The organism is Streptomyces flavusporus, from assembly GCF_046267975.1.
GTDB lineage: Bacteria > Actinomycetota > Actinomycetes > Streptomycetales > Streptomycetaceae > Streptomyces > Streptomyces flavusporus.
In genome coordinates this window covers 2,657,851-2,715,521 of sequence record NZ_CP176503.1, presented here as the reverse complement: position 1 = coordinate 2,715,521, position 57,671 = coordinate 2,657,851, and the positions used below count along the sequence as shown (strand labels likewise).

The 57,671-nt window shown below is 69.9% G+C and carries 45 protein-coding genes, 3 pseudogenes and 1 riboswitch (1 of these 49 running past the window's edge); of the genes and pseudogenes, 30 read left to right on the top strand and 18 right to left on the bottom strand.

What is annotated here, in order from left to right; genetic code table 11:
• Positions 1 to 25: 25 nt before the first annotated feature.
• Positions 26 to 2,002: an ATP-dependent DNA helicase gene (locus ACKTSN_RS12945; protein ID WP_409469262.1), complete on the top strand. Its 1,977-nt coding sequence runs from the start codon at positions 26 to 28 to the stop codon at positions 2,000 to 2,002.
• A 190-nt stretch (positions 2,003 to 2,192) separates the two neighbouring features.
• Here the strand turns inward: ACKTSN_RS12945 and lexA are convergent, their stop codons facing one another.
• Complete coding sequence (lexA, locus tag ACKTSN_RS12940; RefSeq protein WP_409469261.1) at positions 2,193 to 2,972, bottom strand: transcriptional repressor LexA; 780 nt, start codon at positions 2,970 to 2,972, stop codon at positions 2,193 to 2,195.
• A gap of 560 nt (positions 2,973 to 3,532) precedes the next feature.
• Between lexA and nrdR the strand changes: the two genes are divergently transcribed.
• Entirely contained in the window at positions 3,533 to 4,084 is a 552-nt protein-coding gene (gene nrdR, locus ACKTSN_RS12935; protein ID WP_409469260.1) for a transcriptional regulator NrdR, read from the top strand.
• Between the two features lie 161 nt (positions 4,085 to 4,245).
• Positions 4,246 to 7,140, top strand: a complete 2,895-nt coding sequence (locus ACKTSN_RS12930) for a vitamin B12-dependent ribonucleotide reductase (RefSeq protein WP_409469259.1) — start codon at positions 4,246 to 4,248, stop codon at positions 7,138 to 7,140.
• Between the two features lie 250 nt (positions 7,141 to 7,390).
• Here the strand turns inward: ACKTSN_RS12930 and ACKTSN_RS12925 are convergent, their stop codons facing one another.
• On the bottom strand, positions 7,391 to 7,924 hold the full coding sequence (locus ACKTSN_RS12925; RefSeq protein ID WP_409469258.1) for a TerD family protein: 534 nt from the start codon (positions 7,922 to 7,924) through the stop codon (positions 7,391 to 7,393).
• Between the two features lie 150 nt (positions 7,925 to 8,074).
• Between ACKTSN_RS12925 and ACKTSN_RS12920 the strand changes: the two genes are divergently transcribed.
• The 3 genes from ACKTSN_RS12920 to ACKTSN_RS12910 all read left to right on the top strand — a co-directional run bounded on the left by ACKTSN_RS12920 (position 8,075) and on the right by ACKTSN_RS12910 (position 10,373).
• Complete coding sequence (locus ACKTSN_RS12920; RefSeq protein ID WP_409469257.1) at positions 8,075 to 8,680, top strand: YdbC family protein; 606 nt, start codon at positions 8,075 to 8,077, stop codon at positions 8,678 to 8,680.
• 118 nt (positions 8,681 to 8,798) lie between these two features.
• Entirely contained in the window at positions 8,799 to 9,458 is a 660-nt protein-coding gene (locus ACKTSN_RS12915; RefSeq protein ID WP_224735657.1) for a histidine phosphatase family protein, read from the top strand.
• Positions 9,459 to 9,470: 12 nt separating this feature from the next.
• On the top strand, positions 9,471 to 10,373 hold the full coding sequence (locus tag ACKTSN_RS12910) for an ADP-ribosylglycohydrolase family protein (protein ID WP_409469256.1): 903 nt from the start codon (positions 9,471 to 9,473) through the stop codon (positions 10,371 to 10,373).
• 430 nt (positions 10,374 to 10,803) lie between these two features.
• Here the strand turns inward: ACKTSN_RS12910 and ACKTSN_RS12905 are convergent, their stop codons facing one another.
• Entirely contained in the window at positions 10,804 to 12,351 is a 1,548-nt protein-coding gene (locus tag ACKTSN_RS12905) for an MFS transporter (protein ID WP_409474816.1), read from the bottom strand.
• 197 nt (positions 12,352 to 12,548) lie between these two features.
• On the opposite strand from ACKTSN_RS12905, the gene ACKTSN_RS12900 reads away from it, so the two are divergent.
• The 3 genes from ACKTSN_RS12900 (at position 12,549) to ACKTSN_RS12890 (ending at position 14,663) form a co-directional block, all read left to right on the top strand.
• A complete protein-coding gene (locus ACKTSN_RS12900) occupies positions 12,549 to 13,172 on the top strand; it encodes a TetR/AcrR family transcriptional regulator (protein ID WP_409469255.1) in 624 nt (207 codons plus the stop codon).
• A gap of 82 nt (positions 13,173 to 13,254) precedes the next feature.
• Positions 13,255 to 13,956, top strand: coding sequence for a ribonuclease HII (locus ACKTSN_RS12895; RefSeq protein ID WP_409469254.1), 702 nt, complete (start codon positions 13,255 to 13,257; stop codon positions 13,954 to 13,956).
• Between the two features lie 68 nt (positions 13,957 to 14,024).
• Positions 14,025 to 14,663, top strand: coding sequence for a hypothetical protein (locus ACKTSN_RS12890; protein ID WP_409469253.1), 639 nt, complete (start codon positions 14,025 to 14,027; stop codon positions 14,661 to 14,663).
• 192 nt (positions 14,664 to 14,855) lie between these two features.
• On the opposite strand, the gene ACKTSN_RS12885 is transcribed toward ACKTSN_RS12890, so the two are convergent.
• Together ACKTSN_RS12885 and ACKTSN_RS12880 are read right to left on the bottom strand one after the other, a co-directional pair.
• Positions 14,856 to 15,491: a hypothetical protein gene (locus ACKTSN_RS12885; RefSeq protein ID WP_409469252.1), complete on the bottom strand. Its 636-nt coding sequence runs from the start codon at positions 15,489 to 15,491 to the stop codon at positions 14,856 to 14,858.
• Between the two features lie 245 nt (positions 15,492 to 15,736).
• A complete protein-coding gene (locus tag ACKTSN_RS12880) occupies positions 15,737 to 17,902 on the bottom strand; it encodes a RecQ family ATP-dependent DNA helicase (RefSeq protein WP_409469251.1) in 2,166 nt (721 codons plus the stop codon).
• 189 nt (positions 17,903 to 18,091) lie between these two features.
• Here ACKTSN_RS12880 and ACKTSN_RS12875 point away from each other — a divergent pair, with 189 nt between their 5' ends.
• From ACKTSN_RS12875 to ACKTSN_RS12845, 7 genes and pseudogenes are all read left to right on the top strand, one after another.
• The gene (locus tag ACKTSN_RS12875) at positions 18,092 to 19,714 is read left to right on the top strand and encodes a DUF4192 domain-containing protein (RefSeq protein ID WP_409469250.1); all 1,623 of its coding nucleotides are present in this window, start codon (positions 18,092 to 18,094) and stop codon (positions 19,712 to 19,714) included.
• Positions 19,715 to 19,820: 106 nt separating this feature from the next.
• Positions 19,821 to 20,992 (top strand): annotated as a pseudogene (locus ACKTSN_RS12870) (amylo-alpha-1,6-glucosidase); the annotation flags it as partial.
• A gap of 170 nt (positions 20,993 to 21,162) precedes the next feature.
• Positions 21,163 to 21,921 (top strand): NUDIX hydrolase, encoded by a 759-nt coding sequence (locus tag ACKTSN_RS12865; protein WP_129801069.1) that lies wholly within the window; start codon positions 21,163 to 21,165, stop codon positions 21,919 to 21,921.
• A 125-nt stretch (positions 21,922 to 22,046) separates the two neighbouring features.
• On the top strand, positions 22,047 to 24,551 hold the full coding sequence (locus ACKTSN_RS12860; RefSeq protein ID WP_431197148.1) for an ATP-binding cassette domain-containing protein: 2,505 nt from the start codon (positions 22,047 to 22,049) through the stop codon (positions 24,549 to 24,551).
• A 162-nt stretch (positions 24,552 to 24,713) separates the two neighbouring features.
• Complete coding sequence (locus ACKTSN_RS12855) at positions 24,714 to 25,601, top strand: FadR/GntR family transcriptional regulator (RefSeq protein WP_409469248.1); 888 nt, start codon at positions 24,714 to 24,716, stop codon at positions 25,599 to 25,601.
• Positions 25,602 to 26,082: 481 nt separating this feature from the next.
• Entirely contained in the window at positions 26,083 to 27,621 is a 1,539-nt protein-coding gene (locus ACKTSN_RS12850; RefSeq protein ID WP_409469247.1) for an RNA polymerase sigma factor, read from the top strand.
• 135 nt (positions 27,622 to 27,756) lie between these two features.
• On the top strand, positions 27,757 to 28,605 hold the full coding sequence (locus ACKTSN_RS12845) for a S1 family peptidase (protein WP_409469246.1): 849 nt from the start codon (positions 27,757 to 27,759) through the stop codon (positions 28,603 to 28,605).
• Between the two features lie 119 nt (positions 28,606 to 28,724).
• Here the strand turns inward: ACKTSN_RS12845 and ACKTSN_RS12840 are convergent, their stop codons facing one another.
• Positions 28,725 to 28,955 (bottom strand): DUF7455 domain-containing protein, encoded by a 231-nt coding sequence (locus ACKTSN_RS12840; protein ID WP_409469245.1) that lies wholly within the window; start codon positions 28,953 to 28,955, stop codon positions 28,725 to 28,727.
• A 441-nt stretch (positions 28,956 to 29,396) separates the two neighbouring features.
• Between ACKTSN_RS12840 and ACKTSN_RS12835 the strand changes: the two genes are divergently transcribed.
• From ACKTSN_RS12835 to ACKTSN_RS12825, 3 genes are all read left to right on the top strand, one after another.
• Complete coding sequence (locus tag ACKTSN_RS12835) at positions 29,397 to 31,520, top strand: DNA gyrase/topoisomerase IV subunit B (protein WP_385516313.1); 2,124 nt, start codon at positions 29,397 to 29,399, stop codon at positions 31,518 to 31,520.
• Between the two features lie 132 nt (positions 31,521 to 31,652).
• Positions 31,653 to 32,192: a DUF485 domain-containing protein gene (locus ACKTSN_RS12830; protein WP_409469244.1), complete on the top strand. Its 540-nt coding sequence runs from the start codon at positions 31,653 to 31,655 to the stop codon at positions 32,190 to 32,192.
• A complete protein-coding gene (locus ACKTSN_RS12825) occupies positions 32,189 to 33,781 on the top strand; it encodes a solute symporter family protein (RefSeq protein WP_409469243.1) in 1,593 nt (530 codons plus the stop codon). The genes ACKTSN_RS12830 and ACKTSN_RS12825 overlap by 4 nt, the downstream gene beginning before the upstream one ends.
• Before the next feature lie 27 nt (positions 33,782 to 33,808).
• Here the strand turns inward: ACKTSN_RS12825 and ACKTSN_RS12820 are convergent, their stop codons facing one another.
• The 5 genes and pseudogenes from ACKTSN_RS12820 to tnpA form a co-directional block, all read right to left on the bottom strand.
• Positions 33,809 to 34,489, bottom strand: coding sequence for a response regulator (locus tag ACKTSN_RS12820; protein ID WP_409469242.1), 681 nt, complete (start codon positions 34,487 to 34,489; stop codon positions 33,809 to 33,811).
• Positions 34,486 to 36,162 carry an ATP-binding protein gene (locus ACKTSN_RS12815; protein WP_409469241.1) on the bottom strand — a complete coding sequence of 559 codons (1,677 nt, stop codon included), beginning with the start codon at positions 36,160 to 36,162 and terminating at the stop codon, positions 34,486 to 34,488. The genes ACKTSN_RS12820 and ACKTSN_RS12815 overlap by 4 nt, the downstream gene beginning before the upstream one ends.
• Before the next feature lie 96 nt (positions 36,163 to 36,258).
• Complete coding sequence (locus tag ACKTSN_RS12810; protein WP_409469240.1) at positions 36,259 to 37,218, bottom strand: sucrase ferredoxin; 960 nt, start codon at positions 37,216 to 37,218, stop codon at positions 36,259 to 36,261.
• Positions 37,219 to 37,272: 54 nt separating this feature from the next.
• A pseudogene (locus ACKTSN_RS12805) lies at positions 37,273 to 38,157 on the bottom strand (citrate/2-methylcitrate synthase); the annotation flags it as partial.
• Complete coding sequence (gene tnpA, locus ACKTSN_RS12800; protein ID WP_409469239.1) at positions 38,148 to 38,576, bottom strand: IS200/IS605 family transposase; 429 nt, start codon at positions 38,574 to 38,576, stop codon at positions 38,148 to 38,150. The gene tnpA and the pseudogene ACKTSN_RS12805, both read right to left, overlap by 10 nt.
• A gap of 23 nt (positions 38,577 to 38,599) precedes the next feature.
• Here tnpA and ACKTSN_RS12795 point away from each other — a divergent pair, with 23 nt between their 5' ends.
• Together ACKTSN_RS12795 and ACKTSN_RS12790 are read left to right on the top strand one after the other, a co-directional pair.
• Complete coding sequence (locus tag ACKTSN_RS12795; protein WP_409469238.1) at positions 38,600 to 39,922, top strand: RNA-guided endonuclease InsQ/TnpB family protein; 1,323 nt, start codon at positions 38,600 to 38,602, stop codon at positions 39,920 to 39,922.
• Between the two features lie 28 nt (positions 39,923 to 39,950).
• A pseudogene (locus ACKTSN_RS12790) lies at positions 39,951 to 40,373 on the top strand (citrate/2-methylcitrate synthase); the annotation flags it as partial.
• Positions 40,374 to 40,427: 54 nt separating this feature from the next.
• On the opposite strand, the gene ACKTSN_RS12785 reads toward ACKTSN_RS12790, so the two are convergent.
• The 4 genes from ACKTSN_RS12785 to ACKTSN_RS12770 form a co-directional block, all read right to left on the bottom strand.
• Positions 40,428 to 40,799, bottom strand: coding sequence for a DUF6082 family protein (locus ACKTSN_RS12785; protein ID WP_409469237.1), 372 nt, complete (start codon positions 40,797 to 40,799; stop codon positions 40,428 to 40,430).
• Positions 40,751 to 41,095: a DUF6082 family protein gene (locus ACKTSN_RS12780; protein ID WP_409469236.1), complete on the bottom strand. Its 345-nt coding sequence runs from the start codon at positions 41,093 to 41,095 to the stop codon at positions 40,751 to 40,753. Before ACKTSN_RS12780 ends, ACKTSN_RS12785 begins: the two co-directional genes overlap by 49 nt.
• Positions 41,096 to 41,390: 295 nt before the next feature.
• Entirely contained in the window at positions 41,391 to 41,627 is a 237-nt protein-coding gene (locus ACKTSN_RS12775) for a hypothetical protein (RefSeq protein ID WP_409469235.1), read from the bottom strand.
• A gap of 112 nt (positions 41,628 to 41,739) precedes the next feature.
• Entirely contained in the window at positions 41,740 to 42,291 is a 552-nt protein-coding gene (locus ACKTSN_RS12770) for a DUF6082 family protein (RefSeq protein WP_409469234.1), read from the bottom strand.
• A 323-nt stretch (positions 42,292 to 42,614) separates the two neighbouring features.
• Between ACKTSN_RS12770 and ACKTSN_RS12765 the strand changes: the two genes are divergently transcribed.
• A complete protein-coding gene (locus ACKTSN_RS12765) occupies positions 42,615 to 43,688 on the top strand; it encodes a CobW family GTP-binding protein (RefSeq protein WP_409469233.1) in 1,074 nt (357 codons plus the stop codon).
• On the opposite strand, the gene ACKTSN_RS12760 is transcribed toward ACKTSN_RS12765, so the two are convergent.
• Positions 43,685 to 46,141, bottom strand: coding sequence for a DNA gyrase/topoisomerase IV subunit A (locus ACKTSN_RS12760; protein WP_409469232.1), 2,457 nt, complete (start codon positions 46,139 to 46,141; stop codon positions 43,685 to 43,687). The genes ACKTSN_RS12765 and ACKTSN_RS12760 overlap by 4 nt on opposite strands.
• A gap of 336 nt (positions 46,142 to 46,477) precedes the next feature.
• Here ACKTSN_RS12760 and ACKTSN_RS12755 point away from each other — a divergent pair, with 336 nt between their 5' ends.
• The 4 genes from ACKTSN_RS12755 to ACKTSN_RS12740 all read left to right on the top strand — a co-directional run bounded on the left by ACKTSN_RS12755 (position 46,478) and on the right by ACKTSN_RS12740 (position 51,239).
• On the top strand, positions 46,478 to 47,824 hold the full coding sequence (locus ACKTSN_RS12755; protein WP_409474815.1) for a M16 family metallopeptidase: 1,347 nt from the start codon (positions 46,478 to 46,480) through the stop codon (positions 47,822 to 47,824).
• The gene (locus ACKTSN_RS12750; protein WP_409469231.1) at positions 47,821 to 49,209 is read left to right on the top strand and encodes a M16 family metallopeptidase; all 1,389 of its coding nucleotides are present in this window, start codon (positions 47,821 to 47,823) and stop codon (positions 49,207 to 49,209) included. Before ACKTSN_RS12755 ends, ACKTSN_RS12750 begins: the two co-directional genes overlap by 4 nt.
• Before the next feature lie 203 nt (positions 49,210 to 49,412).
• Positions 49,413 to 49,577, top strand: a riboswitch (cyclic di-AMP (ydaO/yuaA leader).
• A gap of 13 nt (positions 49,578 to 49,590) precedes the next feature.
• On the top strand, positions 49,591 to 50,355 hold the full coding sequence (locus ACKTSN_RS12745) for a M23 family metallopeptidase (RefSeq protein ID WP_409469230.1): 765 nt from the start codon (positions 49,591 to 49,593) through the stop codon (positions 50,353 to 50,355).
• Between the two features lie 188 nt (positions 50,356 to 50,543).
• Positions 50,544 to 51,239, top strand: a complete 696-nt coding sequence (locus ACKTSN_RS12740) for a GntR family transcriptional regulator (protein ID WP_409469229.1) — start codon at positions 50,544 to 50,546, stop codon at positions 51,237 to 51,239.
• A gap of 214 nt (positions 51,240 to 51,453) precedes the next feature.
• Here the strand turns inward: ACKTSN_RS12740 and ACKTSN_RS12735 are convergent, their stop codons facing one another.
• Positions 51,454 to 51,735, bottom strand: coding sequence for an HPr family phosphocarrier protein (locus ACKTSN_RS12735; protein WP_224735582.1), 282 nt, complete (start codon positions 51,733 to 51,735; stop codon positions 51,454 to 51,456).
• Positions 51,736 to 51,914: 179 nt separating this feature from the next.
• Here ACKTSN_RS12735 and ACKTSN_RS12730 point away from each other — a divergent pair, with 179 nt between their 5' ends.
• Genes ACKTSN_RS12730 through ACKTSN_RS12715 form a run of 4 tightly spaced genes read left to right on the top strand, consistent with a single transcriptional unit; the run spans position 51,915 to position 57,312 of the window.
• Complete coding sequence (locus ACKTSN_RS12730) at positions 51,915 to 54,776, top strand: GNAT family N-acetyltransferase (RefSeq protein ID WP_409469228.1); 2,862 nt, start codon at positions 51,915 to 51,917, stop codon at positions 54,774 to 54,776.
• Between the two features lie 50 nt (positions 54,777 to 54,826).
• The gene (locus ACKTSN_RS12725) at positions 54,827 to 55,423 is read left to right on the top strand and encodes a DUF5998 family protein (RefSeq protein ID WP_409469227.1); all 597 of its coding nucleotides are present in this window, start codon (positions 54,827 to 54,829) and stop codon (positions 55,421 to 55,423) included.
• Positions 55,423 to 56,622 (top strand): alkaline phosphatase family protein, encoded by a 1,200-nt coding sequence (locus ACKTSN_RS12720; protein ID WP_409469226.1) that lies wholly within the window; start codon positions 55,423 to 55,425, stop codon positions 56,620 to 56,622. Before ACKTSN_RS12725 ends, ACKTSN_RS12720 begins: the two co-directional genes overlap by 1 nt.
• A 42-nt stretch (positions 56,623 to 56,664) precedes the next feature.
• Positions 56,665 to 57,312: a thymidine kinase gene (locus ACKTSN_RS12715; RefSeq protein WP_409469225.1), complete on the top strand. Its 648-nt coding sequence runs from the start codon at positions 56,665 to 56,667 to the stop codon at positions 57,310 to 57,312.
• 16 nt (positions 57,313 to 57,328) lie between these two features.
• Here the strand turns inward: ACKTSN_RS12715 and ACKTSN_RS12710 are convergent, their stop codons facing one another.
• Positions 57,329 to 57,671: the final stretch of a VOC family protein gene (locus tag ACKTSN_RS12710; RefSeq protein ID WP_409469224.1), read on the bottom strand. It continues 461 nt past the right edge of the window; only the last 343 of its 804 coding nucleotides appear in the window; the start codon falls outside the window, past its right edge; the stop codon is at positions 57,329 to 57,331.

Sequence of the window (57,671 nt, the reverse complement as noted above, 5' to 3'; positions counted from 1 at the left end):
TCCCGGGCCGTAGGGTGGACGAGCTATGACGAAGCCCTCACTCCCCGAACTCCTGCATGCCGCCGTCACAGCCGTCGGCGGGACGGAGCGCCCCGGCCAGGTGACCATGGCCGAAGCCGTCGCGGAGGCGATCGACGACGGTTCGCATCTGCTGATCCAGGCCGGCACCGGTACCGGCAAGTCGCTGGGCTATCTGGTGCCCGCGCTCGCGCATGGGGAGCGGGTGGTGGTGGCGACCGCAACCATCGCGCTGCAGCGCCAACTGGTACAGCGGGACCTGCCGCGCACGGTGGAGGCGCTGCACCCGCTGCTGCGCCTCCGCCCGGAGTTCGCGATGCTGAAGGGCAGGTCGAACTACCTCTGCCTGCACCGCCTTCACGAGGGCGTCCCGCAGGACGAGGAGGAGGGCCTCTTCGACCAGTTCGAGGCGGCAGCGCCCACCAGCAAGCTGGGTCAGGATCTGCTGAGGCTGCGCGACTGGTCTGACGAGACCGAGACCGGTGACCGTGACGACCTCACACCTGGTGTCTCCGACCGCGCCTGGGCTCAGGTGTCTGTCTCGTCGCGGGAGTGTCTGGGCGCCTCGAAGTGCGCATACGGCGCCGAGTGCTTCGCCGAGATGGCCCGCGAGCGCGCCAAGCTCTCCGATGTCGTCGTCACCAACCACGCTCTGCTCGCCATCGACGCCATCGAGGGCGCCCCGGTCCTTCCGCAGCACGAGGTGCTGATCGTGGACGAGGCGCACGAGCTGGTCTCGCGGGTCACCGGCGCCGCCACGGGTGAGCTCACCCCGGGCCAGGTCAACCGCGCGGTGCGGCGCGCCGCGAAGCTCGTCAACGAGAAGGCCGCCGACCAGTTGCAGACCGCCGCCGAAGGCTTCGAGCGGTTGATGGAGCTTGCCCTGCCCGGGCGCCTGGAAGAGATCCCGGAGGACCTCGGATACGCGCTGACGGCGCTGCGCGACGCCTGTCGTACGGTCATTTCCGCCATCGGCGCGACCCGCGACAAGTCCGTGCAGGACGAGGACGCCGTCCGCAAGCAGGCGCTGGCTTCGGTGGAGACGGTGCACGACGTGGCGGAGCGCATCACGCACGGCTCGGAGTGGGACGTCGTCTGGTACGAGCGCCACGACCGCTTCGGCGCCTCTCTGCGCGTCGCCCCCATGTCCGTCTCGGGCCTGCTGCGCGAGAAGCTCTTCACGGACCGCTCCGTCGTCCTCACCTCGGCGACCCTGAAGCTGGGCGGCGACTTCAACGGTGTCGGCGCCTCCCTGGGACTCGCCCCCGAGGGCACCGAGGGCGAAGACCTCCCGCAATGGAAGGGGGTCGACGTCGGTTCGCCCTTCGACTATCCCAAGCAGGGCATCTTGTACGTCGCCAAGCACCTGTCCCGCCCTGTGCGAGACGGTGACCGGGCGGACATGCTCGATGAGCTGACGGAGCTCGTCCAGGCGGCCGGCGGGCGCACCCTCGGTCTGTTCTCGTCGATGAGGGCGGCTCAGCTGGCCGCCGAGGAGCTGCGTTCCCGCATCCCCGAGTTCCCGATCCTCCTTCAGGGCGAGGAGACCCTGGGCGAGCTGATCAAGAACTTTGCGGCCGATGCGAAGACGTGTCTCTTCGGCACGCTGTCGCTCTGGCAGGGCGTGGACGTCCCCGGCCCCAGCTGTCAGCTGGTCGTCATGGACAAGATCCCGTTCCCGCGGCCGGACGACCCGCTGATGAGTGCCCGCCAGAAGGCGGTGGAGGACGCAGGCGGCAACGGCTTCATGGCAGTGGCGGCCACGCACGCGGCGCTGCTCATGGCCCAGGGCGCCGGTCGCCTCGTACGAGCGTCGGGAGACCGTGGTGTGGTCGCCGTGCTCGACCAGCGTCTGGCCACGGCCCGCTACGGGAGCTATCTGAAGGCGTCACTGCCCGACTTCTGGTACACGACGGACCGTAACCAGGTCCGGAAGTCGCTGGCCGCGATCGACGCGGCGGCGAAGCAGGCGGAAGTGACGTGACGAGCGATGGCGGGTTGGTCGGCCTCCTCGCGCGAGGAGGCCGACCAACCCGCCATCCAAGTCCATCCGACCCGCCATCCAAGTCCATCCGGCGACTGGGTCCGCACAGCACAGGACCCCGGAACCGGCGCAGGGGTCCCGGGGCCCGGTCAGGGGAGGGCGGTCGTCACATGGCCGCCCTTGGTCGGCGTCACACCCGCCGCAGCACCGCGACCACCTTGCCCAGAATGGTCGCGTCGTCGCCGGGGATCGGCTCGTACGCGGAGTTGTGCGGGAGGAGCCAGACGTGGCCGTCCTCGCGCTTGAAGCGCTTGACGGTGGCCTCGCCGTCGAGCATCGCGGCCACGATGTCACCGTTCTCGGCGACCGGCTGGCGGCGCACCGTGACCCAGTCGCCGTCGCAGATCGCGGCCTCGATCATGGAGTCACCGACAACCTTCAGAACGAACAGCTCGCCGTCGCCGACCAGCTGCCGAGGAAGGGGAAAGACATCCTCGACCGACTCCTCGGCGAGAATCGGCCCACCGGCGGCGATGCGGCCGACCAGCGGGACGTATGACGCGGCGGGCTTGCCCGCGGTGTCGGTGGGCTGCACGGAGGCGGCCTGGTCGGAGCCGCGGACCTCGTACGCGCGCGGGCGGTGCGGGTCGCGGCGCAGGAAGCCCTTGCGCTCCAGGGCCATCAGTTGGTGTGCGACGGAGGACGTGCTGGACAGGCCGACCGCCTGGCCGATCTCCCGCATGGACGGCGGGTAGCCGCGCCGCTGCACGGAGTCCCTGATGACCTCGATCACCCGGCGCTGCCGGTCGGTGAGCCCCGAGCTGTCCGCCCGGATGCCTGGAGGTCGGCCCGGCAGGGACCGCTTGGGCCCCTCGGGATTCGCGGCTTCGTTCATCGCATGCACCGGCTCGAGTCGGCCCTGGGAGCGGTCCTGGGCAGTGATGGTGGCACTGTCTGCGGTGGTGGTCACGTCGGCCCCTCTCGATGGTCTCCCTGCAGCACAACGGTAGTTGCTTTCGAAAGGTTGCGCCAAACACACGTTCGAGTGAAAAAATGCGAATCGCCGGACGCGATCGCATGCCTGGGTGTATGGCTAACGCGGTGCCCTGCGGACAAAAGCGCCCATTGCTGTACTCTTCACCGCCGGGTGGTGCCCTCGTGGGGTGTGGTCCAGTCTGCCATCCAGCGCCCCGTCAACCGGGTAGCGGCCCCCGTCTGTGCGGGAGTCCCACGGCTTCTCCCTGTGGCGCCCACCGTATCTCCCCACGGGCTGCCGCGGTACGTCTGCCCGGCTCCGTGTCCGGCGTGGCGCACGCGCGCGTGGCGCGTGATGATTCCGCGCCCGACACGCGTGACAGGGTCGATGTAAGAGCCAATCCCCACATCTAGTGGTTGGATAGCAGTAGCGGCCCAGAAGTTGTGGTCCCCCCGGTCTTCGAGCCTCTGTTGATCGCCTATGCTTGTGGTCGCTTCGAGGGGCCCAAGGGCCTGCTGAGGCTATTGAGTCTGCTGTGAGGAGGGTTGGAGTTCATGCACTGCCCCTTCTGCAGGCACCCCGACAGCCGTGTTGTCGACAGTCGTACGACCGACGACGGCACGTCGATCCGTCGGCGCCGCCAGTGCCCTGACTGCTCCCGTCGTTTCACGACCGTGGAGACGTGCTCGCTCATGGTGGTCAAGCGGTCCGGAGTCACCGAGCCTTTCAGCCGTACCAAGGTCATCAATGGCGTGCGCAAGGCATGCCAGGGACGGCCTGTCACCGAGGACGCACTCGCCCAGCTCGGCCAGCGGGTCGAGGAGGCGGTGCGCGCCACCGGGAGTGCCGAGCTGACCACCCATGACGTGGGGCTGGCCATACTCGGCCCACTACAGGAGCTCGACCTCGTCGCCTACCTGCGATTCGCGTCCGTCTACCGGGCGTTCGAGTCGCTGGAGGACTTCGAGGCGGCGATCGCGGAACTCAGGGAAAAGCCGGAACACCCCGCCGCGGACGACGAAGACGGCGGCCAGGGGAGCCAGGAAGACGACCGCGGGTCCGGGGGGACTGCTCAGGTCCCCGAGCCCGCAGTCGCCGCCGACTGATCGACGGGGCCGGTCCCGGACGTGGCTCCGGATCCGGCCGGTCGGCGGCGATGAAGGCCTGTTGCGGGCGGCAGCGCGAGGACCCGCAACACAAGACAGAACACCGTGCCACGGGAACATCCGGGCACTTCAGGGCGTTTTAGCCCGTACAGGGAGGCGGCATGACAGAGACGGCGAGCGGTCCGGCACGGAGTTCCCGCGCCAAGGGCGCCAAGGCGACCAAGGGGCTGCGTATCGAGCGCATCCACACCACCCCCGGCGTACACCCGTACGACGAGGTGGCCTGGGAGCGCCGTGACGTCGTCATGACCAACTGGCGCGACGGCTCGGTCAACTTCGAGCAGCGTGGCGTCGAGTTCCCCGACTTCTGGTCGGTGAACGCGGTCAACATCGTCACCAGCAAGTACTTCCGTGGTGCCGTCGGCACCCCGCAGCGCGAGACCAGCCTCAAGCAGCTGATCGACCGCATCGTGAAGACGTACCGGAAGGCCGGCGAGGACTACAAGTACTTCGCCTCGCCCGCCGACGCCGAGATCTTCGAGCACGAGCTGGCGTACGCCCTCCTGCACCAGATCTTCAGCTTCAACAGCCCCGTGTGGTTCAACGTCGGCACGCCCCAGCCGCAGCAGGTCTCGGCCTGCTTCATCCTGTCCGTCGACGACTCCATGGAGTCGATCCTCGACTGGTACAAGGAAGAGGGCATGATCTTCAAGGGCGGCTCCGGTGCCGGCCTGAACCTCTCCCGCATCCGTTCCTCCAAGGAACTGCTCTCCTCTGGCGGCAACGCCTCCGGCCCGGTCTCCTTCATGCGCGGTGCCGACGCCTCTGCAGGAACGATCAAGTCCGGTGGCGCCACTCGCCGCGCCGCCAAGATGGTCATTCTCGACGTCGACCACCCCGACATCGAGGACTTCATCGAGACCAAGGTCAAGGAAGAGGAGAAGATCCGCGCCCTGCGCGACGCGGGCTTCGACATGGACCTCGGTGGCGACGACATCACGTCCGTCCAGTACCAGAACGCCAACAACTCGGTCCGAGTGAACGACGAGTTCATGAAGGCGGTCGAGCAGGGCGGCAAGTTCGGCCTCCGCGCGCGGATGACCGGCGAGGTCATCGAGGAAGTCGACGCCAAGTCCCTGTTCCGCAAGATGGCCGAAGCCGCCTGGGCCTGTGCCGACCCGGGCATCCAGTACGACGACACCATCAACCACTGGCACACCTGCCCGGAGTCCGGCCGTATCAACGGCTCGAACCCCTGCAGCGAGTACATGCACCTGGACAACACGTCCTGCAACCTCGCCTCGCTGAACCTGATGAAGTTCCTCAAGGACGACGGCAAGGGCAACCAGTCCTTCGAGGTCGAGCGCTTCGCCAAGGTTGTCGAGCTCGTCATCACGGCGATGGACATCTCCATCTGCTTCGCGGACTTCCCGACCCAGAAGATCGGCGAGAACACGCGCGCGTTCCGTCAGCTCGGCATCGGCTACGCCAACCTCGGCGCCATGTTGATGGCGACCGGCCACGCGTACGACTCCGACGGCGGCCGCGCCCTGGCCGGTGCCGTCACGTCCCTCATGACCGGTACGGCCTACCGCCGCTCCGCCGAACTCGCCGCGGTCGTCGGCCCGTACGACGGCTACGCCCGCAACGCGTCCGCCCACAACCGCGTCATGAAGCAGCACGCCGACGCCAACGCCGAGGCCGTCCGCATGGACGACCTGGACACGCCGGTCTGGGCCGCCGCCACGGAGGCCTGGCAGGACGTGCTGCGCCTCGGCGAGAAGAACGGTTTCCGTAACTCCCAGGCGTCCGTCATCGCCCCGACCGGCACCATCGGCCTGGCGATGTCCTGCGACACCACCGGCCTCGAGCCTGACCTCGCCCTGGTCAAGTTCAAGAAGCTGGTCGGCGGCGGCTCGATGCAGATCGTCAACGGCACCGTCCCGCAGGCCCTGCGCCGCCTGGGCTACCAGGAGGAGCAGATCGAGGCGATCGTCGCCCACATCGCCGAGCACGGCAACGTGATCGACGCCCCGGGTCTCAAGCACGAGCACTACGAGGTGTTCGACTGCGCCATGGGCGAGCGGGCCATCTCCCCGATGGGCCACGTCCGCATGATGGCCGCGATCCAGCCGTGGATCTCCGGCGCCCTGTCCAAGACGGTCAACATGCCGGAGACGGCGACCGTCGAGGAGGTCGAGGAGATCTACTTCGAGGCCTGGAAGATGGGCATCAAGGCCCTGGCGATCTACCGCGACAACTGCAAGGTCGGCCAGCCGCTCTCCGCCAAGACCAAGGAGAAGGAGAAGGCCGAGATCACGGAGAAGGCCGAGGCCACGATCCGTGAGACGGTCGAGAAGGTCGTCGAGTACCGCCCGGTCCGCAAGCGCCTCCCGAAGGGACGTCCTGGCATCACCACGTCGTTCACCGTCGGCGGCGCCGAGGGCTACATGACCGCCAACTCCTACCCGGACGACGGTCTCGGCGAGGTCTTCCTGAAGATGTCCAAGCAGGGATCGACCCTCGCGGGCATGATGGATGCTTTCTCCATCGCCGTCTCGGTGGGCCTGCAGTACGGCGTGCCGCTGGAGACGTACGTCTCGAAGTTCACGAACATGCGCTTCGAGCCGGCCGGTATGACGGACGACCCGGACGTGCGGATGGCCCAGTCGATCGTCGACTACATCTTCCGCCGCCTGGCGCTCGACTTCCTGCCCTTCGAGACGCGTTCCGCGCTCGGCATCCACTCCGCCGAGGAGCGCCAGCGTCACCTGGAGACCGGTTCGTACGAGCCGCTGGAGGAGGACGTCGACGTCGAGGGTCTGGCCCAGTCGGCGCCGCGCGCCCAGGAGCTCAAGGCCGTCGCCACGCCGAAGGCCGACATCGAGGCGGCCAAGCCGGCTCCGAAGCAGGCCCACACCAGCGCCGAGCTGGTGGAGATGCAGCTGGGCATTCAGGCCGACGCCCCGCTGTGCTTCTCCTGCGGTACGAAGATGCAGCGGGCCGGCTCCTGCTACATCTGTGAGGGATGCGGCTCGACCAGCGGCTGCAGCTGAAGTCTGAGCGGAATCGCGTGGGTTGCAGCACTCGACGTAGCGCCTGTACGTCGTTGATCAGCGCCTGGTGAGTCTGGTGAAGGGGATCAACCACTGGTTGGTCCCCTTCACTGCGTCGAGGCGACCAGGCGCTGCATACCCGTACGCCTGGCACCAGCTATGAAGGACGCCCGGGGGGTGGTCAAGGGTGAGGGGCGTCCGCCGGACTTGGCGGGCGCCCCTCGTCTTCGTGCGGCCGGCTGAAGAGACGTCAGGGCTTGAGGGGCGCGCCCATCGTCCTCGTGAAGGTGGCCGGATCGTCCTCGAAGCCATGGACTCCGGCGTGGAAATCCCACACGCGCGTGTCGTCGCGCACGAACTCGGCGACCTTGGCCGCCGTGGAACCGAGGACCTCTCCGAAGTCGTCCACGGCCAGGTCGGTGTAGCCCTCGCGGATCCGCAGGGCCGGGTTGATCACGCTGACGAAGGTCCGGCGTGCCGGACGCTGCTGGATGATGACGCCGACCACCACGCGCGCGTAGCGGGCATCGAGCCGGTCGAGCTCCGCGGTCAGGATCTCGTCCCAGCCGAAGCCCTTGCCGTCCTTGCTGTCCCGGTTGAGGTAGATGGTGCCGTCCGGGGAGCGGCTGTCGAAGTGCACCACATAGGCGGGATCGCCGTACGGGTCGCTCGCCAGGTAGGTGGCGGCGACTATGTCCATGTCGGTGGGTGGCTGCCCCACTGGACTGGGGTCCCACTTCAGCGCGATCTCGACCTTGTGGATTCCCTTGCTGATGCCGTTCATCAGTCGTCCCCCTTCCCCGAGTGCCCGCAGCCCGAACTGCGGGGCGGCCAAAGCCGGTTGTCCATCCTGCCACGCGCGCGGAGAAGCGTGCGCGGTTCCTGTCCGCGCGAGGGTGACCGGCGCCACGCTCCGTGGCCTTACGATGGCGCGGTGCTGGTCAAGTGGATTCGCTGCACCGTGGTGGACCGCCGCGGGTTCGAGCGGGGGCAGCGAAAGTGGGCGGGGCTTCTGGGGGAGCCGGGATTTCGGGGACAGGGCGGGGGCTGGAGCCGGGGGCGTCCTGCGGTGGCCCACATCTTCGCGTTCTGGGAAAGCCGTGCCTTCTACGACTCGTTCATGGCCCGCTCCCACGACCGGCTTGCGGCGGCTCAGTCGGGAACGTTCAAGGACGCCCAGGTCAGGTTGTTCGACTACCGCTTCGATGTGAAGACCGGCTTCGAACCGCGCTTCACGGACGCCGACCTGGTCCGGGTGGCCCTCTGCCGTGTCCGCAAGGAGCGCGTCGAGAACTTCACGCTGATGCAGGAGAAGGTCTGGAACCCCGCGATGGCCGGCTCGCCCGGGATGATTCGTGGACTGTTCGCCGAGGCGCCGGGGCACGAGTTCATGGTTCTGTCGATGTGGCGGTCGGCCGCCGAGCACGGCAAGTACCGCACCGAGCGCGTGGAACGCCTCGCTCTGCGGGCCCAGACGGAAGCGGACGTCGCCGCGCTCACGGGCGACATCGTGGAGCTGGAACCGGCTTGGACGGTTTGATTTCTGGACGCGCCAATCGTGCGCCCTGTGTGGCGCATGGTGCGGGAACTGTGTGACCTACGCCGTATGGTGCCCGTCCGAGTGCTCGACATGCCGTCACCCGATCTAGTGTTTTGGCATGGCACGACCACGGCGCATCGTCCTTGTCCGGCACGGCGAGTCAACGGGCAATGTCGATGACTCCGTGTACGAGCGTGAGCCCGACCACGCGCTGGCCCTGACCGAGCGGGGCTGGCGGCAGGCCGAGGAGACGGGTAAGCGGCTTCGCGAGCTGTTCGGGCGCGAACGCGTCAGCGTGTACGTCTCCCCGTACCGCCGGACACACGAGACACTCCGTGCCTTCCACCTCGACCCGGACCTCATACGCGTGCGGGAGGAGCCCCGGCTGCGCGAGCAGGACTGGGGAAACTGGCAGGACTGCGACGACGTACGGCAGCAGAAGGCCTACCGCGATGCGTACGGGCACTTCTTCTACCGCTTCGCACAGGGTGAGAGCGGCGCAGACGTGTACGACCGGGTCGGCGGCTTCCTGGAGAGCCTGTACCGCAGTTTCGAGGCCCCCGACCATCCACCGAACGTGCTGCTCGTGACGCACGGTCTGGCCATGCGGCTGTTCTGCATGCGCTGGTTCCACTGGACGGTCGCGGAGTTCGAGTCGCTGTCGAATCCCGGGAACGGGGAGATGCGGATGCTCGTTCTGGGGGACGACGGCAAGTACGTGCTTGACCGGCCGTTCGAACGCTGGCGAGATCCGGAACCGTACGGGATCAACGGATAGAGTGGCAGGGCGATGACTGACTCCTCTCCCGACGGGCGCCTGGACCGCGCCCTGGGCAGCTTGCGCGGACTTTCGGTGGGGGACGCGCTGGGCTCCCAGTTCTTCGTGCCGGTGAACTACCCGCTGCTCAAGCGCCGAGAGCTGCCACCCGGACCCTGGCCGTGGACGGACGACACGGAGATGGCCTGTTCCGTGGTCGCCGTGCTCGCCGCCCACCGGCGCATCGACCAGGACGCACTGGCCCGCTCCTTCGCGGAGCACCACGACTTCGACCGGGGGTACGGACCCGCAGTCAACCGGCTTCTCAGGCTCGTCCGGGAAGGTGGTGACTGGCGGGAGCTCGCCGCCGCGCTGTTCAACGGGCAGGGATCCTGGGGCAACGGCGCCGCGATGCGGATCGCCCCACTGGGCGCCTGGTACGCGGACGACCCGGAGCAGGCCACGCACCAGGCCGAGATCTCCGCGTACACCACACACCAGCACCGTGAGGCCGTGGTCGGCGCCATGGCGGTCGCAGCGGCCGCCGCCCTGGTCGCCGCTCCCGGCGGGCCGCCCAGTGCCGAGTCGCTCCTGGACGACGTCATCGCGCTCGTGCCGAAGAGCGCGGTCGGCGCAGGTCTGCGTCGCGCCCGGGACATGCTCGACTACGGCGACGCTGCCACGGTCGCGGCCGTGCTGGGCTGCGGACGGCGTACGACGGCTCATGACACGGTGCCCTTCGCCCTGTGGTCGGCGGCACGCACCCTCGGCGACTACGAGGCGGCATTCTGGACGACGGTGCAGGTCGGCGGGGACGTGGACACCACCTGCGCCATTGTCGGCGGCGTGATCGCCTCGGGGAAGGCGGGGACGCCGCCGGCGGAATGGGTGGGGCGGACGGAGGCTCTGCCGGACTGGATGTCGGTGTCGGCATAGCGCGGGCTGTGTCCCCCTGTCACCGACGCGGCTCGCCACCGAGTTGGCTCAGCCCTTCGAAACTCTCTGTGCATTCCGGGAACTCTCTGTGACCGCGGGCTCGTTGTAGTGGCATCTGCTGTGCGCAGACTGCACATCGGTACACACGAGCGCTGTAGGGGTGGTCATGGAGGTGTTGCCGGTGCTGTTTCTCCTGCTCGGTGTTGCGGCCACCGCGCGGAGCGTCCATTTGCTGGTTCCGTCGGACGCTGCCGCTGCGACTCCCGGTTGGTGGGGCGGTGTACGGAGGTCCGGACCGCCGCTCCCGCCGTCGGTCCGCCGGACAGGTATCAGTCGTGCGCGGCCTGTCGCGGGCCGGCCGGTCGGCCGCGGACGCACCCCCGTGGCGCCCGTCGACCAGCCGCCCAGACCGGCCCGCACTCGTCTTCCGTCAGCCGCCCATAGGGCCGGCAGTACCGGCGAGCGCATCCAGGTCGCTCTTGCGTACCCGGATCACCCACCACGCGGTGACGGTGGCGAGGACGGCCATGGCAACGGCCGGGATGAACGCCGTCGAAATACCCTGTGCGAGCACCTCATGCCCCCAGGGCGCGGGCAGCTGGTGCGTCTGCGCGAACTCTGCCTTCTGCGCGGCCGAGCCGTCGGCGAGGAAGTGCGGAATCTGCTTCTCCGCCTCGTCCTTGCTGGCCGCGCCGAACACAGTGGTGAGGATGGACAGGCCCAGCGAACCGCCCACCTGTTGCGTGGCATTGAGCAAGCCGGACGCGGCGCCCGCCTCGTGCTGGGCGACACCGGAGACCGCAGTCACCGTCGCCGTGACGAAGTTCAGGCCCATGCCGAAGCCGAACACCAGCATCGGGCCCAGGACTCCGCCTGCATACGAGCTGTTGGGGCTGATGAACGTCTGCCAGGCGAGCCCTACCACTACGGCGGCCGAGCCGACGAGCATGAACGGCTTGGGGCCGAGCACGGGGAGGAAGCGCTGCGAGAGACCCGCTCCGACCACGATCGCGACTGTGATGGGAAGAAAGGCCAGGCCTGCCTGGATCGGGCTGAACCCCAGCACGTTCTGCACGAACAGAACGATGTAGAAGAACATGCCGAACATGGCCGCTGCCAGGCTCAGCATGATCACGTATGTCCCGGAGCGGTTGCGGTCGGCGAACATCTTCAGCGGGGTGATCGGCTCGTTCGCCCGCATCTCGATGAACACGAAGGCGACCAGCAAGACCAACGCCGCACCGAAGGACGCGAGGGCCACATTGTCCCGCCAGCCCTCCTCCGCCGCGCGGATGAAGCCGTACACCAAGGACGCCATGCCTATGGTCGAGGTCAGCGCGCCCGCGATGTCGAAGCGCCCGGGGTGTCGTTCGGACTCGCTTATGTAGAGCGGTGTGAGTACGGCGATCAGTACACCGATCGGTACGTTGACGAAGAGCACCCAGCGCCAGTCGAGCCACTCCGTGAGCATCCCGCCGGCGAGCAGACCGATGGCGCCACCGCCCGCGGACACGGCGGCGAAGACACCGAAGGCGCGATTCCGCTCCGGCCCCTCGGCGAACGTGGTGGTGATCAGGGCCAGCGACGTCGGCGACGCGATCGCGCCACCCACGCCCTGCAGAGCACGCGCGGCCAGCAATTGCCAGGGTTCTTGGGCGATTCCGCCCAGCAGCGAGGCGAAGGTGAACAGCAGGATGCCAGCCATGAAAACCCGGCGCCGACCGAGGATGTCACCCGCCCGGGCGCCGAGCAGCAGCAGACCGCCGAAGGTCAGCGTGTACGCGCTGACCACCCAGGTGAGGTCGGTGGTGCTGAACTCGAGTGCGGTTTGAATGTGCGGAAGCGCGATATTCACAATCGTCGCGTCGAGGACCACCATGAGCTGGCAGGCCGCGATGACGGTGAGCGCGATGCCGGGATGGCCCTGCCGACGGGCAGTACCCGGTTTCCGGTCTTGGATCAATGGAGAGGTCGTCACTATGGTCCCCCACAAATAGCTTAGTGAACGCAAGCGTTCACTATCGCCGCCAACGGTAGTGACTCCCCAGTAGTGAACGCAAGCGTTCACTTAAGTTGCCATCGCGTCGCGCCGTCCCCGCCGCTGCTGCGTGGCACGTCCCCCTATCCCCAATCCCGCTTCGAATCCCCGCTTCCCTGTTCGTTGGAGACACTCGGATGGTTACTTCGCGCTGGACGGCCGCCCCTGCTCAGGCGGCCACTCCCCGTCGGCGCGGTGCCGTACTCGAACGCGCGATCCTCAAGGCCGCGCTGGAGCAGCTCAGTACGGTCGGCTGGAACGGCCTCACGATGGAGGGCGTGGCCGCCGGAGCCCATACCGGCAAGGCTGCGGTCTACCGCCGCTGGCCGTCCAAGGAGGACCTCGTCGCGGACGCACTTCAGGCCGGACTGCCGCGCATTGATGCTGCCCCCGACCTGGGAAGTGTGCGCCAGGATCTGGTGGCCCTGTGCCGCCAAGCGCGCGACGCCATGTATTCGCGGCCCGGCTCGGCCTTGCGCTCTGTGATTCACGAATGCGACACCCTGCAAGCTGAACGCTTCCATGACGTGATCGTCGAGGGTGTCGTGGAGCCAATGATCAGTCTGCTCCGCGAGGTGATCAACCGTGGAATCGAGCGGGGTGAGGTCCGATCCGACGCTGCGAACGGATACGTCTACGACGCCATCCCGGCGATGATGATGTATCGGTCAAAGGTATGCGCGAGCGAATGGAGCGACCGGGACATCGAGGAGATGGTTGAGCAGTTGATGGTTCCGCTGCTCCGGCAGACGGGTGTCTGACACCGGGTTGTTCGGCTGTCAGCCCGGCTCCGGGTGACCGGGGTGTCGTAGGCAGTTGCGGGCGGCGTAATCTAAGGGCGCCATGCCGTACGAACCGCCTACTCACACCGTCGAGCGCTCCCTTCGCGCCACGACCGGAGCGAAGATCATTGCCGGTGTCGACGAGGTGGGGCGCGGCGCTTGGGCCGGTCCTGTCACGGTCTGCGCGGCGGTCACCGGACTGCGCCGCCCTCCCGGGGGTCTCACCGATTCCAAACTGCTCACGGTCAAACGACGGACCGAACTCGCCGAGGAACTGCGGAACTGGGTGACCTCGTACGCCCTGGGGCACGCCTCTCCGGAGGAGATCGACGGCGTGGGCATGACGGCGGCGCTGCGGCTCGCGGCGGTGCGTGCCCTGGAGGGGCTGCCGGTTCGGCCCGACGCGGTGATCCTTGACGGGAAGCATGACTATCTCGGAGCCCCGTGGAAGGTCCGTACGGTGATCAAGGGTGATCAGTCGTGCGTGGCCGTCGCTGCGGCTTCGGTGATCGCCAAGGTTCAGCGCGACAAAATGATGGCCGAACTGGGTATCGACCATGCAGACTTCGGTTTTGCGGACAACGCCGGGTATCCGTCGCCCGTGCACAAGGCCGCACTGGCGGAGCGGGGCCCCACCCCGTACCACCGGTTGTCGTGGGCGTATCTTGATGCGCTGCCCCAGTGGCGGCACCTCAAGAAGGCCCGCAGCTGGGCGGACGGGAGCGTTCCGGAGATCGAGGGCCAGCTCGGCTTCGATTTCTGACGGTCCCGGTCGCACGTATGTGCCACCCACCGGCGCAAGCCGTACCAACGTTTGATAGACATCAACTCATGCCTCTCATCCCCGAGGAGCCTCAGATTCACGAGAGTGCCCAGGGTCCCCGCGCCACGCCGGCCAACGGCCGCACCGCGCCGACCCCCCGTCCCGTACCCGGCCCCCGCCCCGCGGCTCCGCCGCGTCCTGGTCGTCCCGGCCCTCTCCGGCCCGCGCAGCAGGCGCAACGTACGCCCCACGGGGGTGCGCCCAAGCCCGGGCCTGCAGGCCCTGCAACCCACGCTGCCCTCGCTCGGTCCTCGGCGACCCCGCAGATCCAGCTGATCCCGGCTTCGGCCGAGGGTGCGCTCGACGCTGCAGAGGAAGCCGTGGACCTGCTCCTGGAGTCGGGTCGTGCCCCTGGTGACGTGCTGGTGATCACCACCGGTGAGCCGCACCCGTGGGCCGCCCACGAGCTGTCCTTCGGCGAGGCGTCCTACTGGGCGCAGCACGATGCGCGCGACGACGTCTTCTATGCCGACGCCGCCGTGGCTGGTCGTGCCGCGTCCCGGCCCGTGGTCGTGGTCGCCGTCAACGGTGGCTCCGACGCCGCTGCCGCCGGCGCCCTGCCGCTGGCTCTCGGCCGGGCCAGCGCCCTGCTGATCGTCTGCGGCGACCCGCAGCAAATCAACTCGCTGCTGGGCGCGGGCGTCTGAGCCCGCCCCGGCAGGTCCCGGGGCGGGCCCGCGCAGGAGCCGCCCCGTCGGCTCGGCGGCTGCACGGCGGTGACTTCGGCATGCGCGGACGACTGGGCGGGCGTGTGCCTCCGGCCGGTCGGCGCACGTACTCGGTCGGTGCGTCTGGTCAGGCGCCGTAGTGCCTGTGACCGGACCTGATGTCCGCCGACTTCAGCGGGCCGCCGCGCGGCGCAGGACCTCGGAGGCGGCACCACCGGTGCGTGGCGGTGGGGCCGGTGCCTCAGACGTGGCAAAGGGCTCGGGTGCCGAGTCGGCGCTGGGGCGGCGTCCGCCGCGGCCCTCACCGAGGACCTGCCAGCCGTCGCGCGTGAGCGTGATGTAGGCACCACAGCGCAGCCCGTGCAGCGTGCAGGCGTCACGCAGGCCCCACATCCATGCGCCGTCCTCCTCCGTCCAACGCGCGTCGCCCTCGCGGCAGTAGAGCAGCACGGCGGTGCGCACCGGAGTGCGGCGGCGCAGATCGTGCGGGATGACCCGGCGCAGTTGGGCCAGCAGCGCGTTGCGGAACATCCAGCCGTCGGCGGGGGCCGGACGCCGAGTGAACGAGGCACTTGCCCGCAGTCGTTCGTCGGCGTCGAGCACGGCCACGATCGCCGTTGCCGGCCTGGGGTGGTGCCGTGCGTGCAGTCCACTGACGACCTCACGGGGGTTGCGCAGCAGGGGAATACCGGCGGCAGCCCACTCCGCGGGTTCCAGCAGGCGGGCCACGGGGTTGGTGGAGGCGGCGGACAGGTCGGCTGACGTCGACGTGGATGCCGCGGAGGACGGAGCGAATCCGAAGGTCACGATCCTCCCTTCGGCTACGCGCCCACACTGCGGGCGGGGTCTGGTTCGGGGGAGCGCACACCGCAGCGGAGCCGTACCTGATCACGGATGAGCCGTGCGGGGAGCGGACTTCAATTCTTCCTGTCGAACTGGGATGCGGCAACGAGCAATTGGGGCCGCCGACCCTTAATGCGCGGACTGTGGCTTATATCCGTACCCAGTGGGGTGTTGAGTAACGCCTGGGTGGACGGCACAGGTACACCTGGTCAACTCTGCACGCCCAGAACCAGAGGCAGCACCTCCTGCGCGCCGGCACGCCGCAGCATGCGCGCCACGACCGCGAGGGTCCAACCCGTCTCCGTGAAGTCGTCCACGAGGAGGACGGAGCCGCGGTTCTCGGTGAGCGCTGCGCTGAGGGGTGGCGGTACGGTCAGCGCTCCGTCGAGTGCCTTGAGGCGTTGGGCGCTGTTGCTCCGTGAGACCGGGGAAGCGTCGACCGCGTACTCCACCGATCCCAGCAGCGGCAGTCGGCCGACCTCCGTGATGCGCGCACCCAGAGAGTGGATCAGCACGGGGCGAGTGCGGGAGGCGACGGTGACCACGCCGATGGGACGAGCCGGGGCGTCAGCCGCCCCCGAGGCCCAGCCCCCGGGCCCTTTTGCCCAGTCGGCCAGTACGCCGACCACGGCCCTTGCCACATCGTCCGGCACGGGACCGTCAGGTGCCTGCGGGGCGAGGACCGGCCGCAGCCGGTTGCCCCAGCCGATGTCCGACAGCCGCCCCAGCGCCCGCCCCGAGGCGGCTTGTTCACCGGCCGGGATACGCCCCTTGAGATCGATTCCGATCGCCGGCAGTCCCGTCGGCCACATACGGCGAGGTTCCACCTCGACGCCCGCCCGCCCCAGGTCGACGCGCGCGGCGTCCAGCGCGCCGGTCGACGTGTCCGCGGCGAAGCGCGCGCCCGCGCAGTTGTCGCAGCGCCCGCAGGGTTTGGCACCCTCGTCGTCGAGCTGGCGCTGCAGGAACTCCATGCGGCATCCCGTCGTCGCCGCGTAGTCACGCATCGCCTGCTGCTCGCCCCTGCGCTGCCGGGCGACCCAGTCGTAACGCTCCGAGTCGTACGTCCACGGCTGCCCCGTGGCGACCCAGCCGCCCTTGACTCGCCGTACCGCACCGTCCACGTCGAGGACCTTGAGCATGGTCTCCAGGCGGGAGCGGCGCAGCTCCACGAGTGGTTCCAGGGCGGGCAGCGACATGGGCCGCTCCGCGCGCGCGAGGACGTCCAGAGTGCGGCGCACCAGGTCTTCGGAGGGGAACGCAAGGGAGGCGAAGTACTCCCAGATGGCTTCGTCCTCCTTCCCGGGCAGGAGGAGGACCTCGGCGTGCTCCACGCCGCGACCGGCGCGCCCGACCTGCTGGTAGTAGGCGATGGGGGAGGACGGTGAGCCGAGGTGAATGACAAAGCCGAGGTCGGGTTTGTCGAAGCCCATGCCGAGGGCTGACGTGGCGACCAGCGCCTTCACCTTGTTGGCGAGCAGATCGTCCTCGGCCTGCTGGCGTTCGGCGTTCTCCGTCTTTCCGGTGTACGAGGAAACGGTGTGCCCACGGTGGCGCAGAAAGGCGGTGACCTCCTCGGCGGCGGCCACGGTGAGCGTATAGATGATCCCCGAGCCCGGCAGCTCGTCGAGGTGGTCTGCGAGCCAGGCCATCCGGTGCGCGGCGTCCGGCAGCGGCAGCACACTGAGGCTCAGGCTCTCCCGGTCCAGTGGGCCGCGCAGCACCAGGGCGTCCGACGTGCCACCCGTGCCGAGCTGCTCAGCGACGTCCGCCGTCACGCGCGCGTTGGCAGTGGCGGTCGTGGCGAGTACGGGCACACCGGTCGGCAGATGGGTGAGCATGGTTCGCAGCCGGCGGTAGTCCGGACGGAAATCGTGGCCCCAGTCGGAGATGCAGTGGGCCTCGTCCACGACGAGAAGGCCGGTCGCGGCCGTGAGTTCGGGGAGCACCTGATCCCGGAATTCCGGGTTGTTGAGCCGCTCCGGGCTGACGAGTAGGACGTCGACCTGGCCGGCGGCGATCTCCGACTGAATGGCGTCCCACTCCTCGGTGTTCGAGGAGTTGATGGTCCGTCCGTGGATTCCGGCTCGGGCCGCGGCCTCGACCTGGTTGCGCATCAGCGCCAGCAACGGAGAGACGATCACGGTGGGGCCGCTGCCGCGGGCCCGCAGCAGTGAGGTCGCCACGAAGTAGACCGCGGACTTACCCCACCCCGTGCGCTGGACGACCAGGGCCCGGCGGCGGTCGGCGACCAGCGCCTCGATCGCCCGCCACTGGTCCTCGCGCAGCCGGGCCGCGCCTGTGGCGTCCCCGACAAGGCGGGCGAGGACCGCGTCGGCGTTCGTGCGGAGATCCGCGTTGCTCGTGTGCTCCATGCGTCCCATACAACAGGACGGCACTGACAAACGGGCTGGGCGTGGGCGGTCGGGCGCTGGGGACATCTGGGCCGTGCGAGTGCGATGGCGTCTGCCGTGGATGTGCGGCGGGCCGCGGTATGACGTGTCCCTGACTGGACTTATCCACAGGCGCAAGCGGAATTCTGCGATCCGCGAGATCGTCGGCGCATGACGAACCACGGCGAAACCACTGGATCCTTCGAAAACGATGACACCACCGGGCGGGAGGGACGACAGCGCCCCAACAGCCATGGGGCGCCCGACGGCCACACACAGCACCTTCACCACACCGAAAAGGTCGAATCCGCCGCGTACGACGCACCTGCCGACACGCATCGCGTCACGCTGCGCACCCCGGCCGAGCTGGCCGATGCCCTGCCGTACCTGCTCGGTTACCGCCCCGAGGGCAGCATCGTGCTTGTCGCCCTCCACGACCGTGACGGACGCGGCAGGTTCGGCGGCCGGGCCCGGCTCGGTATTCCGGAGAATCCGGACGACTGGGTGCCCGTGGCCTCGCAGCTGGCGCACGGGCTGGTGACAGGAAGCGAACGCCGAGGTGCCCGCCCCGAACAGATGGTGGCCTACCTCTGCCAGGAACCGGGCAAGGGCGAAACAGGCAGGCAGGTCATGGAGCGGCTCCGCCCGCTGGCTCAGAACCTGCGCGTGGAGTGCGGCCTCCTCGACGTACCGGTGATCGAGGCCCTGTGCATTTCGGACGGCCGCTTCTGGTCGTACTGCTGCGAGAACGAGCGATGTTGCCCCGTCGAAGGCCTGCCGATGGGAATGCCCGGCACCTCCGTCCTCGCCGCCGCGGCCACCTACGCCGGGATTCAGGTGCGCGGCACCCTCCGTGAGCTGCGGGCGAGGCTCCTGCCTTGGGAAACCGCCGCAGCCCTGGAGCAGGAGGTCGCCCTGGACACCGCCAGCATGTCCCTCGTCCCCAGGATCCTGGACGAATCCAGTCGCGTGTGTGTGGCCGACGAGACATTGCAGCTGGCCGAACGGGTCATGAGCCGTCTCGTCGCGGCGCCGCCCGTCTCCGGCGCGCTCAGGGCGGACCTTCGCGACGACGATCTGCTCGGACACCACGAAGCCGCAGCGCTGATTCTGGGCCTGCAGGACCGCACCACCCGCGATCGCGCAGCCGAGTGGATGGAGGGCGACGAAGCCGCCCCCGCACTCCGGCTCTGGCGTGCGCTGGCCCGCCGCTGTGTCGGACCCTATGGCGAACACGCCGCGGCGCCTCTCACCCTCGCGGGCTGGGTCGCGTGGTCGACCGGGGACGACATCGAGGCCCGGGAGGCGCTCGCCATGGCGCTGGGTGCGGACCCCAGCTATCTGTTCGCCCGCCTCCTGCACCAGGCCGTCAACGAAGGACTGGATCCGGAGTCGATCCGCCGCTGCCTGCGCGCGGAACGCGAGGGCAGTGCTCGTGGCGCAGCCGAGCGACTTGACAGGCCCCAGGACACCGAATCCGCGGTGAGCCGCGACGCCGACGGATCCGAACCCGCGCCCACGCCCGGGACGGCTACGGGACCGACGTCTCGGCAGAAGCGCCCAGCACTTCCCTCCGGTGTCAGCGGGCGCCCCTGCTCGTCGGGGGTGTCGGCATGCGAGGACAAGGGGAGTGCCGGCAAGCCTCGTGCAACGCCGAAGGGTGGCACGGGGCCGGGGACAGGGCGGAGCGGCGGTACACGTCCGCGCGCGGTCGGGAAGGCAACGCTGCGGCGTCGCGGCGCCCGTAAGTGGGGCGTGGGTTCTGGTGGCAGCCGTATCGAGGGGGACGCGTGAGCGACTGGCGGGAGGGTACGGGTATGCGTCGTTGGACCGGCGCCTTCCCGTCGGGGGAGAGGAAGCCGCCCCCCATGCCCCAGCCGACGCCCACGATCCAGGGCCATACCTCGCAGCCGGGGCGCCGTGGCGCTGTGGCCTGGCCCTGGCCGCAGCTCGGATGACGCTGCCACTCGGCACCCGGCTCGCAGCGGGCACGTTGTGCTTGGTCGCCCGCGTGCAACTCGGGGGCTCTGGCCGGCAGGCCGGAATGATTCCCGGGCCGCGCCGGGATGCCGGCGAGCACTTGCCGCCGGGCTGCACCGGCACCGAGGCCACGCTGCTCTTCCCCGTGTTGCTCGCGGAGGCCCGTCGATGGGGACTGCCGGAGAACGAAACGGAAGAGCTGCTGCCGACGGCAGAACATTGCCTCGCCTGGCTGCGGACCACGGTGGGCGACGGCGCATACCGTGGTCCGCAGCCCGGTGGTCCCGTGCGTTCCGAGACACAGGCGCATGCCCACCGTTCGGCTCTGCTCGGTGCCGACCTGCTCGACGCGTGCGGCAGACCGGGCGGCGCCGGGTTGCGGGAGTGGGCCTGGGCACTGAGGTCGGCCTTCCGGGAGGACTTCTGGCTCGACGGTCTCGGGGGCGGCGGGTCGGCAGCCGTCCGCACGCCGGACGGCCGCTCCGTGCCGCACCTCGGGGCAGCCGCCGTCCACCTGCTCGACACCCCGGCCTGCTGGGCGGGGGAGAGCGAGCGCCCGGGCTGCTCGACCGGGTCCAGACCGAACAGCTGGCCCGACTCCTCGGCAGCCCGGCACTGGATTCGGGCTGGGGGCTGCGCGGACTGGGCGTCCGGGAAGCGGGCTACAACCCGTTCGGCCACCGCGGCGGCGCCGTGCGGGTCCACGAGACGGCTGTCGCTGTCGCGGGCCAGGCTGCCACCGGGTATGAGAAGGAGGCGAGTTCGCTGCTGCGAGGCATCCTCGCGGCGGCCGAGACCTTCGGCTACCGGCTGCCCGAGATGTACGCCGGAGAGCCGCAAACCAACGGGAGCGCCCCTCTTCCCCACCCCGCTGCCTGCCGCCCCGCAACCACGACGGCGGCATCAGCTGTCCTGCTGCTCACCACCCTCGTCGGCATCCGTCCCGATGCCCCGGCGGGCACCGTCACACTGCGTCCCATGCGCAGCGCGCCGCTCGGCGAGGTCGGCCTGACGGGACTGCGGGTCGCGGAGGCCCCCTTCTCCGCACGGGTCAGCCACCTCGGCCTCGCCATGGTCGAGGAAGCGGCCGACGCGGCGACCAGGCGTGCGACCCGCACGTCAACGACCGTGACCTCGAGTGATGCGTCCGCGCACGACGGCCGGGAGCTGCGGGGAGACCCCTGCTGCACGGATCCGGACCAGCCGCCGATGCGGCCGACGAAGGGAGTGTTTATCGTCAGGCAGACGACTATGATCGCGACATGCCCTACGACCCGTCAGCCTTTCCGCCCTTTGCCGTCACCGTGGACCTGGTCGTGCTGACCGTGCGCCGCCATGCTCTGTGTGCGCTGGCGGTACGCAGGGGTGAGCCGCCGTTCCAGGGGCGCTGGGCGCTTCCCGGCGGCTTCGTGCGGGCCGACGAGGATCTGGCGCAGGCCGCCGCACGCGAGCTTGCCGAGGAGACGGGGTTGCGCGTCCATGATCCCTCCGTCCCTGCCCAGGACAACGGCGCTCATCTGGAACAGCTCGCGACGTACGGCGACCCCAAGCGGGACCCCCGGATGCGTGTGGTCAGCGTCGCCCATCTCGCGCTCGCCCCCGACCTGCCCGCACCGCGCGCCGGCGGCGACGCCAGCAACGCGCGCTGGGCGCCGGTCGAGGAACTGCTGCAACAGGGCGGCTACGGCCGCGACGGCGAACCGGTGGCCCCACTCGCTTTCGACCACGCCCAGATCCTCTCGGACGGCGTGGAGCGTGCCCGGTCCAAGATTGAGTACTCGTCCCTGGCCACGGCGTTCTGCCCGCCCGAGTTCACCGTCGGCGAGCTGCGCCGCGTCTATGAGGCGGTGTGGGGTGTGGCGCTCGATCCCCGCAACTTCCACCGCAAGGTGACGGGCACGCCCGGCTTCCTCGTCCCCACCGGCGGTACGACCACACGTCAGGGCGGCCGCCCGGCCCAGCTCTTCCGCGCGGGCGGTGCCACGCTCCTGAACCCGCCGATGCTGCGTCCGGAAGTGTGACGCCGGCTCCAGCCAACGGGCAGCCGACCGGAGGTGCACGGAAGGGCCAACACGGGTTGATCCATCCGATCACGCTCGTGTACTGGAGTCATTGATGCCCGAAAAATCCGAAATGGCCCGCTATCTTGCTACAGGTGATCCAGGCATTCGGACTGACCAGCAATCCCCGCAAGGGCCTTCCGCCTGCCGTCGACGACGTCTCCTTCGAAGCGCGCGCCGGCTGCGTCACCGCGCTGCTCGGCGACCCTGGTGCGGGTAAGACGACCGCGCTCAGACTGATGCTCGAACTCCAACAGGGTCGCGGAGTCACCTACTTCAGAGGCCGCCCGCTCCATCGCATCGCTCATCCCTCGCGCGAAGTCGGTGTCCTGCTGGGCGATGTGCCGGGGCACCCGGGCCGAACGGTCCGCAGCCACCTCAGGATGCTGTGCGCCGCCGCCGGGATCTCGGTCCGGCGTGCCGACGAAGTCCTCGAGGTGGTCGGTCTCGTCAGCCTGAGCGAGGAACGACTCGGCACGCTCTCCCGAGGCATGGACCGCCGGCTCGGCCTGGCCTGCGCCCTGTTGTCCGATCCCCACACCCTCGTGCTCGACGAGCCCTCCGACGGACTCTCGGCGCGGGAGAGCCGCTGGCTGTACGGCATGCTGCGCGCGCACGCGGGCCAGGGCGGTACGGTCCTGGTCACCACGGCCGACCCCAAGGAGGCCGCGCGTACCGTGGACCGCGTCGTCACGCTGGAGCGGGGCAGGCTCGTCGCCGACCAGGAGGCGACCGAGTTCGCCCGTACCCGGCTGCGGCCACGTGTCGCCGTTCGCAGTCCGCAGTCCGCCCGGCTCGCCGCCTTGCTCACCAGGGAGGCCCGGACGGCGCAGCGCTCCGTCGAGGTCGTACAGGAACGCGGTAATCGTCTCTCCGTGTACGGCAGCACCTGCGCCGATGTCGGCGAGACGGCGTACCGGCACAGCATCCTCGTGCTCCAACTCGCCGACGAAATCGGAGACATGGGGCCGGGCGCGGGAGCGGCCGCTCCGGAGGAGCCGCAGGCGGTCCATGAGCGGTCGGCCACCGCGGAAAGGCCCGACCCGGAGACGTGCCGGACGGCCCACCTTCCGCAAGGGCCTGACGGTTCGTCATGCAGCCGCACTGCCACGCACTCGGCAACTGTCGACAAAACGCCTCCCGATGCGACTCCGGCGACAACGCCCGCCACCACCCCCTCGTCGGGCAGCCCCACGCCCCACGCCACAACGCCGCACGCCGACGCCGACCCCGACGCGGACTCGGTCCCCGGCCCTCGGTCGGATGCCGCGGCTTCCCAGGGCACGGTCGCCACCCCCTCGGCCGGCCACACCCCGCACGCCGACGCCGATCACGGAGCGGACTCGGTCCCCGGCCCTCGGTCGGATGCCGCGGCTTCCCAAGGCACGGTCGCCACGTCCCACGCCACGACGTCCCCCCCGGCCGGCCACACGCCACACGCCGACGCCGACCACGGAGCGGACTCGGTCACGGCCCCCCGGCCGGATGCCGCCGCATCCCAGGCCACAGCCCGCACGTCGCCCCCCGCCCCGTCCTCGACGACAAACCACTCACCCAACCACTCACCGCACCCCGACGCGTCGACAGGCCCGGAGTCACAACGCCCCACATCCGTGGTCACGCCCTCCGCGAAGCAACCCGCTCACCCCACCCCCACTACTGCCCACCGCCCTCCACCCGCCGCTCGCGCCACCCCATCCGCCGCTCGCCCCGCCTCGGCCGCCACCGACCCGGCCCCCTCGCCCGCCCACCTCGCCCCAACCGCCCCTCATATCCCCGACGCCCTCCCTCCGCTCCCACCCCCCATCTCCGTCCGCCCAGCTCCCAGCCCCCTCCGCCCTCTGCGATACGAGCTGCGGCGGGCCGTCGGAGTGAGTACCGGATTTGTCACCGGGGCCGTCGTGCTCGTCGTGTCCGCGCTGACCGCCGTATTTCTCGCCGGCGTCGGACACACACCACAGGCACGCCTCCTCGCCGCATGGCCGCAGCAAGTGCCGCTGCCGCCCGCGGCGCTCGGTGCGGGCCTGCTCGGGGCGCTGGCCTTCGGAGACGAGTTCCGCTACCCCGCACTGGCGGCGGACCGCGGCACGGTGCCCCGCCGGCTGGGGCTGCTCGCCGCCAAGCTCCTCGTCTCCGCGGCCACTGCGCTGATCCTGGCCGTCCTCACGTTGGGCTGCGACGCCGAAGTGCTCTATCTCGTATACGGACGGGAGCTCGTGCGGGTTCCCTCGGACTGGCTCTCCCTGACCGCGAGTTGGCTCGGGCTCACGGTGGGATGTGCCTGGGCCGGTGTGCTGGCCGCCGGCGTCTTCCGGTCCGCAGCGGGCGGGCTTGCCGCAGTGGTCGCCGTGCCGATTGTCGTCGTACCCCTCGTACAAAAGGCCTTCGAGGGGCCTTCCGTGCGGACCGCGGCCGGTCTTCCCATGCGGGCGCGCGAGCTGTTCCTGCTGCAGTGGCCCTTCGGGGGAGAGCGCTATCTGTCCGCCTTGGCCCGGGTGATTGCCCAACCCGTGGGCGGCGCCCTGACATTGTCCCTGACCGCTCTGCTCTGCGCGTTTCTGCTCATGACCCTACGGAGCAGGACCCGATGACCACCGTCCGCACCCTTCCGGTCCCGGACTGTGCACAACTCCCTCGGGAAAGCCCATTTCTTTCCGATAAGGCGTCAATTGCGACGGGGTGAGCGATCACCCTTTCGTGTGCTTTTCACCAAAGACCTCAAGGCAGTTGAAGAGGGCGCCGACAAAGGATCCGTGAGTACCCTTGCGCACACCATGATGACCCCCGCCCGCTCCGCAGACTCCGGCCTCTCCGGCCCGGGCGAAGCCGACCGCTACCCCTACGCCGAGGCCCCTGCCCCCGACCGCGTCGGCGCCCCCGCCTGGGAGGGCGCGGACCCCGAGCTGGGCCGTGCGGGCCGGCGCGCCGCGGGCAGCCGCGGGCGCGGACTGCACGGCCAACTCGTCCAGCAGCTGGGCCAGATGATCGTCTCAGGCGACCTCGGGGCCGACCGTCCGCTGGTGCCCGAGGAGATCGGCCAGCGCTTCGAAGTCTCCCGCACCGTCGTCCGTGAGTCGCTCCGCGTCCTGGAGGCCAAGGGCCTGGTCAGTGCCCGCCCCAACGTGGGCACGCGCGTGCGTCCCGTCAGTGACTGGAACCTGCTCGACCCGGACATCATCGAATGGCGGGCCTTCGGGCCGCAGCGTGACGATCAGCACCGCGAGCTGAGCGAGCTACGGTGGACGATCGAACCGCTCGCCGCGCGGCTGGCCGCCGGGCACGGACGCGAGGACATCCAGCAGCGGCTGGCCGACATGGTGGAGATCATGGGCCACACCCTGGGACGGGGTGACGCGCTCACCTTCGCTCGCGCCGACGCCGAGTTCCACTCGCTGCTCATCCAGGTCGCGGGCAACCGCATGCTGGAGCACCTCTCCGGCATCGTCTCCGCCGCCCTCCAGGTGTCGGGCGGCCCGGCCACGGGCTGTGACCGGCCGAACGAGACCTCCCTGGCCCACCATGGCCGCATCGTCGACGCCCTGGCCACCGGCGACGGTGCCGCGGCCGAGGCGGCGATGCGGCAGCTGCTCACTGTCCACCCCGAGGTGGAGCGCGTGGTGCCCGCCCCGCGCGAGCACTGACCGCACACCGCGGGGCGTCGCGGCCGAAAGGTGTTTCCTTCCCCGGCATCTCTCGGCCGGCGAGTCGTCCTCCGTCGGACTCCGCAGGATCCTTCTCGATCCTCGGGGTCCGGCGGCGCGACGCGGTGAGGCCTTGAGGTCCGACGGTGCGAGCGGCGCGGTGACGCCTTGAGGGTGATGCCGGTCGAGGACGCCCACTGGGTGACCTCTCTGCACCCCCAGGTGTCCCTCTCTGTCTGCGTCTGACCGTTTTTGAGCGCTTACGTGGTGTGACTCGGGCCACGCGGATTGGGCGTAACGCTCGCGGCGGCACCGCGATGACCTAAGAGGTGACAGCCGCGGAGGGAATACGGACGCCATTCATGGCGCTGTGCATCTTCCCGGCCCCCGCCCGCGCCGTCGGCCATCCCCAGTCGGCGGTCGGCTCCTGTCCGCCGTGGACGGGGCCGAAGTCGTTTTCCAACATTCCGAGAGGTTGTTCGTGTCGGCCAGCACATCCCGTACGCTCCCGCCGGAGATCGCCGAGTCCGTCTCTGTCATGGCGCTCATTGAGCGGGGAAAGGCTGAGGGGCAGATCGCCGGCGATGACGTGCGTCGGGCCTTCGAAGCCGACCAGATTCCGGCCACTCAGTGGAAGAACGTACTGCGCAGCCTCAACCAGATCCTCGAGGAAGAGGGTGTGACGCTGATGGTCAGTGCCGCAGAGCCCAAGCGCACCCGCAAGAGCGTCGCAGCGAAGAGTCCGGCCAAGCGCACGGCCACCAAGACGGTCGCGGCGAAGACGGTGGCGGCCAGCAAGGCCACCGCCTCCACGGCTGCCCCCGCCGCGCGTGCCGTCGACGATCCGGCCGAGGAAACAGCGCCTGCGAAGAAGGCCGCTGCCAAGAAGACGACCGCCAAGAAGGCGGCCGCCAAAAAGACCGTCGCCAAGAAGGCGGCGCCCGCGAAGAAGACCGCCGCCAAGAAGGACGACGCCGAGCTCATCGAGGAGGAGGTGCTCGAGGAGGCCAAGGGCGGCGCGGAGGAGCCCGAGGGTACCGAGAGCGCCGGCTTCGTGCTGTCCGACGAGGACGAGGACGACGCTCCCGCCCAGCAGGTCGCCGCAGCCGGTGCCACCGCCGACCCGGTCAAGGACTACCTCAAGCAGATCGGAAAGGTCCCCCTGCTCAACGCTGAGCAGGAGGTCGAGCTGGCCAAGCGCATCGAGGCGGGTCTCTTCGCCGAGGACAAGCTCGCCAACTCCGACAAGCTCGCGCCCAAGCTCAAGCGCGAGCTGGAGATCATCGCCGAGGACGGCCGCCGCGCCAAGAACCACCTCCTGGAGGCCAACCTCCGTCTGGTGGTCTCCCTGGCCAAGCGCTACACCGGCCGCGGCATGCTCTTCCTGGATCTCATCCAGGAGGGCAACCTCGGTCTGATCCGCGCGGTCGAGAAGTTCGACTACACCAAGGGCTACAAGTTCTCCACGTACGCCACCTGGTGGATCCGTCAGGCGATCACCCGCGCCATGGCCGACCAGGCCCGCACCATCCGTATCCCGGTGCACATGGTCGAGGTCATCAACAAGCTCGCGCGCGTGCAGCGCCAGATGCTCCAGGACCTGGGCCGCGAGCCCACCCCGGAGGAGCTGGCCAAGGAGCTCGACATGACCCCGGAGAAGGTCATCGAGGTCCAGAAGTACGGCCGCGAGCCCATCTCCCTGCACACCCCGCTGGGCGAGGACGGCGACAGCGAGTTCGGTGACCTCATCGAGGACTCCGAGGCCGTGGTCCCGGCCGACGCGGTCAGCTTCACGCTCCTGCAGGAGCAGCTGCACTCCGTCCTCGACACCCTGTCGGAGCGCGAGGCGGGCGTCGTCTCGATGCGCTTCGGTCTCACCGACGGTCAGCCGAAGACCCTCGACGAGATCGGCAAGGTGTACGGCGTCACGCGTGAGCGCATCCGCCAGATCGAGTCCAAGACCATGTCGAAACTCCGCCACCCGTCGCGTTCGCAGGTGCTGCGGGACTACCTCGACTAGGTCACGGTCGTACGACGTTGAAGGCCCGGCACCCCTAGGGGCGCCGGGCCTTCGACGTGGGGCGGAGCGGGTGCGGCGCTCCGTCTACTGGATCACTCTGGGTTTCCCATGGGCACCCCAGAGTGAGGAGTACGCATGCGTCGTCCCTTTGTCCGTGCGCTGGCCCGGCCGCTCGTCCTGGCGGCCGCCCTGTCCGCGATACCGCTGGCTTCCGTCGCCCCGGCGGCCGCAGACGGCATTGTCGTGGGCGGCTTCCCGGTCGATGCCTCCGAGAGCCCCTGGGTGGTGGCCCTGTCCAGCCGTGACCGGTTCGGGGGTACGCGGTCGGGACAGTTCTGCGGCGCTGTGGCGGTCGGCCCGAAGACCGTTCTCACGGCGGCCCACTGCCTTTCCGAGGACGCGCTGGGGGCACCGCCGGAGCAGACGCGCGACCTGAAGGTCATAACGGGGCGTACGGATCTGCGCTCGGCCGAGGGCCGGGAGATCCCCATACGCGAAAGCTGGGTGAATCCGAAGTACGACAGTGAAAGCAACGCCGGGGACTTCGCCGTGCTCACCCTCGCCGAGTCGCTGCCGCGCCGCGCGGTCATGGGTATGGCCGCGGCGGGCGATCCGGCATACGAAGCCGGTACCGGCGCCATGGTCTACGGCTGGGGCGATGTCACAGGGGCCGGGGACTACGCCACCGGACTGCGGGCCGCACGCGTGCACGTGCTGCCCGACACCCTCTGCGAGGAGGTCTACCCCGGCATGGGCGGCGGCGCGTATCTGGCCGACGCCATGGTGTGTGCGGGGGAGAAGGTGGGCGGCCGGGATGCCTGCCAGGGGGACAGTGGGGGGCCGCTGGTCGCCCAGGGCAAGCTGATCGGGCTTGTGTCCTGGGGGAGCGGCTGCGGACGGGTCGGCAGCCCGGGTGTCTACACGCGGGTGTCCGACGTCATCCGGAGGCTGGGCTGGGAGAGCGCCGCACAAGAGTCGAAGTAGGGGCTCTGGCGGAGCCCGAGCGGGACCGCCTGGGACGAGGACGGGCGGCCGACCCCTGACAGCAGGGGCGGCCGCCCGGTCACCGGCATGTATCGGGCTGGCTCGTCGTGGACGGAGGGTCAGCGCTCTTCTTCGGTAGCGGTGCCCGGAACGGTGGTGAGGCGTTCCGTCTCGTCCTGTATCTCAGCGGCGATCTTCTTGAGTTCCGGCTCGAACTTGCGGCCGTGGTGGGCGCAGAAGAGCAGTTCTCCGCCGCTGAGCAGGACCACGCGCAGGTACGCCTGGGCGCCGCAGCGGTCGCAGCGATCAGCGGCCGTCAGCGGGCTCGCGGGGGTCAGAACAGTAGTCACGTCGCCTCTTCTCTAGCTCGACGAGCTGTCGTACCAGGGTCAACATCCAACCAGCCCGAAAACGTTCCCGCTCGCGGCTTTTCCTCGAAAAATTTTTCCGAGGCGGCTGTCTGCTGCCGGTTGGCGGCGAATGTGCCGTATTGCGTGTCTATGTGTCTTACGGGTTCGCGCAGTCTGTCGGTGTCGGTCCTCCCGGCTGGCTTGCCGGTTTGTTCATGAGGACGTGCCCGGAGCCTAAATGGTTCATGCCTCGAAGGGAACGTGATGTGTGCTTCACTCCATCGAGGGATCGAACGTGTATGCGACTCTGGACTAGTCTGAGTTCGGAGCGAGGGTGGCGGTACAACGGCTCTACCAGGCCTCGGTACCCTCTGAGCGGCAACCGAAGCCGTGCCCGTACCCAGATGGGCCCCCAATGAAATTCAGCGAGGAGCGAACCGCGTGACCGCCGAAACGTCCGTGCCGTCCACAGCGCTGCTGGCAGGAGCAGACCGGGACGGTTCCAACTACACCGCGCGGCACCTGCTCGTCCTGGAGGGGCTGGAGGCCGTTCGCAAGCGACCTGGCATGTACATCGGCTCGACGGACAGCCGTGGCCTGATGCACTGCCTGTGGGAGATCATCGACAACTCCGTGGACGAGGCCCTCGGCGGGTACTGCGACCACATCGAGGTGATCCTGCACGACGACGGCTCGGTGGAGGTGCGGGACAACGGCCGGGGCATTCCGGTCGATGTCGAGCCCAAGACCGGCCTCTCCGGTGTCGAGGTCGTCATGACCAAGCTGCATGCCGGCGGCAAGTTCGGCGGCGGCTCGTACGCGGCCTCCGGCGGCCTGCACGGCGTCGGCGCCTCTGTCGTGAACGCCCTGTCCGCCCGGCTGGACGTCGAGGTCGACCGCGGCGGCCACACCCACTCCATCAGCTTCCGGCGGGGCGTCCCAGGCGCCTTCGCCGCGCTGGGACCGGACGCGAAGTTCGAGCCGAAGGGCGGCCTGCGCAAGGCGAAGAAGATCCCCAAGACCCGCACCGGCACGCGCGTGCGGTACTGGGCCGACCGCCAGATCTTCCTCAAGGACGCCAAGCTCTCCCTGGAGAACCTGCACCAGCGCGCACGCCAGACGGCGTTCCTGGTGCCGGGCCTGACGATCGTCGTCCGGGACGAGTACGGCCTCGGCGAGGGCGGCAGCAAGGGCGAGGAGTCCTTCCGTTTCGACGGCGGCATCAGCGAGTTCTGCGAGTTCCTGGCCACCGACAAGCCGGTCTGCGACATCCTCCGCCTGACCGGACACGGCACCTTCAAGGAGACCGTCCCCGTCCTCGACGAGCACGGCCAGATGACTCCCACCGAGGTCACCCGCGAGCTGGGTGTCGACGTCGCACTCCGCTGGGGGACCGGCTACGACACGACCGTCAGGTCGTTCGTCAACATCATCGCCACGCCCAAGGGCGGCACCCATGTCGCCGGCTTCGAGCAGGCCGTCACCAAGACGGTGAACGAGGTGCTGCGCGCCAAGAAGCTGCTCCGCGTCGCCGAGGACGACGTCGTCAAGGACGACGCCTTGGAGGGCCTCACCGCGGTGGTCACCGTCCGCCTCGCCGAGCCGCAGTTCGAGGGGCAGACCAAGGAGGTGCTCGGCACCTCGGCGGCCCGTCGCATCGTGAACAACGTGGTCTCCAAGGAGCTCAAGGCCTTCCTCACCGCCACCAAGCGGGATGCCGCCCAGCAGGCCCGCGTGGTCCTGGAGAAGGTCGTCGCCGCCGCGCGCACCCGCATCGCCGCCCGTCAGCACAAGGACGCCCAGCGCCGCAAAACGGCACTGGAGTCCTCGTCGCTGCCCGCCAAGCTCGCCGACTGCCGCAGCGACGACGTGGACCGCAGTGAGCTCTTCATTGTCGAGGGAGACTCCGCGCTCGGCACCGCCAAGCTCGCCCGGAACTCCGAGTTCCAGGCACTTCTGCCGATCCGCGGCAAGATCCTCAACGTCCAGAAGTCGTCCGTCACGGACATGCTCAAGAACGCCGAGTGCGGCGCGATCATCCAGGTCATAGGAGCGGGGTCGGGCCGGACGTTCGACATCGACGCGGCCCGCTACGGCAAGATCATCATGATGACCGACGCCGATGTGGACGGCTCCCACATCCGCTGCCTGCTCCTGACGCTGTTCCAGCGCTACATGCGGCCCATGGTCGAGGCGGGCCGGGTGTTCGCCGCGGTGCCGCCGCTGCACCGGATCGAGGTCATCCAGCCCAAGAAGGGCCAGGACAAGTACGTCTACACGTACTCGGACCGTGAGCTGCGCGACAAGCTCATGGAGTTCCAGAGCAAGGGCATCCGCTACAAGGACTCGATCCAGCGCTACAAGGGTCTCGGTGAGATGGACGCCGACCAGCTGGCCGAGACGACCATGGACCCGCGTCACCGCACCCTGCGCCGGATCAACCTCTCCGACCTGGAGGCCGCGGAGCAGGTGTTCGACCTGCTGATGGGCAACGACGTCGCCCCGCGCAAGGAGTTCATCTCCAACTCGGCGGCGACGCTGGACCGGTCGCGTATCGACGCGTGACCGCTGTGCTGGGCCAGAGCCGGGGGCGGGTGACTGTCGTCCTCGGCTCCAGCAGCGGATTCGGTCACCTGATGGGGTGAAGGGCAGAGGGAAGAAGAGTCAGGGATCTTCCCGGTCTGTCCATGCTTGGGCATGCACGCAAGCAACGATCGTTCCTGCGAAGGCGGGAGCGGTCCCGAGAGTCCGTTCGAGAAGACCGAGGATCGCTACCCGTACGACGATCCCTGGTACGACGCCCTGGCCTCCGGCTGGGGCGATTCAGGTGGCGCGGCGGAGCCCGTGGCGCCCGTTCCGGCGGCGCGTACGGGAGGGTCCGAGCCCGCGGACCGGGCGGTGGCCGCGGGCCAGGTCTACCTCGAAGTACAGCGCAGCGCTGCCTTTCAGGAGGTGCGCAGCCGGTACCGGAGGTTCGTGGTGCCGGCGGTGGCCGGCTTCTTCGTCTGGTACGTGGCGTACGTCGTCGCGGCGACGACGGCTCCGGGACTGATGGCCCGGCCCGTGGTGGGCGCGGTGAACGTGGCGATGCTGGCCGGGCTCGGGCAGTTCCTCAGCACCTTCCTGCTGACCTGGGCGTACGCCCGGCATGCACGTCTGCGCAGGGATCGGGCCGCGCTCGAACTGCGCTGGGAGACCCAGGAACTGGCCCGCAGCCTGCGAGGCGGTGCGTCGTGACGGGCAATCATCAGACGCTGGCGCTGCTGCTGTTCAGCGGGTTCGTCGCCATCACGTTGGGGATCACGGCCTGGGTGAGCCGCAACCGGCATGGTTCGGCGGAGGAGTTCTACGCGGGCGGACGTCTCTTCTCGCCCATGGAGAATGGTTTTGCCATCGCCGGCGACTACATGTCGGCCGCCTCTTTCCTGGGCATCTCCGGGCTCATCGCGCTCTTCGGCTACGACGGGCTGCTGTACGCGGTGGGCTTCCTGGTGGCGTGGCTCCTGGTGCTGTTCCTGGTCGCCGAACTGGTGCGCAACTGCGGCAGGTTCACCCTGGCCGACGTCGTCGCCGCGCGGATGCGGGAGCGGCCGGTGCGGATCGCGGCGGGAACCTCCTCCGTCACCGTGTCCGTTCTGTATCTGGTGGCACAGATGGTGGGTGCGGGCAGCCTGGTCGCGCTGCTGCTGGGCGGGACGAGCGAGGCGGCGCAGTCCTGGACCGTCATCGGTGTCGGGGCGCTCATGGTCGTCTATGTGTCGTTGGGAGGGATGCGGGCCACCACGTGGATTCAGATCGTGAAGGCGGTCCTGCTGATGGGCGGGGCGATCGCCCTGACCGTGCTCGTCCTGGTGAGGTTCCACGGTGACTTCGACCACCTGTTGCGTTCGGCGGCGGAGCGCAGCGGTCACGGGGACGCGTTCCTGGCGCCGGGGCTGACGTACGGCGGGGACTGGACCGCCCGTTTCGACTTCATCAGCCTCGGTCTCGCCCTGGTGCTGGGGACGGCCGGGCTGCCGCACATTCTGTCCCGGTTCTACACCGTGCCCACCGCGCGGGCGGCGCGGCGTTCGGTCGTGTGGGCGATCGGGCTCATCGGCGGCTTCTACCTGATGACGATCGTCCTCGGTTTTGGTGCGGCGGCGATTGTGGGACCTGAGGCGGTACGAGGCTCGAACGCGGCCGGTAACACGGCGGTTCCGCTGCTGGCACTCGACCTGGGCGGCGGCGCGGATTCCACCGGAGGAACGGTTCTCTTCGCGATCGTCGCCGCCGTCGCCTTCGCCACCATCCTCGCGGTGGTCGCCGGAATCACGCTCGCCTCCTCGGCGTCCGTGGCCCACGACCTCTACGCGTCACTGCGCCGTCGGAAGGCCGAGCAGCGCAGCGAGGTGAGCGTTGCACGGGTGGCCGCGGTGGGCATCGGCGTGGTCGCGATCGCGCTCGGCATCCTCGCCCGCGACCTCAACGTCGCCTTCCTTGTGGGGCTCGCCTTCGCCGTCGCCGCGTCCGCCAATCTGCCGGTGCTGCTCTACTCGCTGTTCTGGCGTGGCTTCACCACCCGCGGCGCGGTGTGGGCCGTCTACGGCGGGCTCGTTCCGGCCGTGGCGCTCGTGCTGCTGTCACCGGTCGTGTCGGACAGCCCCGAATCGCTGTTCCCGGGCCTGGACTTCCAGTACTTCCCGCTGCAGAACCCGGGCCTCGTCTCCATCCCCCTGGGCTTCTTCGCGGGCTGGCTCGGCACGGTCACCTCGGCGGAGGCACCGGACGAGGCCAAGCACGCGGAGACCCAGGTGCGGTCCCTGACCGGGGCGGGTGCCGTGTAGCAACCGGAACCCCTCCCTACCGTGTCATCAGGCGCGGGTCGCCCACACGTAACGGTGCTCCGGGCGGCCCGCGTCGCCGTACTTGAGGGTCAGCGTGGCCCGTCCCGTGCGTTCCAGGAGCTTCAGATAGCGCTGAGCGGTCTGACGGCTCACCCCGGTCCGTTCGGCGATCTCCTGGGCCGACAGAGGGCCCTCGGCGTTCATCAGGGACTGCCGTACGAGCTCCGCGGTGGTGGGGGAGTGCCCTTTGGGCAGATCCGGCTCCGACGACGCGGACAGCGCGCCGAAGATGCGGTCCACCTCGGCCTGTTCCGCCTCACCGCCGCTGTCGAGGGTCCGGCGCAGCTCCGCGTACGCCTCCAGCTTGGCGCGCAGCCCTGCGAAGGCGAACGGCTTGACCAGGTACTGCAGCGCGCCCTGCCGCATCGCCGCCTGGACCGTCGAGATGTCGCGAGCCGCCGTGACCATGATCACGTCCGTCTGGTGGCCGCGTCGGCGCATCTCCTGCACGACCGCGAGACCCGTCTCGTCGGGCAGGTAGTGGTCCATGAGGACCAGGTCCACCTGAGGCAGCGCCTCCAGCTGACGCAACGCCTCGGCCGCGCTGTGCGCCTCTCCGGCGACACGAAAGCCCTGCACCTTCTCGACGTACGCGGCGTTCACCCGCGCGACCCTGGTGTCGTCGTCCACGACCAGGACCTCGATCATCGCGACTCCTCCTCGGCGGCGGCCGGTTGAGCTGACGGCACGGTGAGGGCCGGTTCCGGGTCCGGTTCGGCCAGCGCCTCGGGCAGGACGACGGTGAACTCGGCGCCGCCGCCCGCCGCCTCGCCCACGGTGGCCGACCCGCCGTGCCGCTCTGCCAGTCTGCGGACCACGGCGAGCCCGATGCCCCGCTCCCGGTGCGCGGGCGGCCGCTTGGTGGACCACCCTTCGGTGAAGATCAACTCTCGCAGCTCCGGCGGAACTCCGGGCCCCGTGTCCCGCACCGTGAGCACCGCGGTACGCCTCTCGGCGTGCAATTCGACCTCCACGCGCGCGTGCGGCGTGCCCGCGACGGCGTCGAGCGCATTGTCCACCAGGTTGCCGACGATCGTGACCAGCCCCCTGGCGTCGATCACCCGGTCCGGGAGCCGGGTGTGGCCCGAGATCCGCAGCGCGACGCCCCGCTCGGCGGCGACGGTCGCCTTGCCGACCAGCAGGGCGGCCAGCAGCGGGTCCTTGATCTTCTCGGTGACCTGTTCCGCTGTGTCCCGGTGGGCGCCGACGACCTCTCCGACGAACTCCACGGCGTCGTCGTACATCTCCAGTTCCAGCAGCCCGAGAAGGGTGTGCATACGGTTGGCGTACTCGTGGTCCTGGGCGCGCAGGGCGTCGATCAGGCCGCGCGTGGAGTCCAGCTCCCGGCCGAGTTCCTCCAGCTCGGTGCGATCGCGCAGGGTGGCCACGGCGCCGCCGTCACCGGTCGGCATGCGATTGGCCACCAGGACGCGCCGGCCGCGCACGGTGAGCAGGTCGGTGCCCGTGACCCGGCCCGCCAGCACGTCGGCCGTACGTCCCGCGCCGAGCGCCTCGTCGGGGGAGCGGCCCACGGCCTGGTTCCCGATGCCCAGCAGGCGCTGCGCCTCGTCGTTCAGCAGGCGGATGCGGCCGGTACGGTCCAGGGCGACGACACCCTCCCGGATGCCGTGCAGCATCGCCTCGCGCTCCGCCAGGAGGCCCGCGATGTCCGAGAAGGCCAGGTCCCGGGTCTGCCGCTGGACCCGCCGGGAGATGAGCCAGGCGGCCAGCGCGCCGACGGCCAGGGCACCGCCGGCGTACGCCAGCAGCTCGGGGATCGCGTGGATGAGCCGGGCGCGGACACTGTCGTAGGCGATACCGACCGAGACGGCTCCGACGATGTCCCCGTCGCCGTCGCGCAACGGCACCTTCCCGCGCGCGGAACGGCCCAGGGTGCCCTCGTCGATCTCCATGACCTCCTGGCCGGCCAGCGCCTCGCTGGGGTCCGTCGAGACGTGCCTGCCGATCTCCGCGGGCTCGGTGTGCGACCAGCGCACGCCCCGCCGGTCCATCACCACCACGTACTCGGCCTTGGTGGCCTTCCGGATCCGTTCCGCCTCCCGCTGGACCGGCCCGTCAGCCGTCGCGGGCGTCCGCTGCAGCTCCCCGGCGAGCTGCGGCTGGGCCGCGGTGGTCTGCGCGATCGCGAGCGCTCGCCGCATGGCCTGGTCGTCCAGCTGGTCACTCAGCGGTGCGAGGAACAGTCCGGTGGCGAGCACCGCGACTCCCGCGGCGATCGCCACCTGCATCAGCAGCACCTGCGAGAACACCCGGCGTGGCAGGCCGAGGCGCAGACGGCGCATGGGGTGAGTCCGGCTCATACCCATGACGGTACGTGGGGGAACGGTTCTGCCGTAGAGGGAGGTGTGGACCTCGCGTCCGGGCCGGCCCGGGCCACCCTCGGGCGGGCCGGGAGGTCAGCTCGCGAGCGCCGTCGGTGTCAGTTCGCGCACGGCCACCACGTCCATCCGCGCCGGGGCGCCGAGGACCGAGGTTCCGCAGCTCTCCGGGCGGGGCGGCAGAGACGCGCCCTGGGCCACCACGACCCGCCAGTGGCGTCCGTCGGTATGCGCGACGGTCACCTCCCAGCGAGGCGCCGCACCGTCCGTCCGTACCGCGTTCTCGGTCCGTACGACGCTCAGCGCGTCCGCCGCGAACTCCCGCACCGCCGTACGCACGGCCAGCTCGGCTGCCTGACCGGGCCGTTCCCAGGCCGAGCTCCCGCGGCACCCCTCCAGGACGATCCGGCCCTCCTGGACCCCGTGCAGGACCTCCTTGACGGTGTGTGTCTCGGCGCGGCCGTATGCGTAGCCGTACGGCAGGACGAGCACGGTCGGCGAGAAGCGATGACCGCCCAGATGAGTGACCTCCCAGATGCCCCCCACCCCGGAGGTGGCGAGCTCGGTCGCGAGGGGACGGCCGAGGAGGGCGCAGCAGCGGTCGCGCTTGCCGTTGGTGCAGACGAGCGCAAGCGGACCGCCGGTGTGCGGGCGGCCTTGAAGCGCGGTGTCGAAGGTGCGGTGGTCACCCGAGCCGAGCGCGCCGAAGTCGAGGTCGAGCAACCGCTCCGGGTCGGCGGTCGTGGCCGTGTGCAGCCACGCGTTGCCCGGCGTGGTGTGGGCCGCGTACAGCCGGCGCACCGCGGGCGTGCCGCAGTCGGCGTGGCGCCCGGGACGGCGGATGAGCGCGATCCGTACGCCCGTGCCCTTGGCGGCCGCCTCCAGGGCTCGGCCCAGTGCGGGGTCCAGGTGGCTCGAAGTGAGCGCCCTGGCGCCCCACGGGCCCGGCTGTTCCAGCAGGAGCCAGGTCCTTGCTGTGGCCGCGGTTCCGGAAATGGGCTCGTCGAAGTCCCGCGAGACGGTCGCGCACGTACTCACAGAGGTGAGCCTAACCTGACTTCGTTCGGGGTGGCTTCCGGCCCCGCTCGTGTCCTACTCCGGCAGGGGCTGCGGCGGCTTTGCGCCCGCGTAGTGTCCGCTGGGACGCATCCGCAACGGCCGCTCCCGGTACTCCTCCAGCGCGTGGGCGATCCAGCCCGCCGTGCGGGCCACTGCGAAGATCGTCTCCCCGGCAGTGGCCGGCATCGCGCAGGACGTGGTGAGCACGGCCAGTGCCAGGTCGACGTTGGCGTGCAGCGGGGTGTGACGGGCGGCGGTGGCTGCCACGTCCCGGGCGGCGGCCAGGGCGGGCGCTGCCTGGGGGATGTCCTCCAGGAGGCCGAACAGGGCACGCGCGCGTGGATCCTCGCCGGGATAGAGCCGGTGCCCGAGCCCCGGGATGCGGCGGCCGACCCGGAGCTCTTCCGCGACCACGGGCGCCGCGTCGCCCTGGTCGAGGACGTCGAGCAGCATCCGATGGGCGAGCCCGCTGGCCGCCCCGTGCAGAGGGCCCTCGATCACGCCGAGTCCGGCGGAGACGGCGGCGTAGGCGTGTGCGCGGGCGGACGCCGCCACGCGCACCGCGAGCGTCGACGCGGCCAGGTCGTGGTCGACGAGCAGGCCGAGTGCGGTGTCCAGGGCGCGCAGCGACGCCTCGTCGGGGTCCCGCCCGCTGAGCCGCGCCCACAGACGGTGCGCCAGTGGACCCTCGCCGCGGTGGGCGCGGCGCACGGGCGGGAGGGCGGCGACGACGGTGGGGATCAGGACGCGTGCCGTACCCAGCACGGCTTCCTCGGAGAGGTCGAAGCGCAGGGGGTCCGCGGTTGCCGCGGCGATCACGGCGACGCGCAGCCGGTCGGTGGCGCCGGTGTATGCATCCTCGGCTTCCCGGCGCGGAGCGCCAGGGTATCGCTGCGGGGTAGGAAAGCTCACACCTGGCGCTGCTGGTTCTCGATGTACTGGCGTACGACGGTCAGGGGTGCCCCGCCGCAGCTTCCGGCGAAGTACGAGCCGGACCAGAAGCGTCCGCCCCACAGGTAGCGGCATACGTGGGTGTCGTATTCCTTGCGCAGCAGGCGGGCGGAAACGCCCTTGAGGCTGTTGACCAGCTTGGAGAGCTGGACCTTGGGCGGGTAGTGCACGAGCAGGTGTACGTGATCGTGCTCGCCGTTGAACTGCTTCAGTTCGGCCTCGAAGTCGGTGCACACGTCCCGCATGATCCCCTCGCACCTGGTGAGCATGGCGTCGGTGAAGACGCCGCGCCGATACTTCGTGACGAACACCAAGTGGACGTGAAGGTTGTGGACGACGTGACGGCCCGTGCGCACATCGGGGTTTGGATTCCAGCGAGGCGACATAAACCGAATGTTACAGTGATCGCATGACCACGGAACGTGCGCAGGAGAAGCGGCAGTTCGGGCACCGTGCCCGGCTGGCGCTGAACCCTGCGCAGGTTCGGCTCATCGACGCGCAGGCCCATGCCGCCCGTACGACGTGGAACCTGCTGCACGACCTGTGGACCATGACGCCGAAGTGCCAGCGGTCCCTCACGCGCATGGACGCGGCGATCCGGCAGGCCCGCAAGGAGATCGACTGGCTCAGCCTCCTGCCCGCGCAGGCCGCGCAAGCGGTGCTGAAGACGTACCTGAAGGCGTGGAAGAACTGCTGGGACCAACGCGCCGAGGAACCGAACTTCAAGGCCCGCATCCGGTCGGTGATGAGCGTGGACATCCCCCAAGGCCGGGACCTCCAGGTCAAGCGGGTGCACCGCCGGTGGGGCATGGTCAACATCCCCAAGGTCGGCCGGGTCCGGTTCCGCTGGACCCGCGACCTGCCCGTGGGGAAGCATGCCGGCAAGGACAACCGGATCACCGGAGCCCGCCTGGTGAAGGATGCACTGGGCTGGCACATCGCCTTCCGTATCCAGACCCTGGAAACCATGCCCGAGCCCCACCAGGGTCCGGAAGTCGGCATCGACGCCGGAGTGAACATTCCCCTCGCCCTGTCCGACGAGAACCACCAGGACCACGGACGATCGCCCCGCCTCCCTGACGGTGCGGCCGACCGGGACAAGTGGCTCAACCCGGACGAGAAGGCCAAGCTGCTCCGCCTGGAGCAGCGGGCCGCGCACCGCAAGAGCTTCCGCAGGCCTAAGGAGCGCAGCTCCAACCGGCTGCAGAACACCTACGACCAGATCAAGCAGCTCCGCGCAAGAGCCACGCGCCGCGCCGCTGATTGGCAGCACCAGACCACCACCGCCCTCGCCCGCACCTACGGCACGGTCGTGGTGGAAGCCCTCAACATCCCGAACATGCTCAAGTCCGCCAAGGGCACCGTCGAGAACCCAGGGAAGAACGTCGCGCAGAAGTCCGGCCTGAACCGCTCCATCAGCCAGGAGGCATGGGGCCGCACCGTGACGATGCTGACGTACAAGACCGCCCGATTCGGCGGCACCCTGGCCAAGGTCCCCGCCCCGAACACCTCCCGTAGGTGTTCCGCGTGCGGCTTCATCACGCCCGGCAGCCGGGAGAGCCAGGCCGTGTTCGTGTGCAAGAACCCGGACTGTGGATGGTCGGGCAACGCCGACTGGAACGCAGCCCGGAACATCTTGCACCTTTACCGGATGGGCCACGCGCTCATCCCGGCTGCCGGGAGGGCAGTCGCCAGGCGCACTCATGGCGTCAAGCCCGCCACCGCAAGGTAGGCAGGAATCTCCTTCCTGAGTTTGCGAAGGGAGGAGAGCACTTCAACACTACCGCCAGTACTCCGGCCGCCGTCGAACTCGCGCAGTCCCGCGCTTCGAGGATGTCTGGCATCTCTTGGTCCACGGTGAGCTGCCGGACGGCGAACGCGGTGCCGCCTTCGCCGCCGAGACGGCGGCGCTGCGGCAGCTGCCCGACGAGGTGTCGGCGGCGCTGCCCGCCATCGCGGCGGTCGGCGGACGCTCCGGCCCGCTCGCCCGGGCTGCGTACTGCGCTGTCCCTGCTGGGCGCGGCGAAGGACTTCCGCCCCGTGTACGACATCGACGCGGACCGGCGCCGCGCGGACACCGTCGTGGCGGCCGCGGCCGTACCGACCATGCTCACGGCGTTGCACTGGCTGGGGAAGGGCTTGAGCCGGTGCCGTCGCGCGAGGACCTGTCGTATGCGGCGAACACGCCGAACTCAAGCCCGGCCGCGAACTGCACACGATGGGACGACATAGGGACGTCACGGAGACGGATTGCCAGGCTGTTGCGCCTCGTGGATCGCCAGCTCGAAGATCCTGAACAGACGTCCTTCGTCGCTGTCGGGTGGCAGTATCTCCTTGGCGCCGCGTGTGGCGATCCAGTAGCGGTGGAACGCAGGGCTCTGGACCAGGGTCCGCACACGGGCGATCAACTCGGCGTCTGTGATCTCCCCCCACTTGTAGACGAGCAAGAAGTGGCTGAACGTCAAGTTCGCGAAGAGGTTCTGGCGCAGTGTCTGAGGCGGTTCTCCAGGAAAGTCGTTCCAGACCTCTGCCAGGGTGGGGTCTTCCATCGCCATCTGAGTCAGCTGCACATGCAGGGCACGTAAGTCCGCCTCGGCGCTCCGGCGCAACTCGTCGCGGATGCGGTGAGCTCCTCGCGCTGCAGCGAAAGCTCGTGGCGCTGCATGCGTAACTCGCGTTGTTGCAGGAGGAGGGTGATCACCAGCAGGATGAGCGCCAGGCCCGAGAAGACAGCGCTTACCCCGCCGAAGTAGTCGCCCATGGAGCTACGCTCCACCGCGGTCTGCCTGCTGCCGTTCGCCTCTTCGACGCCGCTGACGAGCCAACCGCTCACCACGACGGACGCGGCACCCACGAAGGCTGTGCCGACGATCAGGGCCGTGCTCCATCCGCAGGCCACGAGCACGGAACGTCATATGAGCCGGCGCGTTGCCATCGACCCTCCCCTTGGTCTGCGGAATCCTTCCCGGGCTCCCACGAGTGAAACGACGGAATGCCGTGCTTGGCGCAGGCCAGGGTTCCGCAAGCGGCCTGAGAAACGCGTGTGGCCTGGTGCCGTTCCGGCGCCAGGCCTCATCGGGGAAGGTCGGGCAGTTGGGGGGTACCGGGCTGCTCGCCGAGTTGCTCCCGGCTCGATCGACGGTTGGTGCGGCCGGGGGGAGGACGGGACGAGGCAGGGTGGGCTCGTTCTCGTACGGTGTTCAGGCGTCGGGGATGTCTGCCTTGGCGCGAATCAGGGTCTCGCGGCTCACGATGACGATGCGCTCGTACTCGGCGCGGGAGGCGTCAGCCGGGAGTTCACGCTCAAGTGCCTCGGTGGCCTCGGCGCCGATGACGGCGAAGTTGCCGTCGCTCAGTTCGAACACGTCCGGGCAGTTGGCACCTGAGGCACTGCCACGGGCACTCGGAGGCACACCGATGCGGCGCACGATCTTCAAGGGTTCGGGTCCTTACGGAGGAATAGGGTACGGATCCGTGCAGAAATTGGGCACAGCGGAGGGCAGTAGAGTAGCGGCCTCATGTGTCGCGTGTGGCTGGATGGGTCAAAAGTCACTCGGACGGGGGGTTGCCCACCACCCACCACTCGTCCGTGTCCGCTTCGTCGAGGTCTCTGATCAGGCCGTCGACCATGCGGCCGATCCTGGCCTCGTCGGACGAGGACTTCAGGGTCGCCCGCTGAGCTTTCGAGGCCTCCCAGTACTCCCGGAGTACGGGACTCTGGAAGATCTCGCGCAGATGCCCGTACAGCTCCTCCTGGTCCAGGATCCCGGCACGGTACAGGTGGTAGGCGTTGACATACCAGGCGTTGGCGTAAAAGAACTGGCGTCGCTTCTCCGCCGGGATGCTCTTGTCGTACGTGTCGATCACCGCGGCGAGCGACGGATCGTCGATCGCCTTCGCTAGCAGCTCCCAGTGCATTCGCTGCTGGTGTGCCAACGCCCTGCGCCGGGAGCCCAGCTCCTCCAGTTCCAGCCGCCGTTCCTTCAGGCGAGTTTCCTCCAGGCGCCGTTGACGCGCTGCCAGGGTCACCGTGGCAGCGGAGAGCATCAGGGCGGCCGCGGCGGTGCGCAGCCTCCGCATGGGGAACTTCCGTGTGGCCATGTAAACAACCCCCGATTCAGGCGACGTCCGCCGGTCGTCGGGGTGCGGGTGTCTGCAGGGGGACCGGCGAGCAGTGGGCGGCGCTTGCCGTCTCCCAGAGTGCCGAGCGGCTCTGATCGGCGGGGAGGCGGAGAGGAGGCGCACGGAAGGAAGCGAGGGTCGCACGAACCGGCGCCTTGCCGAACGTCTGCCCCGCAAGCGCTGCTAACAATCGTTCACTTCGCGGGGATTCTTCGTGCTCGTATCCTGGGGCGGCATTCAATCCTCGTAGGGTGCGCCGGACCGCGAACCGGTGCACGCGTAGGCGTGAGAGAGGTCGCACGGTGGGGGAGCGTCCGAGCCCGCAGCAGATCCCAGTCGTCGTACTCGCCGGATTCCTGGGCTCCGGCAAGACGACGCTCCTCAACCATCTCCTCCACCGCAGCGGCGGCAGCCGTATCGGCGCGATCGTGAACGACTTCGGGGCCATCGAGATCGACGCGATGGCCGTGGCCGGTGCGCTGGGGGACTCCACGGTCTCCCTGGGCAACGGGTGCCTGTGCTGTGCCGTCGACGCCAGTGAGCTGGACGTCTACCTCGAACGGCTGGCGCGGCCCGGCGCCGGTATCGACGTCATCGTCATCGAGGCCAGCGGGCTCGCCGAGCCACAGGAGCTGGTGCGCATGGTGCTGGCCAGCGAGAATCCCCGCGTGGTCTACGGCGGCCTCGTCGAGGTTGTGGACGCCGCCGAGTTCGACGACACCCGCGCGAAGCACCCCGAGATCGACCGGCACCTCGGCCTGGCCGATCTCGTCGTGGTCAACAAGATCGACAGGACGCCCGACGCCGGACACGCCCTCGCCCTCGTCCGCTCCCTCACCGACGGTGCCGCCGTTGTCCCGGCGACGTATGGCCGCATCGATCCGGAGTTCCTGTTCGACTGCCGACCGTCGCAGGAGCGCATCGGGCAGCTGTCCTTCGACGACCTGCACGACCACGATCGCGAGGGCGAGCACGGCGACCATCTGCACGCCGCCTACGACAGCCTGTCCTTCGTCTCCGACGTGCCGCTGAACCCGCGCAGGTGGATGGAGTTCCTCGACAGCCGGCCCGAGGGGCTGTACCGGATCAAGGGGTACGTCGACTTCGGCGCCCACGACCCCCGCAACCGCTACCTCGTGCACGCCGTCGGCCGGTTCCTGCGCTTCTACCCCGAGCCCTGGGCTGCCGGCGCCGACCGTCTCACCCAGCTCGTCCTCATAGGCTCCGACATCGACGCCCACACCCTCGGCAAGGAACTCCAGGCGTGCAAGAGCGACGCCCCACACGCCGACGAGCAAGGCATGTGGGGCGTCCTGCGCTACGTCCAGAACTCCGAGGAACCGGATTCCGAGGATCCGTCCGAACCGTCGCCCTAAGCCGGCCCCGCCACCGACGCCACCGGCTTCGCCAGCGACACGCCCGAGCCGTCGCGGCGCGGGTCGAGCTCGGGGAGGTCGGTCGGCGAGCCGTTCTTCTGCGCGGCCCGCGCCGGGGTGGCGCCCGCCCAGGCGAAGGACAGGCAGTCCTCGCCCTTCAGGAACCGCTGGCAGCGCACGCCGCCGGTGGCGCGGCCCTTGCGCGGGTACTGGTCGAACGGGGTCAGCTTCGCGGTCGTCTGGACGGAGTCGTCCAGCGTGCCGCGCGAGCCCGCGACCGTGAAGACGACCGCCTCCGCCGCCGGGTCGATCGCGGTGAAGGAGATGACCTTGGCGCCGTCCGTCGGCTTGATGCCCGCCATACCGCCTGCCGGGCGGCCCTGGGGGCGGACCTGCGAGGCCTGGAAGCGCAGCAGCTGCGCGTCGTCCGTGATGAAGACCAGGTCCTCCTCGCCGGTGCGCAGCTCGACCGCGCCGACGATCCGGTCGCCCTCCTTGAGGGTGATGACCTCCAGCTCGTCCTTGTTGGCCGGGTAGTCGGGGACCACGCGCTTGACGACGCCCTGTTCCGTGCCGAGTGCCAGGCCGGGGGAGGACTCGTCGAGCGTGGTCAGACAGACGACCGTCTCGTCGTCCTCCAGGGAGACGAACTCGGCGAGCGGTGCGCCTCCGGCGAGGTTCGGGGCCGTCGCCGTGTCCGGGAGCTGCGGAAGGTCGACGACGTTGATCCGGAGCAGGCGGCCGGCCGAGGTGACCGCGCCCACCTCGCCGCGGGCCGTGGTCGGCACCGCCGAGACGATCACGTCGTGCTTGGTGCGCCGGGCGTCGGCGTCCTCCGCGAACGGCTCGCCGTTCGCCGTGCGGGCCAGCAGGCCTGTCGAGGACAGCAGCACCCGGCACGGGTCGTCCGCCACCTGGAGCGGTACGGCGGCGGCCGGGGTCGCCCCGGACTCCAGCAGGACCGTACGCCGCTCGGTGCCGAACTTCTTGGCCACTGCGGCCAGTTCGGAGGAGACCAGCTTGCGCAGCTCCGCGTCCGACTCGAGGATCCGGGTCAGCTCCGCGATCTCCGCGGTGAGCCGGTCCTTCTCGGCGTCCAGCTCGATGCGGTCGTACTTGGTGAGGCGGCGCAGCGGTGTGTCCAGGATGTACTGGGTCTGGATCTCGCTCAGCGCGAAGCGCTCCATCAGGCGTTCCTTCGCCTGCGCGGAGTTCTCGCTGGAGCGGATCAGGCGGATCACCTCGTCGATGTCCACCAGCGCCGTGAGCAGGCCCTCGACCAGATGCAGCCGGTCGCGCTTCTTGCCGCGGCGGAACTCCGAGCGGCGGCGCACGACCTCGAAGCGGTGGTCGAGATAAACCTCCAGGAGCTCCTTCAGGCCCAGCGTGAGGGGCTGGCCGTCCACCAGTGCGACGTTGTTGATGCCGAAGGACTCCTCCATGGGTGTCAGCTTGTAGAGCTGCTCCAGGACCGCCTCCGGCACGAAACCGTTCTTGATCTCGATCACCAGGCGCAGCCCGTGCTCACGGTCGGTGAGGTCCTTGACGTCCGCGATGCCCTGGAGCTTCTTCGAGCCGACCAGGTCCTTGATCTTCGCGATCACCTTCTCCGGGCCGACGGCGAAGGGCAGCTCGGTGACGACGAGGCCCTTGCGGCGTGCCGTCACGTCCTCCACGGACACTGTCGCCCGCATCTTGAACGTGCCGCGGCCCGTCTCGTAGGCGTCGCGGATCCCGGACAGGCCGACGATCCGGCCTCCGGTGGGCAGGTCGGGGCCCGGGACGTGGCGCATCAGGGCGTCGAGATCGGCGTTCGGGTGCCTGATCAGGTGGCGGGCGGCCGCGACGACCTCGCGCAGGTTGTGCGGCGGCATGTTGGTCGCCATACCGACCGCGATGCCCGAGGAGCCGTTGACCAGCAGGTTCGGGAAGGCGGCGGGCAGGGCCACCGGCTCCTGCTCCTGGCCGTCGTAGTTGGGGGTGAAGTCGACGGTGTCCTCGTCGATCGACTCCGTCATCAGGCTCGTCGCCTCGGCCATGCGGCACTCGGTGTACCGCATCGCGGCCGGCGGGTCGTCGTTGCCCAGTGAGCCGAAGTTGCCGTGGCCGTCGACCAGCGGCACACGCATGGAGAAGGGCTGGGCCATGCGCACCAGGGCGTCGTAGATGGAGGCGTCGCCGTGGGGGTGCAACTTACCCATGACCTCGCCGACGACGCGGGCGCACTTCACATAGCCGCGGTCGGGGCGTACGCCCATCTCGTTCATCTGGTAGACGATGCGGCGGTGGACGGGCTTGAGACCGTCACGGGCGTCCGGCAGGGCCCGGGAGTAGATGACCGAGTACGCGTACTCGAGGAAGGAGCCCTGCATTTCGTCCACGACGTCGATGTCGAGGATCCGCTCCTCGTACGAGTCGTCGGGCGGCGGGGTCTTCGTGCTGCGGCGGGCCATCGCTGCCGGCTCCTCCTGGTTTCTGGTCGCTCGCCTACGGGGCGCTCAGGTCGCTGTCGCGCCCCTTCGGCTCACGCTTGCTGAAGCGTTCGACGGATCTGACGCGGTCCATTGTGGACCGCGCCACTGACAACGCGGACCCTGGACCCCGTCGTCGGCTGCCCGGCCCCGCGCTGCCCGCAGGCTACGCCCTCGCGCCGGGTGACCCGCTTCTCGCTCTCGGCGTACGGGCTCCGGGAACTTCACACCTGGTCGGCGCGCTTGCATACAGTGGCAGGACGGCAGGAAATCGGCGGTTTCACCGACCGCACCGCGATCGAAGGGACGTACATGCCCATGGGTCACACGGCCACAGCCCAGGCAGGCTCCGGCGGCCTGACAGCGACCGAGCACCGCCTGGCCAATGGCCTGCGCGTGGTGCTCTCCGAGGACCACCTGACCCCGGTCGCGGCGGTGTGCCTCTGGTACGACGTCGGCTCGCGCCACGAGGTCAAGGGACGTACCGGTCTGGCTCACCTTTTCGAGCACCTGATGTTCCAGGGCTCCGCGCAGGTGAAGGGCAACGGGCACTTCGAGCTGGTGCAGGGCGCCGGCGGCTCGCTGAACGGCACCACCAGCTTCGAGCGCACCAACTACTTCGAGACCATGCCCACCCACCAGCTGGAGCTCGCCCTCTGGCTGGAGGCCGACCGGATGGGCTCGCTGCTCGCGGCTCTCGACGACGAGTCCATGGAGAACCAGCGGGACGTCGTCAAGAACGAGCGCCGTCAGCGCTACGACAACGTTCCCTACGGGACCGCTTTCGAGAAGCTGACCGCCCTCGCCTACCCGGAGGGCCACCCGTACCACCACACGCCCATCGGCTCGATGGCCGACCTGGACGCCGCGACCCTGGAAGACGCGCGCGCGTTCTTCCGCACGTACTACGCGCCCAACAACGCGGTGCTGTCCGTCGTCGGTGACATCGACCCGGAGCAGACGCTCGCCTGGATCGAGAAGTACTTCGGCTCCATCCCCTCCCACGACGGCAAGCCGGCCCCGCGCGACGGCGCGCTGCCCGAGATCATCGGCGAGCAGCTGCGCGAGATCGTCGAGGAGGAGGTCCCGGCGCGCGCCCTGATGGCCGCCTACCGGCTCCCGCACGACGGCACGCGCGCGTGCGACGCGGCCGACCTGGCCCTCACCGTCCTCGGCGGCGGCGAGTCGTCCCGCCTCTACAACCGGCTCGTACGGCGTGACCGTACGGCCGTGGCGGCCGGGTTCGGCCTGCTGCGGCTGGCCGGAGCGCCCTCCCTGGGGTGGCTGGACGTGAAGACCTCCGGTGACGTCGAGGTGCCGGTCATCGAGGCCGCCATCGACGAGGAGCTCGCCCGGTTCGCCGAGGAGGGCCCCACGGCCGAGGAAATGGAGCGCGCCCAGGCCCAGTTGGAGCGCGAGTGGCTGGACCGGCTCGGCACGGTCGCCGGCCGCGCCGACGAACTGTGCCGGTACGCCGTGCTGTTCGGCGACCCGCAGCTCGCCCTGACCGCCGTCCAGCGCGTGCTGGACGTCACGGCCGAAGAGGTCCAGGAGGTCGCCAAGGCCCGCCTGCGCCCCGACAACCGCGCGGTGCTCGTCTACGAGCCGACCGCCGCCGAAGCTGCCGAACCCACCGACGACCACAACGAGGAGGCGGCCCAGTGACCGAGCTCGCCACGATGGAGTTCCACCCCCAGCCCCGGGCGGGCGAGGCCAGGCCGTGGGCCTTCCCGGCGCCCACGCGCGGGACGCTCGACAACGGTCTGACGGTCCTGCGCTGCCACCGCCCCGGTCAGCAGGTCGTCGCCGTCGAGGTGCTCCTGGGCGCGCCCCTGGACGCCGAGCCGACCGGCCTCGACGGCGTCGCCACGATCATGGCGCGGGCCTTCTCCGAGGGCACCGACAAGCACTCCGCCGAGGAGTTCGCCGCCGAGCTGGAGCGCTGCGGCGCCACCCTCGACTCGCACGCCGACCACCCCGGCGTCCGTCTGAGCCTGGAGGTCCCCGCCTCCCGCCTGGCCAAGGCCCTCGGCCTGCTCGCCGACGCCCTCAGGGCGCCCGCATTCGCCGACAGCGAGGTCGAGCGGCTCGTGCGCAACCGCCTCGACGAGATCCCGCACGAGCTGGCCAACCCGTCCCGCCGTGCCGCCAAGGAGCTCTCCAAGGAGCTGTTCCCGGCGACCTCGCGCATGTCGCGGCCGCGCCAGGGCACCGAGGAGACGGTCGCCGCCATCGACTCCGCGGCCGTACGTGCCTTCTACGAGAAGCACGTCCGGCCCGCCACGGCCAGCGCAGTCGTCGTCGGCGACCTCACCGGCGTCGACCTCGACGCGCTGCTCGGTGACACCCTGGGCACCTGGACCGGATCCCCGGCCCAGCCGCGCCCCGTGCCGCCGGTGACCGCCGACGACATCGGCCGGGTCGTCATCGTGGACCGCCCCGGCGCCGTGCAGACCCAGCTGCTGATCGGCCGCGTCGGCTCCGACCGGCACGACCGCGTGTGGCCTGCCCAGGTGCTCGGCACGTACTGCCTGGGCGGCACCCTCACCTCCCGCCTGGACCGTGTCCTGCGCGAGGAGAAGGGCTACACCTACGGCGTGCGCGCGTTCGGCCAGGTGCTGCGCTCGGCGCCCGACGGCAGCGGCGCCGCGATGCTCGCCATCAGCGGCTCCGTCGACACGCCGAACACCGGTCCCGCCCTGCAGGACCTCTGGACGGTGCTGCGCACGCTCGCCGAACAGGGTCTGACCGATCCCGAGCGGGACGTCGCCGTACAGAACCTCGTCGGGGTGGCGCCGCTCAAGTACGAGACCGCGGCGGCCGTCGCTAGCACGCTGGCCGACCAGGTCGAGCAGCATCTGCCCGACGACTACCAGGCGACGCTGTACCAGCAGCTCGCCGCGACGGGCACCGTCGAGGCCACCGCGGCGGTCGTCAACGCCTTCCCGGTGGACCGTCTCGTGACCGTCCTCGTCGGCGATGCGGCGCAGATCAAGGAGCCTGTCGCGGCCCTCGGAATCGGCGAAGTCACCGTCGTCACGGCCGAGTAGAAGGCCTGACAGCGGCACGCGCGCGTAGGGGCCCTGGTGACGAAAGAGTCACCAGGGCCCCTTTATGTCCCAATTGAGGGAGAGGTTGCCTGTCTGACCTGTGGCATGCGCTACAAAAGCCGTGTTCCGTTTGGGGATTGAAAGATGCCCCGTTTAGCGTCTTCCGGGCTGTCCGTCAGGCAGTGCGCCGCGCCCGCGGCACCGGACAGTCATCGCCGAGTCCCCGAACGGCGCGAGCCAGGGGAGCCGGGGACCCAACGATGCAGTCCCTGGGGTGAATCGGACGCCCGCGCGCAGCGAGGGGGTCCGTAGGAGACCTTCCTGCTCCGAACCCGTCAGCTAACCCGGTAGGCGAGAAGGAAGGAAAGGACCAGCCACTTCATGGCGTTCACCCGCGCCACCGGGAAGCATCGTCGTCCCAGCCGGATGCAGCGCACGACCGCCCGCGCCGCGGGCGTCGCCGCGCTCACCACCACCGGCGTCGTCGGCACTCTGGCCGCCCCCGCGCTCGCCGCCGAGCCGGCGCTCGAGGAGACCGGCCTGCTGCCGGTCGTCACCATCGGCGACTCGGTCGCCGACCAGATCGATGCCCAGGCGGCCGCCCAGCGACAGGCCGCCGAGGAGGCCGCCGCCGAGAAGGCGGCCGAAGCGGCCGCCGAGAAGCGCGCGGAGGAGCGGGCCAAGGAGGCGCGCGAGGCCAAGGAGCGGGCCGCGCGTGAGGCCGAGCGCAAGCGTCTCAACACCTATGTGCTGCCGATCACCAGCTCCTATGTCTCCACCGGCTACCAGTCCGGCGGCTCCCTGTGGTCCTCCGGCAGCCACACCGGTGTCGACTTCCACGCCGCGAGCGGCACGCCCGTCCACGCGGTCGGCTCCGGCACTGTCGTCGAGGCCGGCTGGGGCGGGGCGTACGGCAATCAAGTCGTGATCAAGATGAACGACGGTACGTACACCCAGTACGGCCACCTGTCGTCCATCGCCGTCTCGGTCGGCCAGACGGTCACCCCGGGACAGCAGATCGCCCTCTCCGGCGCCACCGGCAACGTCACCGGAGCACACCTGCACTTCGAGGCCCGTACGACCGCCGAGTACGGCTCGGACATCGCCCCCCTGGCCTACCTCCGCTCGCACGGTGTGAACGTCTGACGACAGGCGGCTGCGCTGCCCGAAGCCCTGGCTCCCCGAGCCGGGGCTTTCGGCGTTTCAGGGGTCTGTTTGTCCAAAAAATATCCATGGATTCCGGCCCGCCATCGGAAATTCCGGCTCTTTGCAATAGAGTCACTGAACACACGTCAATCGTCGACGTTTCACGGGGATTAAGGCGGAGGTCGGTCATGCGTATTCCGGCGCACTCGGTGTGCACGGCGATCCGGGACGACATCGTCGCGGGTGTCTACGAGCGTGGCGGCCGGCTCACCGAGGAACTCCTCGCGCGCCGCTACGGCGTCTCGCGCGTCCCCGTCCGGGAGGCCCTGCGCACCCTGGAGGCGGAGGGCTTCGTGGTGACCCGGCGGCACGCGGGCGCGTGCGTCGCGGAGCCCACCGAGCAGGAGGCCTCCGACCTGCTGGAGATGCGCATGCTGCTGGAGCCGCTCGGCGCCGCCCGGGCCGCCCAGCGGCGCACCGAGGCCCACCTGAAGGTCCTGCGCGGTCTCGTCCGGCTGGGCCAGGAGCGGGCGAAGAGGGGCAACAGCGAGGATCTGCGCTCGTTGGGCGGCTGGTTCCACGAGACGCTCGCCCAGGCCTCCGGAAGCCCCGCGCTGATCGCGATGCTGACCCAGCTGCGGCACAAGATCGCCTGGATGTACGCCGTGGAGGCGCCGGCCAGCCCCGTGGAGTCCTGGACGGAGCACGGCGCGATCGTGGACGCCGTGGCGCGCGGCGACGGCGAGCGCGCGCGGGCCATCACGGCCCTGCACACCGAACGCGCGACCGCCGCGCACCGGCTCCGGTTCGCCGGCGGCCAGGATCGCACCGACCGTGTGAGGACTTCGCAACACCCCGTAAACATGTCCAGCCTTCGGCATTAACATATGCGCCGTATACAAAGAGGAGATATTCGGTGGCGGTGCATTTCCGCTGCCCTTTTCTGGCGCGCCGGGAATTCACGCCCGCGCGTCAGAGGCATGCCCATGTGGAATGCGTCGCACCCGCCGTGGAAAACGCGTGAGGCCGCTGCGGGAAATGACGAAGCCGCGCCGCCCGGGAAGGGTGACGCGGCTTCACTGACCGCCGTGCGGGCGGTCAGACGGTCTCGGGCAGCTCCTCGAGGCCCTCGGAGACCAGCTTGGCCAGGCGGTCGAGGGCCGCGTCGGCGCCGTCGGCGTCGGAGGCCAGGACGATCTCCTCGCCGCCCTCGGCGCCCAGGCTGAGAACGGCCAGCATGGAGGCCGCGTTGACGGGGTTGCCCCCGGCCTTGGCGATCGTCACCGGGACGCCTGCGGCCGTGGCGGCTCGGACGAAGATGGAGGCGGGGCGGGCGTGGAGGCCCTCGGCCCAGCCGACGTTGACGCGGCGCTCAGCCATGTGATGCTGCCCTTCAGGTGTTCAGGGTTGTCTAGACCAGTTTCCCATATCGTGAAGCATGCCCGGAGCGGTCCTTCGTCCCGTCCGGAGGTGGCGTCGGACCGCGGCCTCGGTCCGACTCCCGTCCTTGCACAGACTGCCTCGCGCCGTTGTCGTACGCGAGCCGTACTCTGGGGCGCATGCAGAGCTCGTCGGAGCGGCACGAGTACCCCGCCCACTGGGAAGCCGACGTGGTGCTGCGCGACGGCGGCACCGCGCGCATCCGCCCCATCACCGTTGATGATGCCGAGCGCCTGGTCAGCTTCTACGAGCAGGTCTCGGACGAGTCGAAGTACTACCGCTTCTTCGCGCCCTACCCGCGCCTGTCCGCCAAGGACGTCCACCGCTTCACGCACCACGACTTTGTGGACCGGGTGGGACTCGCGGCCACCATCGGCGGCGAGTTCATCGCCACCGTACGCTATGACCGCATCGGCGCCGACGGCCTGCCCGCCTCCGCGCCCGCTGACGAGGCCGAGGTCGCCTTCCTGGTGCAGGACGCCCACCAGGGCCGCGGTGTCGCCTCCGCCCTCCTCGAACACATCGCCGCCGTCGCCCGTGAGCGCGGCATCCGCCGCTTCGCCGCCGAGGTGCTGCCCGCCAACAGCAAGATGATCAAGGTGTTCACGGACGCCGGATACACCCAGAAGCGCAGCTTCGAGGACGGCGTCGTACGCCTGGAGTTCGACCTCGAACCCACGGACCGTTCGCTCGCCGTGCAGCGCGCGCGTGAGCAGCGCGCCGAGGCACGGTCGGTACGGCGGCTGCTGGCGCCCGGCTCCATCGCCGTCGTCGGCACGGGCCGCACACCCGGCGGCGTGGGCCGCAGCGTCCTCGGCAACATCCGGGAAGCCGGCTTCACCGGCAGTCTGTACGCCGTGAACAGGGCCCTGCCCGAGGGCATCAAGGAACTCGACGGGCTGCCGGCGTACCGCTCGGTGCGCGACATCGACGGGCCCGTCGACCTCGCCGTCGTTGCCGTCCCCGCGGAGTACGTGCCCGAGGTGGTCACCGAGTGCGGCGAGCACGGAGTGCAGGGCCTCGTCGTGATCTCCGCCGGCTACGCCGAGAGCGGCCCCGACGGACGGGATCGCCAGCGTGCGCTCGTGCGGCACGCGCGCGCGTACGGCATGCGGATCATCGGGCCGAACGCCTTCGGGATCATCAACGCCTCCCCGGACGTCCGCCTCAACGCCTCCCTGGCTCCCGAGATGCCGCGCCCCGGACGGATCGGGCTCTTCGCGCAGTCCGGGGCCATCGGCATCGCACTGCTGTCCCGGCTGCACCGGCGCGGCGGAGGGGTCACCGGAGTCACGGGTGTGTCGACGTTCGTCTCGTCCGGCAACCGGGCGGACGTGTCCGGCAACGACGTACTCCAGTACTGGTACGACGATCCGGACACCGACGTCGTCCTGATGTACCTGGAGTCCATCGGCAACCCGCGCAAGTTCACCCGCCTCGCGCGACGGACGGCGGTGGCGAAGCCGCTCGTCGTGGTGCAGGGCGCGCGCCACGGAGGTGCCGCGCCGCAGGGCCACGCCGTACGGGCGACGCGGCTGCCGCACGCCACCGTGTCCGAGCTGCTGCGGCAGGCCGGTGTGATCCGGGTGGACACGATCACCGAGCTGGTCGACGCGGGGCTGCTGCTGGCGCGGCAGCCACTGCCGGCGGGGCCGCGGGTGGCGATCCTGGGGAACTCCGAGTCGCTGGGGCTGCTGACGTACGACGCGTGTCTGTCCGAGGGGTTGCGGCCGCATCCTCCGCTGGACCTCACGACGGGGGCTTCGGCGGGGGACTTCCAGGCGGCGTTGTCGCGGGCGCTGGCGGACGACACGTGCGACTCCGTCGTGGTGACCGCGATACCGGCGATCGGGGAGGCGTCGGTGGGGGATGCGGCGTTGGCGGAGGCGTTGCGGTCGGCGGCGGCTGCGGCTCCGTCCAAGCCGGTGCTGGTGGTGCATGTGGAGCTTGGGGGGCTGGCGGAGGCGTTGTCGGCTGCGGCGAGTACTGCACCACAGGCCTCTTCCACTGGTCCCGGCGTTGATGCAGGGCGGGGGTGGGTCGCGCGGCCCGGCGCTGATGGGGTGCCGCCCGCGCCCACCCGTGCCGCCCCAGGCGGTACGACTGCCCGCGGCCGGACGGGGAACATCCCTGCCTACCCCGCCGCCGAGCGTGCCGTCCGTGCACTCGCCGAAGTCGTCAAGTACGCGCAGTGGCGGCGGGACGCCGCCGAGCCCGGGAAGGTGCCTGAGTACGAGGACATCGACGAGAAGGGCGCCGCCGAGCTGATCGGCGGGCTGCTCGCGCGCGGGCAGGGGCTCACGCTCGGTACGGAGGAGACGTGCGAGTTGCTCGGGAAGTACGGGATCAGCGTCCACCGCGCCCTGCCTGCCCCCACCCCTGACGCCGCAGCAGCAGCCGCCGGCACCCTCGGCTACCCCGTGGCCCTGAAGGCCACCGCTCCGCACCTGCGTCACCGCGCGGACCTCGGCGGCGTACGCCTGGATCTGGCGGACGAGGAGCAACTGCGACGGGCGTACACCGAGTTGACGGAGCTGTTCGGGACGCCCGAGGAGCTGCGGCCGGTGGTACAGCGGATGGCCCCGCGCGGGGTGGACACGGTCATACGGACGGTGATCGATCCGGCGGCCGGAGCGGTGCTCTCCTTCGGGCTGGCCGGGGCGGCCTCGCAGCTGCTCGGCGACACGGCGCATCGGCTGATCCCGGTCACCGACCGCGAGGCGACCTCGCTGATCCGTTCGATCCGTACGGCACCGCTGCTGTTCGGCTGGCGCGGTTCGACGCCCGTCGACACACCCGCCCTGGAGGAGCTGCTGCTGCGCGTGTCCCGGCTGGTCGACGACCATCCCGAGGTGGTCGCGGTCACTTTGGAGCCGGTCGTCGTCGCCCCGCACGGTCTGAGCGTGCTCGGCGCCTCCGTACGCCTGGCCCCGCCCCCCGCCCGGGACGACCTCGGCCCGCGGACGCTCCCGGTGTACTGAGGGGCCCGGGGTGACCGAGCGGTGCCTCGCAGTCAGTCGGTCCCCGTAGGATGGGCCTCATGGCCAAGACAGGTACGACGACCCAGGGGCTGCGTGCGGCGATCGAGCGCAGCGGCTACTACCCGGCCCTCGTGGCCGAGGCGGTGGAGGCCGCCGTGGGCGGCGAGCCCATCCGGTCGTACCTGGTTCACCAGGAGACGACGTTCGACCAGAACGAGGTCCGGCGGCATGTGACCGTGCTGGTCCTCACCGACAACCGCTTCATCGTCAGCCACACCGACGAGCAGGCCGCGGACAGCACCTCCCCGACGCCGTACGCCACGACGTCGACGGAGTCGGTGAAGCTGGGCCGGATCTCGTCGGTGGTCGTCAGCCGCGTCGTCGCCAACCCGGAGTCGTACGCGCCGGGCACACTGCCGCGCGAGGTTGTGCTGACCATCGGCTGGGGCGCGGTCTCCCGCATCGACCTGGAGCCCGCTGCCTGCGGCGACCCCAACTGCGAGGCCGACCACGGTTACACGGGCAGTTCGACGGCGGACGACCTCAGCCTGCGCGTCAGCGAGGCCGGGGACGGACCGGAGACGGTGCGCCAGGCGCTCGCCTTCGCTCAGGCCGTCTCCGAGGCGACCGCGGGCCTCGACCGCTGATGGCGCAGCCCGCCGCCTGGGAGGACCACCCGGAACCCCTCGCCGTCGACTCCGCCCCCCGGCCCGAATACGGCACAGGCTCGCTCGCCGACCTGCTGCCGACGCTGGCCGCGGGCATGGGCGTGCCGGACATGACCGCCACGATCACCGAACTGACCCCTGCCGACCGGGTCTGTGTGTTCCTGATCGACGGCCTCGGCTGGGAGCAGCTCAGGGCGCACCCGGACGAGGCCCCCTTCATGACCTCGCTCCTCGCCGCCTCCCGCGGCGGTACGGGCCGTCCCCTCACCGCCGGATACCCCGCGACGACCGCGACGTCCCTCGCCTCGGTCGGCACCGGCCTGCCCCCGAGCGCACACGGCCTGCCCGGCTACACCGTGCGCAACCCGGCCACCGGCGAGCTGATGAACCAGCTGCGCTGGCAGCCGTGGACCGAGCCGCGCGCCTGGCAGCCGTATCCCACGATCTTCGACCTGGCCCAGAAAGCGGGTGTGCACGCCGCGCAGGTCTCGTCCCCCGCCTTCCAGAGCACCCCGCTGACCAAGGTCGCGCTCAGTGGCGGAACGTTCCACGGGCGGCTGACCGGCGAGGAGCGCATGGACTTCGCCGCGGAGCAACTCGCCGCCGGGGACCGGAGCCTGGTCTACACGTACTACGCCGAACTCGACGGCGCCGGTCACCGTTTCGGCGTCGCCTCCGACACCTGGCGCGGCCAGCTCATGTACGTCGACCGGTTGGTGCAGCGGCTGGCCGAGCAGCTCCCGCAGCGCAGCGCGCTCTATGTCACCGCCGACCACGGCATGATCGACGTGCCCTTCGACGAGCAGCACCGCATCGACTTCGACGAGGACTGGGAACTGCGCGCCGGGGTGGCCCTGCTGGGCGGCGAGGGCCGCGCGCGGCACGTGTACGCGCTGCCGGGCGCCGAGAACGACGTACTGACCTGCTGGCGTGAGGTGCTCGGCGAGCAGTTCTGGGTGGCCTCGCGGGACGAGGCGATCGCCGCGGGCTGGTTCGGCCCACCCGGCGCATGCGACGACCGCGTGTACGCGCGCATCGGCGACGTGGTCGCGGCCGCCCGCGAGGACGTACTGATCATCGCCTCCGAGCGGGAGCCGAAGGAATCGTCGATGGTCGGCAACCACGGCTCGATGACCCCCGCCGAGCAGCTGATCCCGCTGCTCGAAGTACGCTCCTGACACCCCTGCCCCGTCGTTTCGCCGAAAGGTGCTCAACTCCCCATGCCCGAGCTGGTCTTCTTCTCCGGAACGATGGACTGCGGGAAGTCGACGCTGGCTCTCCAGATCGAGCACAACCGCTCCGCGCGCGGGCTGCAGGGCATGATCTTCACCCGCGACGACCGGGCCGGCGAGGGCAAACTGTCCTCGCGCCTCGGCCTGGTGACCGACGCGGTGGAGGTCGTCGACGGCATGGACCTGTACGCGTACCTCGTCGACCACCTCTCGCAGGGCGGCCGCGCCGACTACGTCATCGCGGACGAGGCACAGTTCCTGGCGCCGGAGCAGATCGACCAACTCGCGCGCGTGGTCGACGATCTGGGCCTGGACGTCTACGCCTTCGGTATCACGACCGACTTCCGTACGAAGCTCTTCCCCGGCTCCCGGCGCCTGGTGGAGCTGGCCGACCGGGTCGAGGTGCTCCAGGTCGAGGCCCTTTGCTGGTGCGGCGTCCGCGCCACGCACAACGCCCGCACGATCGGCGGTGAGATGGTCGTCGAGGGCGCCCAGGTCGTCGTCGGGGACGTCAACCAGGCGGACACCATCGGGTACGAGGTGCTGTGCCGGCGTCATCACCGGCGTCGTATGACCGCCGCGACGGCCCGCGCGGCCGCGCTGTCGCCCGATGTGCTGCCGGTGTCGCTGGCCTGAGTCGTCCGCTTCCGCCTCAGCGCCCGCTCTGGATCAGCGAGAACCTTGCGCCCTCCGGGTCGGCCACCGTGGCCATGCGCCCGTGCGCGCTGTCGTGCGCCGGTTTGAGGACATGCCCGCCGAGATCGACGAGCCGGTCGACCGCCGTGTCCATGTCGGTGACCTCGAAGTACGTCAGCCAGTGCGGACCCCGGTCGCGGGGAAGGGAGTTGCCCACGCCGTGGATGCCGACGACCGGGCGGCCGTCGAGGCGCAGGGTGAGGTAGTCGTGGTCGGCGGAGACGACCGGCTCCTTTTCGTAGCCGAACACCGTCTCGTAGAACTTGGCGACGCTCTCGGACTCTAACGTGCGCAGTTCG

Coding starts and splice junctions, on each gene's coding strand:
- ACKTSN_RS12945 (WP_409469262.1), top strand. CDS start 26: ATGACGAAGCCCTCACTCCCCGAACTCCTGCATGCCGCCGTCACAGCC.
- nrdR (WP_409469260.1), top strand. CDS start 3,533: ATGCACTGCCCCTTCTGCAGGCACCCCGACAGCCGTGTTGTCGACAGT.
- ACKTSN_RS12930 (WP_409469259.1), top strand. CDS start 4,246: ATGACAGAGACGGCGAGCGGTCCGGCACGGAGTTCCCGCGCCAAGGGC.
- ACKTSN_RS12925 (WP_409469258.1), bottom strand. CDS start 7,924: ATGAACGGCATCAGCAAGGGAATCCACAAGGTCGAGATCGCGCTGAAG.
- ACKTSN_RS12915 (WP_224735657.1), top strand. CDS start 8,799: ATGGCACGACCACGGCGCATCGTCCTTGTCCGGCACGGCGAGTCAACG.
- ACKTSN_RS12910 (WP_409469256.1), top strand. CDS start 9,471: ATGACTGACTCCTCTCCCGACGGGCGCCTGGACCGCGCCCTGGGCAGC.
- ACKTSN_RS12900 (WP_409469255.1), top strand. CDS start 12,549: ATGGTTACTTCGCGCTGGACGGCCGCCCCTGCTCAGGCGGCCACTCCC.
- ACKTSN_RS12895 (WP_409469254.1), top strand. CDS start 13,255: ATGCCGTACGAACCGCCTACTCACACCGTCGAGCGCTCCCTTCGCGCC.
- ACKTSN_RS12890 (WP_409469253.1), top strand. CDS start 14,025: ATGCCTCTCATCCCCGAGGAGCCTCAGATTCACGAGAGTGCCCAGGGT.
- ACKTSN_RS12880 (WP_409469251.1), bottom strand. CDS start 17,902: ATGGAGCACACGAGCAACGCGGATCTCCGCACGAACGCCGACGCGGTC.
- ACKTSN_RS12875 (WP_409469250.1), top strand. CDS start 18,092: ATGACGAACCACGGCGAAACCACTGGATCCTTCGAAAACGATGACACC.
- ACKTSN_RS12865 (WP_129801069.1), top strand. CDS start 21,163: ATGCCCTACGACCCGTCAGCCTTTCCGCCCTTTGCCGTCACCGTGGAC.
- ACKTSN_RS12845 (WP_409469246.1), top strand. CDS start 27,757: ATGCGTCGTCCCTTTGTCCGTGCGCTGGCCCGGCCGCTCGTCCTGGCG.
- ACKTSN_RS12830 (WP_409469244.1), top strand. CDS start 31,653: ATGCACGCAAGCAACGATCGTTCCTGCGAAGGCGGGAGCGGTCCCGAG.
- ACKTSN_RS12820 (WP_409469242.1), bottom strand. CDS start 34,489: ATGATCGAGGTCCTGGTCGTGGACGACGACACCAGGGTCGCGCGGGTG.
- ACKTSN_RS12815 (WP_409469241.1), bottom strand. CDS start 36,162: ATGAGCCGGACTCACCCCATGCGCCGTCTGCGCCTCGGCCTGCCACGC.
- tnpA (WP_409469239.1), bottom strand. CDS start 38,576: ATGTCGCCTCGCTGGAATCCAAACCCCGATGTGCGCACGGGCCGTCAC.
- ACKTSN_RS12795 (WP_409469238.1), top strand. CDS start 38,600: ATGACCACGGAACGTGCGCAGGAGAAGCGGCAGTTCGGGCACCGTGCC.
- ACKTSN_RS12770 (WP_409469234.1), bottom strand. CDS start 42,291: ATGGCCACACGGAAGTTCCCCATGCGGAGGCTGCGCACCGCCGCGGCC.
- ACKTSN_RS12760 (WP_409469232.1), bottom strand. CDS start 46,141: ATGGCCCGCCGCAGCACGAAGACCCCGCCGCCCGACGACTCGTACGAG.
- ACKTSN_RS12755 (WP_409474815.1), top strand. CDS start 46,478: ATGGGTCACACGGCCACAGCCCAGGCAGGCTCCGGCGGCCTGACAGCG.
- ACKTSN_RS12745 (WP_409469230.1), top strand. CDS start 49,591: ATGGCGTTCACCCGCGCCACCGGGAAGCATCGTCGTCCCAGCCGGATG.
- ACKTSN_RS12740 (WP_409469229.1), top strand. CDS start 50,544: ATGCGTATTCCGGCGCACTCGGTGTGCACGGCGATCCGGGACGACATC.
- ACKTSN_RS12735 (WP_224735582.1), bottom strand. CDS start 51,735: ATGGCTGAGCGCCGCGTCAACGTCGGCTGGGCCGAGGGCCTCCACGCC.
- ACKTSN_RS12730 (WP_409469228.1), top strand. CDS start 51,915: ATGCAGAGCTCGTCGGAGCGGCACGAGTACCCCGCCCACTGGGAAGCC.
- ACKTSN_RS12725 (WP_409469227.1), top strand. CDS start 54,827: ATGGGCCTCATGGCCAAGACAGGTACGACGACCCAGGGGCTGCGTGCG.
- ACKTSN_RS12720 (WP_409469226.1), top strand. CDS start 55,423: ATGGCGCAGCCCGCCGCCTGGGAGGACCACCCGGAACCCCTCGCCGTC.
- ACKTSN_RS12715 (WP_409469225.1), top strand. CDS start 56,665: ATGCCCGAGCTGGTCTTCTTCTCCGGAACGATGGACTGCGGGAAGTCG.